Below are 43664 nucleotides of genomic sequence, written 5' to 3'. Positions count from 1 at the left end.
CCAGCTGCGCCGGGTGCTCGAGACGATCGTGGCCCGGCCGGAACTGCCGGTCGGCGACATCGACCTGCTCGGCACCGACCGATCGCAGGTGCTCGCCGAATGGAACCGGACCAGGCAGCCGGTGCCGCGGGCCACACTGGCGGATCTGATCGACGCGCAGACCGCCCGCAGCCCGCGGGCGGTCGCGCTGGTGGACGCGACGACCGGCGCCGAGTGGCGTTACGCCGAGTTCGACGAACGGGTGAACCGGTTGGCGCGCAGGCTCATCGCGTCCGGTGTCGGGCCGGAGTCGACGGTCGTGCTGGCGATGCGCCGCTCGCTCGAACTGGTCGTCGCGATGTACGCGGTGGTGCGGGCGGGGGGCGCCTATGTGCCCATCGATCCCGGCCATCCGGCCGAGCGGATCGCCCACATCGTGGCCACCGCGGCGCCCGTCGTCGTCCTGACCACCTCGCGGGATGGGTTTCCGCTCGAAACCGACTGTGCTGTCATCGAAACCGATCGACTCGATTTCGCCGGGCTCGCGGCGACGCCCATCACCGATACGGAACGGGTTCGTCCGCTGCGTCCCGAGCATCCGGCGTACGTCGTCTTCACCTCCGGCTCCACCGGCTTGCCCAAGGGCGTGACGATCACGCACGCCGCGATCGTCAATCAGCTCGCCTGGCTGGCGGCGCGATACCGACTCGGCGCGCACGATCGCGTGCTGCTGAAGACTCCCGCGACCTTCGATCTTTCGGTGTGGGAGTTCTGGTCTCCGCTGGTCACCGGCGGCCGGCTGATCGTCACCGCGCCCGGCGCCGAACGCGACCCCGACCTGCTGCGCGCGCTGCTGCGCCGCCACGGCGTGACCGTGCTGCACGCGGTGCCCGCGCTGATCGGCATGCTGCTGGCGGCCGAGCCCGGCGCCGCGCTGCCGGAAACGCTGCGCCACGTGCTGGCCATCGGCGAGGCGCTGCCGTCGGCCACGGCCGGGGATTTCCTGGAGCACCGCCGCGAGACCGCGCTGGACAACCTGTACGGCCCGACGGAGGCGGCGGTGTCGATCACCGCGTTCGCGGTGGACACCCCACCGGAGCACACCGTCCCGATCGGGTCGCCCGCCTGGAACAGCCGGGTATACGTGCTGGACGGGCGGTTGCGGCCCGCGCCGATCGGGGTGCCGGGCGAGCTGTACCTCGCGGGCGCGCAGCTGGCGCGCGGCTACCAGCGCCGTCCGGCGCTGACCGCCGACCGCTTCGTGGCCGATCCGTTCGCGGTGGAACTCGGCGCGGCGGCGGGCGAGCGGATGTACCGCACCGGCGACATCGTGCGCTGGCGTCCCGACGGGACCCTGGAATACCTCGAGCGCGCCGACTTCCAGGTGCAGATCGGCGGATTCCGCATCGAGCTCGGAGAGGTGGAGGCCGCCCTGCTGCGGCAGCCCGGGGTGACCGCCGCCGTCGCGGTGGCGAAGACCGACGAGCGCGCCGGAACCCGGCTCATCGCGTATGTCGCACTGCCGGAGGCGGATCCGGCCACGCACGCCGAGTTCGCCGTGTCGCTGCGCGCGGCGGTGGCCGAGCGACTGCCCGGGTACATGACCCCCGCCGCCGTCGTCGTGCTCGCGGCGCTGCCGCTCACGGCCAACGGCAAGATCGATCGCACTGCGCTGCCCGAGCCGGTCTTCGCCGAGGCGGCCTTCCGCGCACCGGCCGGTGCGCTGGAGCGCCTGGTCGCGGACGCGTTCGCGGAGATCATCGGCGTGGACGCGGTGAGCGTGGACGACGACTTCTTCGCCAGGGGCGGCAACTCCCTGATGGCCACCCGGCTCGCGGCCCGGCTCGGCGCCGCGCTCGATGGCCACGTCCCGGTGGCCGCGGTGTTCGAAGCCCCGACGCCGGCCGCACTCGCCGAGCGCATCGCGACCACCGAGCGCGGCGCGTCCCGGCCGCCCTTGGCCCGCCGTGCCGATGCCGGACCGGTGCCGCTCGCGCCCGCGCAGCAACGCATATGGGTGGTCCACCGGCTCGCGCCGGACTCGTCGGCCTACCACATTCCCGCGGCGCTGCGGTTGCGCGGCGAGCTGGACGTGGCGGCGCTGGCGGCGGCGCTCGGCGATGTGCTCGACCGGCACGAAACGTTGCGCACCAGGTACCCCGATACCGAGGCGGGGCCGGTCCAGGAGGTCGTGCCCGCCTCCCCGGTCGAGCTGACGCCGATTCCGGTGGCCGCGGCGGAACTGGACACGCGGATCGCGGAGTTCGTCTCCCCGGGTTTCGACCTCGCCGCCGCGCCGCCGGTGCGCGCCGCCCTGTTCGCCACCGCCACCGACGAATACGTCCTTGTGGTCGTATTGCACCACATCGGTGCGGACGGGTACTCGATCGCGCCGTTGACCGCCGACCTGGTGCGCGCCTATCTGGCCAGGTCCGCCGGACAGGCCCCGGACTCGGCTCCGCTCGCGATCCGGTACCGCGACTACAGCTCCTGGCAGCACGAGCTGCTCGGCGACGCCGCCGATCCGGACAGCCTGCTGGCGCGCCAACTCGCGTTCTGGCGCGCCGAGTTGGCCGGTGCGCCGGAACTGCTCGCCCTGCCCACCGATCGCCCGCGACCGGCCCGTCGGGATATGCGGGCGGCCACCGTGGTCCGCGCGATCGACGCCGAGCACACCGGCCGCCTGGAGCGACTGGCCCGCGAATGCGGCGGCACGCTGTTCACCCTGGTGCACAGCGCGCTCGCGGTGCTGCTGGCGAAACTGACCGGCGCGGCGGATGTCACGGTGGGCGTCCCGGTCGCCGGTCGCGGCGTCCGCGAGCTGGACGAGCTGGTCGGCATGTTCGTCAACACCGTGGCGTTGCGCACCGAGCTCGACCCGCGGGCGAGCTTCGGCGATCTGCTGCGGCAGGTCACCCGGCGGGACCTGGCGGCGCTCTCGCACGCCGACGTCCCGTTCGATCAGGTGGTCGAGGCGCTGGGCGTCGCCCGTTCCGGCTCGTACGCGCCGCTGTGCCAGGTGCTGCTCACTTTCCAGAACCTGCCGCGGACGACGGTGGAACTCCCGGGACTCGCGGTCGAGGCGATCGATCTCACCTCGGCGGAGGCCCAGTTCGATCTCCAGGTGACGGTGCTGGAGCAGTTCGCCGCCGACGGCGCACGCGCCGGTCTGGAGCTGCGCGTCGGCTACGCGACCGACATCTTCGACGAACCGACGGCGCACGCGTTCGGTGACCGGTTGCTGCGGGTGCTGGAGACGGCCGCCGCGGACCCGGCGGTGGCCCTGCGCGCGATCGACATCCGTTCCGTGACCGAGCGGCGGCCCCGGCCACCCGCGTCGGTGGCGGACCTGCCCGCGCTGATCGCTCGGGCGGCACAGGCCGCCCCCGCCGCCACCGCGTTCGAGCACGCCGATCGGCTGGTCACCTTCGGCCAGCTCGACGCGAAGCTCGCGACCGTCGCCAAGGCGATGGGCGCGGCGGCCAAACCCGAAGCCCTGATTCATGTCTCGCTCGCCGGGCTGGTGCCCGGCCTGCTCGCCGCCCTCGGCGGCAGCGGTCTGGCGGCCTTGCTGCGGACCCTGCTCGCCACCGCCGAGGCGCTGCTCGCCGATCCGGCGGCCATCGATTCGGAAGGAAACCGCTGATGACCCACGCAGACGCCGTGCGCCGCGGCTACGGCATCGACGACCTGCCCGGCCTCATCACGACCGTCGCCGGGCTGGACCCGCAGCGGGTGGCGCTGCGGCACGGGGAGCTCACCGTCACCTACGCGGCGCTTGCCGACGAACTCGCGGCGCTGTCCGAAGTCATGGGCGCGGGGGTGGGCGCGGACGCGCTGGTGCCGGTAGTGGTCTCCGGTCGCCTGCCCGCGCTGCTGGAATCCGGTGACGGCGCGCTCGGCGCGGTGCTGGACGCGCTGCTCGACGACGCGCTCGCGGTCGTGCCCGAGCTTCCGGCGAGCACCGTCGCGCCGGTGGAGACGTTGGTGAGCCTGTTCGAGGAGCAGGTGTGGCGAACCCCGGACGCGATCGCCGTCGAATACGCGGGCGCCGCGCTCACCTACGCCGAATTCCACGGCCGGGTCAACGCGCTGGCCCACCACCTGGGGGAACTCGGCGTCGGGCGGGACACGCTGGTGGGCTTGGCCGTCCGCCGCTCGATCGACCTGCTGGTCGGCATGTACGCGATCCTGCGGGCGGGCGGCGCGTACCTGCCGATCGACCCGGATCATCCGGCCGACCGCATCGCCTACGTGCTCGCAGCCGCCGAGCCGGTGCTCGTGCTGACCACCACGCGCGACCAGCCCGACTTCGGCCGCGCGGTCGCGACGTTGCGGATCGATGAATTCGCGGGCTCGCCCACGCCGGAAGCGCCTGCCGTCGCGCTGTCGGCCGACGACCTCGCCTACGTGATCTTCACCTCCGGGTCGACCGGCAGGCCGAAGGGCGTCGCCGTGCCGCACCGCGCGATCGTGGCGAATCTGCGCTGGCGGCAACGGATGTACCGGCTGCGCGCCGACGACGTGGTGTTGCAGAAGACGCCGTGCGCCTTCGACGTGTCGGTGTGGGAGTTGTTCTGGCCGTTGCAGGTCGGCGCGCGGTTGGTCGTCGCGGAGCCGGACGGTCATCGCGACCCGGCCTACCTGGCGCGCGTGATCGCCGAACGCGGCGTCACGGTGGCGCATTTCGTGCCGTCCATGCTCGCGGTCTTCGTCGCCGAGCCGGGATCGGCCGCGGTGGACTCGCTGCGGCTGGTGTTCGCTTCGGGCGAGGCGCTTCCGGCCGCCACCGCCGCGGCCTTCCGCGACGTCTGCGGCGCGACGCTGCACAACCTGTACGGGCCCACCGAGGCGGCGGTCGACGTGACCGCGCACGAGGTGACCGGCCTCGACGTGGCGGGTGTGCCGATCGGCGTCGCCGCCGACGACACGGAGCTGCTGGTGCTCGACGACAGCCTGCGTCCGGTGGCGCGCGGCGTCGTCGGCGAGCTGTACCTGGCAGGCGTGCAACTGGCCCGCGGCTACGTCGCCCGGCCCGGCCTGACCGCCGAGCGATTCGTGGCCAACCCGGAGGGGCCCGCGGGGGAGCGGATGTACCGCACCGGCGATCTGGTGCGCTGGGCTCCCGGTGCCGAGGGCGGGCCGGATGAATTGGAGTATCTGGGCCGCACCGATTTCCAGGTGAAGTTGCGCGGCTTGCGGATCGAACTGGGCGAGGTGGAGTCGGCGCTGCTGCGCCATCCGCGCGTGACCCAGGCGGCGGTGGTGCTGCACCGGCACGCGAGCGGCGATCATCTGGTCGGCTACGTGGTCGGCGAAGCCGTGGACACCGCCGAGGTGCTGGACTCCGTTCGCCGCGAGCTACCCGAGTACATGGTGCCGACGTTGCTCGTCCCGCTGGCGGCGATGCCGCTGAATCCCAACGGCAAGCTGGACCGAAGGGCACTGCCCGCGCCGGAATTCGGCTCCGGCACGGCGGCGTATCGCGCGCCGGGGACCGAGACGGAGGCGGCGGTCGCCGCCGTCTTCGCCGAACTGCTCGGCGTGGCGCGGGTGAGCGCCGACGACGATTTCTTCGTACTCGGCGGCAATTCGCTGCTGGCCACCCGTGCCATCGCCCGGATCGCCGCGGCCATCGGCGCGACCGTGGACGTGCGCGAATTCTTCGACCGTCCGACCGTGGCCGCCGTGGCCGCGGCCGCGCATCCGGCCGCGACGCGCCCGCCGCTGGTGGCCGGTCCGCGTCCGGACCGGATTCCGCTCTCGCCCGCGCAGCGGCGCATGTGGTTCCTCAACCGGTTCGGCGCCGACACCGATCAAGCCCGCGACCTGGGCGCGGCCGCCGTGGACAACATCCCGGTCGCGCTGCGCCTGCGCGGCCCGCTGGACGTCGCGGCGCTGTCGGCGGCGATCACCGATCTGGTGGCCAGGCACGAAGTGCTGCGCACCGTGTATCCGCAGACCGCCGACGGGCCGGTGCAATCGGTGCGGCGCGTGCACGCGGTGTTCGACCTGACGCCCGCCGAGGTGCCAGCGGAGCGGCTCGTCGCGGCGATCCGCCGGGCGGCGGGCCAGGGCTTCGACGTCACCGAGGAGATCCCGGTGCGGGTGCGCCTGCTGCGCTGCGGTCCCGAGGACCACGCGCTGGTGCTCGTCGTCCATCACATCGCTGCCGACGGCGTCTCGCTCGGCCCCCTGATGCGCGACCTGGCCGCCGCCTATGCCGCACGGTGCGACGGACGCGGGCCGGAGTGGGCGCCGCTCGCGGTGCAGTACGCGGACTACGCGCTGTGGCAGCAGCGGGTACTCGGTTCGGAGACCGACCCCGAGTCCGTGGCGGCGCGCCAACTCGCCTTCTGGCGTGCCGAATTGGCGGACCTGCCAGGGCAATTGGATCTGCCCGCCGATCGACCGCGTCCGGCCGCGGCCTCCTATCAGGGCGCCACCTACGGATTCGCCGTGGACGCCGCGCTGCGCTCCGGTGTCGAGACGCTCGCGGCGCGGGTCCGCGCGACGCCGTTCATGGTGCTGCACGCGGCGCTTGCCGCTCTGCTGGCTCGGCTGTCGGGCACCGCGGACATCGCGATCGGCACGCCGGTCGCGGGGCGGGGGGATGCCGCGCTGGACGATCTGGTCGGCATGTTCGTCAACACGCTGGTGCTGCGCACCGAAGTGGACGGAGCGCGCGGCTTCGCCGACTTGGTCGCCCATGCCGCCGACCGCGACCTGCGCGCCTTCGCGCACGCCGACATCCCGTTCGAGCAGCTGGTGGAGGCGCTGAACCCGGCGCGTTCGGCCGCCCGGCATCCGCTGTTCCAGGTGGCGCTGTTCATGCAGAACATCGGGCCGATCGCGCTGACCATGCCCGATCTCGACACCGAGCAGGTCGACTGGGACTCCGGTTTCGCGAAGTTCGATCTTCAGCTCACGGTGTCCGACGCCGCCGACGGATACCGCGCCGAATTCACCTACGCCACCGACCTCTTCGACGCATCGACAGTGCGGGAGTTCGCCGCGAAGTTCGTCCGCCTGCTGCGTGCGGCGGTGGACGACCCGGACGCGCCGGTAGGGGACCTCCCGCTGCTCGACGCGGGCGAACTCGACTATGTCACCGCGAGCTGGAACGCCAGCGGACACAAAGTGCCCGATCGATTCCTGCACGACGGTTTCGACGCGCAGGTGCGCCGCACCCCGGACGCCGTCGCGGTGGTCACCGACAGCGAGCGGCTGACCTACGCCGAACTGTCCGACCGCGCCGACCGGCTGGCCAGGATGCTCATCGGAATCGGCGTCGGCCCGGAAGCGCTGGTGGTGCTGGCTATGCCGCGCTCGGTGGAGCTGGTCGTCGCCATGTACGCGGTGGCGCGGGCGGGTGGCGCGTACGTGCCGGTGGACCCGGCGCATCCGGCCGAACGCATCCGTCACATCCTCGACACCGCGCGTCCGCATGCCGTCCTGACCACCGGCGATGCCGGATTAGACGCGGAAACGGCGGCTTCGGTTCCGGTGTATCGCCTGGACGAACTGGATCTCTCCGCCTACCCCTGCGGCAAGATCGGCGACCGCGAACGCCACGGCGCGTTGCACCCGCAGCACCCGGCCTACGTGATCTTCACCTCCGGGTCGACCGGCAAGCCGAAGGGCGTGGCGGTCGGTCATCAGGCCATCGCCAACCAGCTGGCCTGGATGCACGCGGAATACCGTCCGCGCACCGGCGATGTCTATTTGCAGAAGACCGCGAGCACCTTCGACGTCTCGCTGTGGGGCTATTTCCTGCCGCTGCGAGCGGGCGCGACCTTGCTGCTGGCGGCGCCGGACGGGCACCGCGATCCGCGCTATCTCGCCGAGACCGTCGCCCGCCACGGCGTGACGCTCACCGATTTCGTGCCATCGATGCTCGCGGTGTTCGCCGCGCACGCCGAGCCGGGAGAACTGGACTCGCTGCGTGCGGTGTTCGTCATCGGCGAGGCGCTGCCACCCGAGACGGTCACCGCGTTCCGGCAGGTGTGCGACGCGGGCCTGCACAACCTCTACGGCCCCACCGAGGCGGCGGTGTCCATCACCAACCGTGAGGTCACCGAGGCGGACTCGCCGCAGGTTCCGATCGGCGAGCCGGAGTGGAACTCGCAGGTCTACGTGCTGGACGGCCGGTTGCGGCCCGCGCCGATCGGCGTGCCGGGCGAGCTGTATCTGGCGGGAGCGCAGCTGGCGCGCGGCTACCACGGCCGCGTCGACCTCACCGCCGACCGCTTCGTCGCGAACCCGTTCGGCCCGCCCGGCACGCGCATGTACCGCACCGGCGACCTGGTGCGCTGGAGCCGCGACGGCGAGCTGATCTATCTGGGCCGCATCGACTTCCAGGTGAAGTTCCGCGGGCAGCGCATCGAACTCGCCGAGATCGAGACCGCGCTGCTGGCGGCGCCCGGGGTGGGCCAGGCCGCGGCGCGGCTGGTCACCGGACCGGCGGGTGAGTTCCTTGCGGGTTATGTGATCGCCGCGCCGGGCGCGGCTGTCGACTCCGAAGCGGTGAAAGCCGCTGTGGCGAAGAGTCTCCCGTCCTACATGGTGCCGACCGCACTGGTCGAGCTGGACGAGTTCCCTCGCAATACCAGCGGCAAGCTCGATCGCGCGGCGCTGCCGGCTCCGGTGCTCGCGGCCGAGCGTTTCCGTCCGCCGGTGAACGCCGCGCAGCGTCTGGTCGCCGCGGTGTTCGCGCAGGTGCTGCGGGTCGAGCGGGCCGGGCTGGACGACGACTTCTTCGCCCTCGGCGGCAGTTCGCTGGACGCCACCCAGGTCACGGCGCGCACGGGTGAGGCGGCGGGCGTGCGCGTCCCGGTGCGGGCGCTGTTCGACGCGCCCACGGTGGAGGGCTTCGCCGCCGCCGTCGAGCGGCTCGGCGCCGCAGGGGCTCCGCGACTTCCGCTGGCCCGCCGTCCACGGCCCGATCGGGTGCCGCTCTCGCCCGCGCAGCAGCGCCTGTGGTTCCTCAACCGTGTCGAGAGCCAGGACGGCGCCGACAGCGTCTACAACCTGCCGATCGTGCTGCGGCTGACCGGCCGCCTCGATGTGACCGCGCTGGAGCGCGCCGTGCTCGACGTGCTGGCCCGGCACGAGTCGCTGCGCACCACCTACCCCGAAACCGACGACGGCCCCTGCCAATCCGTTCTCGACGCCGCCGACATCGGCTTGAGCCTGCACCCGGTGCCGATCGACCGCTCGGCGGCCCGGGACGCCGTGGCGGGCATCGTCCGCGCAGGCTTCGACGTGACCGCCGAGCTGCCGTGCCGGGTCGCGTTGCTCTCGGTGGACCGGGTGGACGAGGCGCGCGGCGTCACCGGTGACGAGTACGTGCTGGTGTTCGTCGTGCACCACATCGCCGCCGACGCCCTGTCGATGGTCCCGCTGGTCACCGACCTGGTCCGGGCCTACCTCGCGCGCCTGACCGGTCGGCGGCCGGACTGGGAGCCGCTGCCGGTGCAGTACGCCGACTACAGCCTCTGGCACCGGGAATTGCTCGGCGTCGACGACGTCCCCGGCGACTTGGCCTACCAGCAGTTGCGCTTCTGGCAAGACGTACTGGCCGGCGCGCCCGCGCAACTGCCTCTCCCGGCCGATCATCCGCGGCCCGCCGTCCCCTCTTACGAGGGAGCGGCCGTCGACTTCGTGATCGAGCCCGAGGTGACGGCGGGCTTGCGCGCGCTGGCCCGGCGCAGCGGCGCGACGCTGTTCATGACGCTGCACGCGGCCTTCGCCGCCACGCTGGCCCGGTTGAGCGGCAGCGCCGACATCGTCATCGGCTCGCCCGTCGGCGGACGCGGGGAACGGGCGCTCGACGGACTCGTCGGCATGTTCGTCAACACCCTCGCGCTGCGCACCCGCGTGGCCGCCGACGCCTCGTTCGCCGCGCTGCTGACCGATGTGCGCGACGGCGACCTGGCCGCGTTCGCCAACGCCGACCTGCCGTTCGAGCGCCTGGTGGACGTGCTGGCGGTGGATCGCTCCGCGGGCGCGCACCCGCTGTTCCAGGTGATGTTCAGTTTCGAGGCCGCGACGCCCGCCTTCGACGAGAAGTCCATGGAGGTGCCGTGGCTGTCGGTGCACCCGGTCGAGATTCCCGATACCGGTGCGAAATTCGACCTGCATCTGGTGGTGACGGAGCGCGCGGCGGGGCTGTCGGGGACCCTGCGCTATGCGACCGATCTGTTCGACGACGCGACGGTCGAGTCGTTCGCCGACCGCTTCCGCCGGATGCTCGTCGCCGTCGCGGTCGACGCCGGTGCGCGGATCGGCGACATCGAACTGCTGTCGGACACCGAACGCACGCGGGTGTTGCGGGAATGGAATGCCACCGATCACCCCCTACTCGAATCGGACACGCTCCCTTCGCTATTCGCCGCCCAAGTCGCGCGCACACCGGACGCGCCCGCGGTGACCTTCGAAGAGGCGACATCGGTCGGCACGTCACCCGGGCGCCACGCTGCAACGAGTCGCTCTGCGGCGCTGCGTTACTCGTCGGCTGACCAGCCCGCAACGATCGGCGACGAGGCACTGGCCCACCCGTCGCCTGACCACCCCGCAACGATCGGCGAGGCGGCGCTGGCCCACCCGGCGCCCCACCCCCCGATGAGTGGCTCCGCGACGCTCACATATTCCGAGTTCGCCGCCCGGGTCAACCGGCTGGCGCGGTGGCTCGTCGCCCAGGGTGTGGGCCCGGAGTCGCTGGTGGCGATCGGTATACGCCGATCCGTCGACCTGGTCGTCGGAATGTACGCGGTCTCCGTCGCCGGCGGCGCATACGTGCCGCTCGACCCCGATCACCCGGCCGAGCGCACCGCTCACATCCTGGCCACGGCCGCGCCGGTGTGCGTGCTGACCGCGGGCGCGGACCTGAACTGCGGCCTGCCCGAGACGCGGATCGACGAGCTGGACCTGTCCGGCTACCCGGACGCCCCGCTCACCGACGCCGACCGGCGCGCTCCGCTGCGCCCGGCGAACACCGCGTATGTGCTGTTCACCTCGGGCTCCACGGGCCGGCCGAAGGGCGTGGCGATGAGCCACCGCGGCATCGTGAATCGCTTGCGCTGGATGCAGTCCGCGTATGCCGCGCTCGGGCCGGGTGACGCGCTGTTGCAGAAGACGCCCGCCACCTTCGACGTCTCGGTGCCGGAGTTCTTCTGGCCGTTGCAGGTCGGCGCGCGCATGGTGCTGGCGCGGCCGGACGGGCACCGCGACCCGGCGTACCTGGCTCGCCTCATCCGCGCCGAGGGCGTCACCGCGGCGCATTTCGTGCCGTCCATGCTGGCCGTCTTCGTCGCGGGCGAGTTCGACGCGCCGTCGCTGCGCGAGGTGTTCTGTTCCGGCGAGGCGCTGCCCGTCGGCGTGGCCCAGCGAATGCGCGCACTCACCGGCGCGCGGGTACACAACGGTTACGGCCCCACGGAGGCCGCCGTCGAGGTGACCTTCCACGAGGTGCGCGACACCGACTTCGAGACCGTGCCGATGGGCAAGCCGATCTGGAACACCAGAACATATGTGCTCGACGCGCGGCTGCGGCCGGTGCCAGCGGGTGTGCCGGGGGAGTTGTATCTCGCGGGCGCGCAACTGGCGCGCGGGTATCTCGACCGTCCCGGGCTCACCGGCGACCGGTTCGTCGCCGACCCGTTCGGGCCGCCCGGTGAACGGATGTACCGCACCGGCGACCTGGTGCGGTGGAACGCCACGGGCGAGCTGGAGTTCCTGGGCCGCACGGATTTCCAGGTCAAGATCCGTGGGCTGCGCGTAGAGCTCGGCGAGATCGAGGCGGTGCTGCTCGCGACGCCCGCCGTGACGCAGGCCGTCGTCCTGGTCCGCGACGATCGCGACGTGGGCGAGCGCTTGGTCGCCTACTTGGTGACGGACGAACCGGTCGATGTGGCGGCAGTGCGCGATGCGGTGGCCCAACGGCTTCCGGGCTATATGGTGCCGCAGGCGTTCGTGGTGCTGGACCAGTTCCCCCTCAACGCGTCCGGAAAGCTGGATCGATCGGCGCTGCCCGCGCCCGCGATCGCCCCGACGGTGTTCGAGGCGCCGAGCGGGGAAGCGGAAAAGCTGGTCGCCGAGACGTTCTCGGCCCTGCTCGGGGTAACCGAGATCGGAGCCGAGGACGATTTCTTCGCCTTGGGCGGCAACTCGCTCAGCGCCACCCAGCTCGCCGCGCGGCTTGGCAAAGCCACCGGAGCCGAGGTGGCGGTGCGCACGATCTTCGACGCTCCCACGGTGCGCGCGTTGGCGCGGCGGATCGCTGTCGAGGCTCCGGCCGAGACCGGCCCCGTCGCGCTGCCGCCGCTCACGCCGCAGGAGCGCGGCGGGGCGATCCCGCTGTCGATCGCCCAGCAGCGCATGTGGTTCCTGAACCGGTTCGACACCACCAGCGGCGCCTACAACATCCCGTTCGCGCTGCGCCTCACCGGAGCGCTGAACGTGCCCGCCTTGGAGGCGGCGATCGCCGACGTGATCGCCCGGCACGAAACGCTGCGCACGATCTACCCCGAACACGACGGCGGCGCGACGCAGGTGGTGCTGCCCGCCGGGACGAAGCTGGTCGATCTGGTCGCACGGCCGGTTCCCGCGGCGCAGGTGCCCGACCTCGTCGCCGCCGCGGCCCGCGCCGGGTTCGACGTGACCGCCGAGGTACCGCTGCGCGTGCGCCTGCTGCGCGTGGCGGACGACGCCGAAGCGAGCGGCCACCAGGTGCACGTCCTGCTGTTCGTCGTGCACCACATCGCCGCCGACGGTTGGTCGTTCGCGCCGCTCACCCGGGACTTGGCCAACGCTTACGTCGCGCGGTGCGCGGACACGGCCCCGGCTCCGGGAGCGCTGCCGGTGCAGTACGCCGACTTCGCGATCTGGCAGCGCGCCGCGCTCGGCTCCGCCGACGACCCGGCCTCGGTGCTGGCACGTCAGCTGGCCTACTGGACCGATCGGCTGGCCGGGCTGCCCGAGGTGCTGACGCTCCCGTCCGACCGGCCCCGTCCCGCGGCCGCCACCAACCGGGGCGGCGCGTTGACCGGCCGGCTCGACGCCGCCCTGCACGAGCAGATCCGGGAACTCGCCGCGACGCACCGGGCGACCCCGTTCATGGTGCTGCACACCGCGCTGGCCGTGCTGCTGAGCCGCTACGGCGCGGGCCGGGACGTCGTGATCGGCGCGCCGGTCGCCGGGCGCGGCGAGGAAGCGCTGGACGAACTGGTCGGCATGTTCGTCAACACGCTGGTGCTGCGCACCGAGGTCCGCCCGGACGCGACCCTGGCCGAATTGCTGCACTCGGTGCGCGCGGCCGACCTGGCCGCCTTCGACCACGCCGCGGTGCCGTTCGAGCAATTGGTCGAGGTCTTGAATCCCGTCCGCTCGCAGGCGCACGCTCCGCTCTACCAGGTCGCGCTCACCTTGCAGAACCAGACCGCGCCGGAGTTCCGGCTGCACCGGCTGGCCATCGCTCCGCTGGAGATCGGCGCGGCGCCGATCCAGCTCGACCTGGACTGGACGCTGACCGACCGGTACACCGCCGACGGCGCACCCGACGGCATCGACGTGCACCTGCACTACGCGCTCGACCTGTTCGACGAACCGACCGTCGCCGGGTTCCTCGCCGCGTTCGAACGCGTGCTGCGCGCCATGGCGCGCGACGCCCGCACCGCGGTCGGCGCGGTCGAGCTGATGTCGGTGGCCGAGCGCGGCATGCTGCTGTCGGACCGCAACGCCACCGCGCGCCCGCTGCCCGCCGAGACGCTGGACGACCTGCTCACCGCACGCGTCGCGGCCACGCCCCACCGGGTCGGCGTGCGCTACGAGGACGAGTCGGTGACCTACGCCGAGTTCGCCTCCCGCGTGAACCGGCTGGCCCGCACGCTGATCCAGGCGGGTGTCGGCCCGGAGGACATCGTCGGGCTGGCCGCGTCGCGCTCGATCGACATGCTCGTGGCGATGTACGCGATCGTGCGCGCGGGCGCGGCGTATCTGCCGATCGATCCGGCGCATCCGGCCGAGCGCACGACGCAGGTCGTCGCGACCGCCGCGCCCCGGCTGGTGCTCACCGCGGGCGGGGCGACGTTGCCCGCGTTCGACGGCGTGCCCGTGCTCGACCTCACCGATCTCGACCTCGCCGACGTCGCCGACGGACCGGTCACCGATGCCGAGCGGATCGCCGCGCTGCGCGCGGACAACACGGCCTACGTGCTGTTCACCTCCGGCTCCACGGGGCGGCCGAAGGGCGTCGCGGTCACCCATCGCGCGATCATGAACCAGCTGCGCTGGCTGGAATTCCGCTACCGGGTCACCGCGTCCGACCGCATCCTGCAACGGGCCCCGCTGACCTTCGACGTGTCGGTGTGGGAATGCTTCCTGCCGATCGCCGTCGGCGCGCCGCTGGTGATCGCCCGGCCCGGCGGGCACCTGGACCTGGCCTACTTCGCGGACCTGCTGCGCGAACACCGGATCACCATCGCGGAGTACGTGCCCTCGGTGCTGGCCGCGCTGATCGGGGAGGGCATGGGCGACGCGCTGCGGTCGTTCCGGCACCTGCATTGCGGCGGCGAGGCGCTCACCCCCGATCTGCTCGCCGCGCTGCGCGGCAGCTTCGACGGCGCGGTGCACAACGCCTACGGCCCCACCGAGGCGGCGATCTCGGCGATCTACCACGAATTCACCGACCGGGACGCGGAATCCGAGCGGGACGTCGCCATCGGCCGCCCCTGCTGGAACACCAGGGCCTATGTGCTCGATGCCTGGTTGCGCCCGGTGCCGATCGGCGTCACGGGCGAGCTGTATCTGGCGGGTGACCAGCTGGCGCGCGGCTATCACGCCCGCCCCGGACTGACCGCGGAGCGATTCGTCGCCGATCCGTTCGGCGTGCCCGGCCGCATGATGTACCGGACCGGCGATCTGGTGCGCTGGAACCGTGACGGCGATCTGGTGTATCTGGGCCGCAACGACTTCCAGGTCAAGCTGCGCGGCCAGCGGATCGAGCTGGGTGAGATCGAGGCCGTCCTCGCCGCCGCGTCCGGCGTGACCAACGCGGCGGTGCTCGTGGCCCGCGACAGCGCGGGACAGGACTGCCTCGTCGGTTACGTCACCGGCGCCGCCCCGACGCCCGAGGAGGTGCTCGACGAGGCGCGGGCCCACCTGCCCGCCCACATGGTGCCCGCCCATCTCGTCGTGCTCGACGAGATGCCGCTGACCACCGTGGGCAAGCTCGATCGGTCGGCGCTGCCCGCCGTCGAGCTCACCGGCGCGGCGGGTGCGTTCCGCGCGCCGCGGGAGGGGACCGAGGCGGTGCTCGCCACGCTGGTCGCCGACCTGACCGGCGCGGCGCGGATCGGCGCGGACGACGACTTCTTCGCCGGCGGCGGCAATTCGCTGCTGGCCATGCGGCTGGTCGCCCGGGTCAACGCCGCCTTCGGGTGCGCGCTGACCGTACGCGAGGTGTTCGAAGCCCCGACCGTGGCCGAGCTGGCCCTGCGCGCGGCGGGATCGGAACGCCGGGACGCCGCCCGGCCCGCGCTCGTTCCGCGCGAGCGTCCCGAGCGAATTCCTTTGTCCTTGGCGCAGACCCGGATGTGGCTGCTGCACCGGCTCGACCCGGACTCGGCGGTCTACCACATCCCGATCACCATGCGGCTCACCGGCGCGTTGGACCTGGCGGCATTGCGCGCGGCCGTGCGCGATGTGATCGATCGGCACGAATCGCTGCGCACCGTCTTCCCGGCGGACGCCGACGGCCCCGCCCAAGTAGTTCGCACGGGCGCGAACGTGCCCGAACTGCCGCTGCACCCGATCGAGGTTTCCGAGCCGGAGCTGCGCGCGGCGGTGCTCGCTGCGGTCGGCGAGAGCTTCGATCTGCGCACTCGTATCCCGGTGCGGACGAGTCTGTTCCGTGTCGCGCCCGAAGATCATGTGCTGGCCGTGGTGGTCCATCACATCGCCGCCGACGGCGTCTCCACCGCGCCGCTGGCCCGCGACCTGATGACGGCCTATATCGCGCACGTCGCGGGGGAGGCGCCGCAGTGGCGGCCGCTACCCGTGCAATACGTGGATTTCACCCTCTGGCAGCGCGAGGCGCTCGGCTCCGCGGACGACCCGGACTCGCCGCTGTCGCACCAGATCGCCTACTGGCGAGCCGAACTCGACGGACTCGCCCCGGTGCTGGAGCTGCCCGCCGACCGCCCCCGCCCGGCGGTGGCCTCCGGGCGCGGCGCCACCGTCGAGTTCGCGATCCCCGCCGACCTCACCGGCGCCATCGCGCGACTCGCCCGGCGGCACGGCGTCTCGACGTTCATGGTGCTGCACGCCGCCTACGCCGTGCTGCTGGCCCGGCTCGCAGGCGTCGACGACGTCGCCATCGGCACTCCCGTGGCGGGACGCGGCGAACAAGCGCTGGACGATCTGGTCGGCATGTTCGTCAACACCCTCGTGCTGCGCACGCCGATCGCGGCGGACTCGTCGTTCGCCGCATTGCTCGGCCGCGTGCGCGAAGTCGACGTGCGGGCCTTCGCCCACGCCGATCTGCCGTTCGAGCGCCTGGTCGAGGAGTTGAACCCGGTCCGCTCGCAGGCTCATTCGCCGCTGGTGCAGACGCTGCTCACCTTCGAGCAGCACGACGACACCGAGCTGCGGCTGCCCGGTCTCACGGTGTCGGCCTATCCGCTGGACAACGGCGTCGCGCAATTCGACCTGGCGGTGGAACTGACCGAACACCGCGTGGCGACCGGTTACGCGCTGCGCGGCGTGCTGCGGTATGCCACGGACCTGTTCGATCAGGCCACCGCCGAGACGTTCGGGGCTCGCTTCACTCGCGTGCTGCGAGCCGCGGTGGCCGACCCCTCGGCGCGGGTCGGCGACCTCGAACTCATGGACGACGCGGAACGGGCCCTGGTGCTCGACCACTGGAACGACACCGCCGTCCCCGTCGACCCGGCCGCCACGCTGATCTCGCTGTTCGAGGCGCAGGTGGCGAGGACTCCGGACGCGCCCGCGGTCACGGTCGACGGGCGCACGCTGTCCTACGCCGAGTTCGCCGCGCGGGCCCGGCGGCTGGCGCGCTGGCTGGTCGGCCAGGGTGTCGGCCCGGACGCTCCGGTCGCGCTCGGCATGCGGCGGTCGCTGGACCTGGTGGTCGGCATCTACGCGGTCACCCTCGCGGGCGGCGCGTACGTCCCGCTCGACCCCGACCATCCGGCCGAGCGGCTGGAGTATGTGCTCTCGACCGCACGGCCGGTGTGCGTGCTCACCTCCGGCTCGGACTTGGACGCGGGCGCGGCGCGACAGGTCCGTATCGACCGGCTCGATCTGACCCGCTACTCCGCCGAACCGCTCACCGCCCTGGACCGGCTCGGTACTCCCGCCCCTGGCCACACCGCCTATGTGATCTTCACCTCGGGATCGACCGGCCGCCCGAAGGGGGTGGCCGTCGCCCACGCGGCGATCGTGAACCGCCTCACCTGGATGCAGTCGGCCTATCCGCTCGTCGCGGACGACGTGGTGCTCCAGAAGACCCCGGCCACCTTCGATGTGTCCGTCTGGGAATTTTTCTGGCCCTTGGCTTTCGGCGCGCGCTTGGTGGTCGCCCGTCCGGACGGGCATCGCGACCCCGCGTATCTGGCCCGCCTCATCGTCGAGCAGCGCGTCACGACGGCGCACTTCGTACCCGCCATGCTGGAGGTTTTCCTGGCGGATCCGCTCACAGAAAAGTGCATTACGCTGCGCAACGTCTTCGCATCGGGCGAGGCATTGCCCGCGGTTGCCGCGCAGCGGGCGCGAGAGGTGATCGGAGCGCGGGTGCACAACCTGTACGGCCCCACCGAGGCCGCCGTCGACGTCACCTATCACGAGGTGACCGATCAGGACCTGGTGTCCGTGCCGATCGGCAGGCCGGTGGCCAACACCCGCCTGCTGGTGCTGGACGCCAGGATGCGGCCGGTGCCCGTCGGCGTTCCGGGGGAGCTGTACCTCGCGGGCAGGCAACTGGCCCAGGGATATGTGGCGCGGCCTGAGCTGACCGCCGACCGGTTCGTGGCGAACCCGTTCGGGCCCGCCGGGGCGCGGATGTACCGCACGGGTGACCTCGTCTCCTGGACCGACGAGGGCGAGCTGGAGTACCTCGGTCGCACGGACTTCCAGGTGAAGCTGCGCGGCCTGCGCATCGAGCCGGGCGAGATCGAGTCGGCGCTGTCGGCGCTGGACGCGGTCGCCCAGGCGGTGGTGCTGGTCCGTTCGGACGATCGGTCGGGCGATCAGCTCGTCGCCTACCTGGTCGCCTCCGGCGGCCACACGATCGACACCGACGACGTGCGCGCCGCGCTGAGCGCCGAATTGCCCGCGTACATGGTGCCCACCTCGTTCGTCCTGATGGAGCGGTTCCCGGTCAACGCCTCCGGCAAGCTGGACCGCGCCGCGCTGCCCGCGCCGCGGTTCGCGACCGCGGGTTATCGCGCCCCGGCCACCCGCACCGAGGCGACCGTCGCGCGGATCGTCGCGGCGCTGCTCGGCGCCGAGCGCGTCGGCGCGGACGACGACTTCTTCGCTCTCGGCGGAAACTCGCTGATCGCTACGCAGGTCGCCGCCCGGCTCGGCGCCGAACTGGATGCCGAGATCCCGGTGCGCCTGCTGTTCGAGGCGCCGACCGTGACCGCGCTGGCCACGCGGGCCGAACGGCTCGCGGGGACGGGCGCCAAGCCGGTCCTCGCCCCGCGGCCGCGCCCGGAGCGCATCCCGCTCTCACCCGCCCAGCAGCGCCTGTGGTTCCTCAACCGCTTCGATCCCACCGAGACCGTGCACAACATCGCGGTGGTGGTCCGCCTCACCGGCTATCTGGACCCGGACATTCTCGCCGCCGCCGTCGGCGACGTGGTGGCCAGGCACGAAACGCTGCGCACGGTGTATCCCGATCACGAGGGCATCGGCTACCAGCGGATTCTGGACGTCGGCCAGGCGCAGGGGATCCAGATGCTGGAGGCGACGGGCGCGCTGCGGGAGTTCGTCGCCGCGCCGTTCGACCTGACCGCCGAGGTGCCGCTGCGCGTCGGCCTGGTGACCCGGTCCGATCGCGATCACCTGCTGGCGCTGGTGGTGCACCACATCGCGGCCGACGGCTTCTCGATGGGTCCGCTGGCTCACGATCTCGCCACCGCCTACGCGGGCCGCGCGACCCGCACCGCCCCGGCGTGGACCGCGCTCGACCTGCAATACGCCGACTACGCGCTCTGGCAGCGCGAGGTGCTCGGCGCGGAGGACGACCCGGACTCGGTGGCCGCGCGCCAGCTGGCGTACTGGCGCGAGACGCTGCGCGCGCTGCCCGCCCAGCTCGACCTGCCCGCCGACCGGCCGCGCCCCGCGGTCGCCTCGCACGCCGCGGCGAGCGCGACCGTGGCGCTGCCGCCCGAGGTCGGCGACGGCATCGCCGACGTGGCCGCGCGCTATGAGGCCACCCCGTTCATGGTCGTGCACGCCGCGCTGGCCACCTTGCTGGCCAGGCTGTCCGGCACGGCCGACATCGCGATCGGCGCGCCCGTCGCGGGACGAGGCGACGCGGCGCTGGACGAGCTGGTCGGCATGTTCGTCAACACGCTGGTGCTGCGCGCGGAGGTCCCCGGCTCGGACACCTTCGCCGCCGTGCTGCGCCGGGTGCGCGAGCGCGATCTGGACGCCTTCGCCCATGCCGACGTGCCGTTCGAGCGCTTGGTCGAGGTGCTCGATCCGCCGCGCTCGCGGGCGCGTCACCCGCTGTTCCAGATCGCGCTGTTCTTCCAGAACCTCGCGCCGGTCACCCTGGACATGGCCGGCGTCGCGGTGGCCGAGTACGACTTCGACTACGAGACCACGCCGTTCGACCTCCAGCTCACCGTTACCGGTGACACGCTGCGCTGGACCTACGCCACCGACCTGTTCGACGCCGCCACCGTGGCGACCTTCGGCGCGCGTTTCACCCGCTTGCTCGCCGCGGTCACCGCCGACCCGGAGCAGGTGGTCGGCGATATCGATCTGTTCGGGGCGGGCGAGTTGCACCGCGTGGTCACCGAGTGGAACGACTCCGCCCACACCGCCCTGGCCGACGAACTGTTGCTCGACGAATTCGAGGCGCAGGCCGTCGCGACGCCCGACGATCCCGCGCTGGTGTTCGTGCCCGACAGCGCGACGCCTCCGTCCACCGTGACCTACGGCGACCTGGACCGGCGCGCCAACCGGCTGGCCCGTCACCTGATCGCGACGGGCGTCGGCCCCGAAACACTCGTGGGGCTGGCGATCCGGCGCTCACCGGAACTGGTGATCGCGATGTATGCGGTGCTCAAGGCGGGCGGCGCGTACGTGCCGATCGACCCGGACCATCCCGCGCGGCGGATCACGCACATTCTCGACACCGCCGCGCCCGTGGCCGTGCTCACCACGACGCCCGACCGGATCGAGGTCGGCGATTCCGTCGCCACCATCCTGGTCGACGTCGTCGCGCTGGACGGCTACTCCGACGACCCGATCGCGGCCGACGAGCGTCCCGCGCCGATCCACCCGGGCAGCCCGGCCTACGTGATCTTCACCAGCGGCTCCACCGGGAAGCCGAAGGGCGTGAGCGTGTCGCACGCCGCGATCGTCAACCAGATGACCTGGATGCAGGCGCGGTACGGTCTCACCGCCGAGGACGTCTACCTGCAGAAGACGGCGACCACGTTCGACGTCTCCCTGTGGGGCTATTTCCTGCCGTTGCGCGTCGGCGCGACGCTCGTGCTGGCCGCCCCGGACGGCCACCGCGACCCTGCCTACCTCACCTGGGTCTGCGCCGAAAGACGGGTCACCGTCACCGATTTCGTGCCGTCCATGTTGAGCGTCTTCGCCGGGTACGTGACTGCCGCCGAGCAGCGCGCCGCACTCGAGTCGCTGCACACGGTCTTCGTGATCGGTGAGGCGCTGCCCGCCGAGACCGTACGGGCGTTCGGCGGGGTGAGCGCCGCACGGGTGCACAATCTGTACGGCCCCACCGAAGCGGCGGTGAGCATCACCCACCGCGACGTCACCGGCGAGATCGGCCGCACCGTCCTGCCGATCGGCAATCCGGCATGGAACAGCAGGGTCTACGTGCTGGATTCGCGGCTGCGCCCGACGCTGCCCGGCGTCGCGGGAGAGCTGTACCTCGCGGGCGTCCAGCTGGCGCGCGGCTACCACGGCAGGCCGGACCTGACCGCCGATCGCTTCGTGGCCAACCCGTTCGGCGCGCCGGGCGAGCGGATGTACCGCACCGGCGACTCGGTGCGCTGGGAGACCCGCGGCGACACGGCCGAGTTGGTGTATTTGGGCCGCACGGACTTCCAGGTGAAGTTCCGCGGCCAGCGCGTCGAACTCGGTGAGATCGAGGCCGCACTCGCGGCCGCGCCCGGGGTGGCGCAGGCGGCGGCCCGGGTGGTCACCACCGTCACCGGCGAGGTCCACCTGGTCGGCTACGTCACCGCCGCGCCGGGCGCGGCGGTAGCGGAAGCCGAGGCGCTGCGCGCCGCCGCGAGCACGCTGCCGTCGTACATGCTCCCCGCGGCGTTGCTCACGCTGGACGCCTTCCCGCTCAACGCCTCCGGCAAGCTGGACCGGAATGCGTTGCCGGACCCGGTTTTCGACCGCGTCGCCTATCTCCCACCCGTCACCCTGGCCGAACGGCTGGTGGCGGCGGCCTTCGAATCGGTGCTGGACAACGGGCCGATCGGCGTCGAAGACCACTTCTTCGCGCTGGGCGGCAACTCGCTCAGCGCCACCCGGGTGGCGGCCCGGCTGGCCGACCGGCTCGGTCGCCGCATCCCGGTGCGGCTGCTGTTCGAGGCGCCGACGGTGGGAACGCTGGCCGGCCTGCTCACCGCGGAGGCCGCCGCCGCCGAGCAGGCGGTGCCCTTGGTGGCGGGGCCGCGGCCGGAACTGATTCCGCTCGCGCCGGTTCAGCGCGGCATGTGGTTCCTCAACCGGCTCGATCCGTCGTCCGCCGCGCACAACATCCCGGTCGCGCTGCGCATCGAAGGGGAACTGAACACCGACGCCATGATCGGCGCGTTCGCCGACGTCGTGGCCAGGCACGAGACCTTGCGCACCAGCTATCCGGCCGACGCGACCGGAGCAGGTCGCCAGGTGATCCTGCCCGCCGACGGCGCGGTGGGCTTGGCGGTCGAAGCGCTGGACGGTCGCGCCGCCGATGACCGGATCGCCGAATTCCTCGACGCGGGTTTCGACGTCACCGCCGCCGTTCCGGTGCGCGCCGCCCTGCTGCGGGAGCACGCCACCAGTCACGTGCTGGTCGCGGTGGTGCATCACATCGCGGCCGACGGCTACTCGATGAATCCGCTGCTGCGCGATCTGCTCACGGCCTATCTGTCCCGCGTGCTCGGCACGGAACCGGTCTGGCCCGCGCTCGCCGCCCAGTACGCCGACTACGCCTTGTGGCAGACCGCTGAGCTGGAAAGCGTTGCCGCTGGAGAACTTTCGTATTGGTCCGAGACGCTGCGCGACCTGCCGGGCGAACTCGAACTGCCCGCCGACCGTCCGCGTCCCGCCGTCGCGAGCAAGCGCGGCGCGAACGTGCGGGCCAGGATCGGCGGCGGCGCCGCGGAGCGGATCCGCGAACTGGCGCTGCGCCACGACGCGACGCCGTTCATGGTGGTGCACGCCGCGCTCGCCGTCCTGCTGTCGCGGCTGTCGGGCTCCGGCGACGTCCCGATCGGCACACCGGTGGCCGGACGCGGCGCGGCGGCTCTGGACGACCTGGTCGGCATGTTCGTCAACACCGTGGTGCTGCGCGCCGACGTGCGCGCCGACGAGTCCTTCACCGATCTGCTCGCCCGGATCAGGGCCGTCGACCTCGCGGCGTTCGAGCACGCGAGCGTGCCGTTCGATCGGGTGGTCGACGAACTCGGCGTCGAGCGTTCCCAGGATCGGCATCCGTTGTTCACCGTGGCGCTGAGCTACCTGAACGCCGCCGCCGACGCCTTCGCCGTGCCCGGCCTCGAACTCACCCCCGTCGGATTCGACGAGCGGGTGGCGCGTTTCGACCTGCAATTCACCGTATCGGCCGAGCCGGATGCCGACGGACACCTCGCGGTCGAGCTGGACTACGCCACGGACCTGTTCGACGACGCCACCGCACGCGCACTGCTGCGCCGCTTCGGCAGGCTGCTCGGCACGCTCACGGCGCGACCGGACGCGCCGATCTCCGCCGCCGACCTGCTCGCGCCCGCCGAACGCGCCGACCTGCTCGGCCGCCGCGGCGACGCGCCGGTGCCGCCGCGCACGCTGGGCGAACTGATGGCCGCCGCGGTCGCGTTCGACCCCGACGCTGTCGCGCTGATCGGCGGCGAGCGGCAGCTGACCTACCGGATGCTGGACGAGCAGTCCGCGCGGCTGGCGCGCATGCTCATCGGGCACGGTCTCGGCGCCGAGGACGCGGTGGCCGTCGCGGTGCCGCGCTCGATCACCTCCGTCCTCGCGGTGTGGGCGGTGGCCAAGACCGGCGCCGCGTTCGTTCCGGTCGACCCGACCTATCCGGCCGAGCGGATCGCGCACATGCTGACCGATTCCGGTGCGGCGCTGGGCCTGACGATCGCCACCTGCCGCGCGGCGCTGCCCGATGACGTCGACTGGCTGGTGCTGGACGCGCCGTCCACCGCCGCGCGGATGCGCCGCAACAGCGCGGAGCCGGTCGACGCCGCCGAACTCGTCCGTCCCGTGCGGTGCGAGAACCCGGCCTGGATGATCTACACCTCCGGCTCGACCGGAACGCCCAAGGGCGTGGTCGCCACGCACGGCGGTCTCGCCGGAGTGGCTCTCGCCCAGCGGGACCGGTACCTGGTCACCGCGGACGCGCGCGTGCTGCACGTGGCCTCGCCCAGCTTCGACGCGTCCATGCTGGAACTGCTGCTGGCGCTGTCCGCGGGGGCGGCGCTGGTGATCGCGCCTCCCGGCGTCTACGGCGGCGCGGAACTCACCGCGCTCATCCGCGACCAGCGGGTGACGCACGCGTTCCTCACCCCGGCCGTCCTGCCCACGCTCGACCCGACCGAGCTGGACTGTCTGCGGGTACTCACCGTCGGCGGCGAGTCCTACGGCCCGGATACGGTGCTGCGCTGGGCCCCCGGCCGGTCGTTCCACAACACCTACGGCCCGACCGAGACCACCGTCATCGCGACCATCAGCGCGGCGCTGCGGCCCGGCGATCCGCTCGACCTGGGCACGCCGATCCACGGCATGTCGGCGGTGGTGCTGGACGGCAGGTTGCGGCCCGTGCCGATCGGCGTCACCGGTGAGCTGTACCTGCGCGGTCCCGGACTGGCCCGGGGATACCATGCGCGGCCGGGGCTTTCGGCGTTCCGGTTCGTCGCCGACCCCTACGGTCCCGCGGGTGGACGGTTGTACCGGACCGGTGATCTGGTGCGGTGGACCGGATCCGGCGCGCTGCGCTATGTCGGGCGTTCCGACCACCAGGTGAAGGTGCGCGGCCTGCGCATCGAACTGGGTGAGATCGACGCCGTGCTCGCGGCGCACGAGACGGTGCGCACGGCCGTCACCGTCGGCCATACCGACCCCTCGGGAGCGGTGTCGCTGGTCGCCTATGTGGTCGCGGCCGAGGGGCACACGGTCGACACCGTCGACCTGCTGACGCACGCCGCCCGCTCGCTCGCCGCGTACATGGTGCCGAGCAGCGTGCTGGTGCTGGACGAGCTGCCCTTGACTCCGGTCGGCAAGCTGGATCGCAAGGCGTTGCCGCAGCCCGAATTCCGCACCGCCGCGTTCCGTGCGCCGCGCACCGAGACCGAGCGGACGGTGGCGCAGACGGTAGCCGAGGTGCTCGGACTCGACGGCGGCGTCGGCCTGGACGACGATTTCTTCGCCCGCGGCGGCAATTCGCTGACCGCGACCCAGCTGGCCGCACGACTCGCCGACCGGCTGTCGGTCGCCGTCGGCGTCCGCGTGGTGTTCGAGCACCCGACCGTCGCCGCGCTGGCCCGCGCACTGGACGACGCCTCCGGCCCGTCCGCGCGGCCCGCGCTCACCCGGCGCGCGGTGACCGGCCCCGTGCCGCTCTCGCTCGCGCAGCAGCGCATGTGGTTCCTCAACCGCCTCGATCGGCAGTCCACCGCCTACAACATCCCGCTGGCGGTGCGCCTGACCGGCGAGCTGGACGTGGCGGCGCTGAACGCGGCGATCGGCGATGTAGTCGCCCGGCACGACGTGCTGCGCACTGTCTATCCGCTGCACGCGTCCGGGCCGGTGCAGGTGGTATTGCCCGTCGCGGACAGCACCCCGGTGCTCGCGCCCATCGCTGTCCCGGCCGACGATCTGGCCGCAGCGGTGGCCGATTTCGTCGGCGGCGGCTTCGACGTCACCGAGACCGTCCCGGTTCGGGCCCGATTGTTCGCGCCGGTCGACGGCGACGCGGCGGGGACCGAACACGTGCTCGTGGTGGTGGTGCATCACATCGCCGCGGACGGCTCGTCGCTGGCGCCGCTGGCGCGCGACGTCATGGCCGCCTACGCCGCGCGCAAGCGCGGCGGCGCACCGGACTGGTCACCGCTTCCGGTGCAGTACACCGATTTCAGCGTGTGGCAGCGCGAGCTGCTCGGCGCGGAGGACGATCCAGCCTCGTTGCTGGCGCGGCAGATCCGATTCTGGACCGAGACGCTGGCCGAACTGCCCGCGCAACTGAGCCTGCCCACGGACCGGCCGCGTCCCGCCGTCGTCTCCACGCGGGGCAGGCATGTCGATTTCGCCATCGCCCCGGACGTGCAGGCGCGGCTGACCGAACTCGGCCGGGCCTCCGGCGCGACGCTGTTCATGGTGCTGCACGCGGCGTTCACGGTGCTGCTCGCCCGCTTGTCGGGCACCTCGGACATCGCGGTGGGCACCCCGGTGGCCGGGCGCGGCGCGCCCGAACTCGACGACGTCGTCGGCATGTTCGTCAACACACTGGTGTTGCGCGCCCGCGTGGACGCGGGCGAGGGTTTCGCCGACCTGCTCGCGCGCGTGCGCGCCGCCGACGTCGCGGCCTTCGCACACGCCGACGTGCCGTTCGAGCGTCTGGTGGAGGTGCTCAACCCGGAGCGGTCCACCGCGCGACACCCGCTGTTCCAGGTCGGCTTCTCCTTCCACAACCAGGCGGAGGCCGACTTCTCCCTGGACGGATTGACCGCCACCGCGGCCGATTTCGAATCCGAAGTCGCCCAGTTCGACCTGCACCTGATCGTCACCGATCGCTATGGCTCCGACGGAACCCCGGCGGGCATGGCGGCCTCGATCACCTACGCCACCGCCCTGTTCGACGAGTCGACCGTGGCCGGTTTCGCCACTCGCCTGCAACGGCTGCTCGGCGCGGTGTGCGCGGACCCGCGGCTGCCGGTCGGTGATCTCGCGCTGTTGGACCCGGCGGAGACCGAGCGCGTGCTGGTCGCCTGGAACCAGGCCGGGCGCGCCTTCGCCCGGGCGACGCTGGTCGCCGCGTTCGAGGCGCAGGCGGCCCGGACGCCGGGGGCCGTCGCGATCGTCGACGACGCGACGACGGTCACGTACCAGGAGTTCGGCGCGCGGGTCAACCGCCTGGCCCGCGTGCTCATCGGACGCGGTATCGGCCCGGAAAACCTGGTCGCGCTCGCCATACCGCGCAGTGTCGACCTGCTCGTCGCGATGTACGCGGTGCTGACGGCCGGCGGCGCGTACGTGCCGCTCGACCCGGCGCATCCGCTGGAACGCACCGCGAGCGTCTTGGCCGCCGCAGGACCGCGGCTGGTGCTCACCTCGGGGCGGGCGCCGATGCTGCCCGCGACGGCCTCGGAACACAGCGTGGTGCTGGATATCTCGACCGTCAGCGGCACCGTGGCCGACGGACCGGTGCGCGACGACGAACGGATCGCCGCGCTGTCGCCCGCGAACACCGCGTACGTCATCTTCACCTCCGGGTCCACCGGCGCGCCGAAGGGCGTGGCGGTGCCGCACGCGGCGGTCGCGCACCAGCTGGACTGGATGCAGTCGGAATACGCGCTCGACCCGGACGACGCGGTGCTGGTGCTCACCTCGGCCGCCTTCGACCTGTCGGTGTGGGAGTACTGGTGGGCGCCGCGGACCGGAGCCCGGCTCGTGCTCGCGCCCCGGGACGCGCAGCGCGACCCGGCGGCGCTGCTCGATCTGGTGCGCCGCGCTTCGGTGACGACGTTGACGCTGGTGCCGTCGCTGCTGGCCATGCTGGCCGAAGCGTCCGGCGAGCGCCGCCTGCCGCTTTCGCTGCGCAGACTGCTGGTCATCGGCGAGGCGTTGCCCGCGGCGACGGTGCGTCGGGTCGAGGCGCTCACCGCGGCCAGGATCGACAACCTCTACGGACCCACCGAGGCCGCGGTGTCGGTGACCAGGTTCCGCACCGCCGCGGGCGTACGGCAAGCGCTGGTGCCGATCGGCACCCCCGAATCCGGCAACCGGGTCTACGTGCTCGACGACCGTCTGCACCCGGTGCCCGCCGGGGTGACGGGCGAGTTGTATCTCGGCGGCGCGCAACTGGCCCGCGGCTATCACGGCAGCGCCGAACTGACCGCGGAGCGATTCGTATCCGATCCGTTCGGCCCCGCGGGGGCCCGTCTGTACCGCACCGGCGACATGGTGCGCTGGTCCGCCGACGGCAACCTCGAGTACGTCGAGCGGCGCGACTTCCAGGTGAAGATCCGGGGTTACCGCATCGAACTCGCCGAGATCGAGCACGCGTTGCGCTCGCGGCCCGAGATCGGCGAGGCGATCGTCGTCGCCTACGACACCGACGGCGCGAACGCCGTGCTGGCCGGCTATTTCACCGCCGCGCAGCGGCTCGACCCGAGCGTGTTGCGCGCCGCGCTGGCCGACGTCCTGCCGAGCTACATGGTGCCCGCCGTGCTGCGGCAGCTGGAGACGTTGCCGCTCACCGCGAACGGCAAGGTCGACCGCTCGGCCTTGCCGCGACCCGAGCCGCACGCGCGCGAATTCCGCGCTCCCGGTACCGATCTGGAACGTGCCGTGTGCGCCGACTTCGCCGAGATACTCGCCGCCGAGCGGATCGGCCTCGACGACAACTTCTTCGAACGCGGCGGAAACTCGCTGCTGGCCACCCGCCTCGCCGCCCGCCTGAGCGCGGGGCTCGGTGAACAGATCCCGGTGCTGTGGCTGTTCGCCGCGCCGACGCCCGCCCGCCTGATCGCCCAGCTGGAGCAGCACCGATCCGGCCGCGGGCGGGTGGACGCGACCGCCGCGTTCGACGTCGTGCTTCCGCTGCGAACCGGGGGCGCGCGGGAGCCGCTGTTCTGCATCCACCCGGCCGGCGGTGTCGCGTGGTCGTTCGCGGGCCTCGCGGCGCATCTGGACCCGGAGCGGGACGTGTACGGCATCCAGTCGCCGGTGCTCGGGTCGGAGCCGCTGCCGGACTCCATCGACGACTGGGCGAGCCGCTATGTGCGCGAGATCCGCGCGGTGCAACCCGATGGGCCCTACCATCTGCTCGGCTGGTCGCTCGGCGGCGTGCTCGCGCACGCGGTCGCGGTGCAGCTCCAAGAGCAGGGCCAGCGGGTCGCGGTACTGGCCATGATGGACAGCTCGTTGCGGGTCGCCGCCGACGTAGCCGCCGGCGTGCCGGTCGCGGATCTGCTCGGCGGGTTGCTCGGTGAAGCGGCCGCCGACGCCGACGCCGAACTCGACCTGCCCCGGCTCGCGCGCCGCATCGCGGACCTGCCCGAGCCGTGGGCCTCCTTCGGCGCCGACCGCATCGACCGCGTGCTCGGCGCGGGCGCCGGGTCACTGGAGTTGATCCGGCGCTACCGTCCCCGCCCCTACAAGGGCAACCTCGTGTACTTCACCGCCGCCCTGGACGATCCGACCGGCGCCACCGGGGCCGCGAGCTGGGCGGACGCCGTGGACGGCACCGTACACAACCATGCCGTGCACGCTTCGCACTGGCGGATGACTTCGGACTCCGCGCTGGCGCGGATCGGCCACGTCCTCACCGCGGCACTGGCCGACACCGACCGCCCCTAGATCCCCAACCCTGACCCGACCAAGAAGGAAATCCGAAATGACCAACCCGTTCGACGACGACAACGCCAAGTTCTACGTCTTGATCAACCAGGAGGGCGAACACTCCCTGTGGCCGGTCTTCGCCGCCGTCCCCGGCGGCTGGTCCATCGCCTACGGCGCCGCCAACCGCAAGTCCTGCCTGGAGTACGTCGAGACGCACTGGGTGGACATGCGTCCCAAGTCGCTCATCGAGGCCATGCCCACCGAGACGAACTGACCACCTGAATGCGCGGGACGCGCCGGTCCACATCCCCCCTGCCGACCGGCGCGTCCCGCCTCGTCTCCCGGCTCAGACTTCGGCGTGCGCCGCGTCGATCACCGCGTGCGCGTGCTGCCGCCATTCCGCGACGGCTCTGGTGCGCAGGCCGCCGAGCGCCGAGTCGAACTGTCTGGCGCGCTTGGTGACGGTGAGCCCGACATAGGTGTGCGAGTTCGTGATGGCGCTGGTCGCCACCGCGCATGCCTCCTCGACCTCGCCCGAGGCCAGCAGCGCCGTGGCGTGCTCGAACCGCACCAGGGCCGGTTCCATGGTCTCCGACGGGTCGTACAACGCCATCGCGCGGGCGGCCGCCACGGCGGTCTCCTCGGCGCGGCCGAGACGGGAATATCCGATCGCCTGATAAAAGGCGAGTTTCTCCGGGCGGAAAGAAAAAATACCGACCGAAAGGTCTTCCTGGCCGACGTCTTCCAAAGCCGACGCCGATCGTGCGATACACCGTGCGAATTCATCGGCGTGCCCCAGGCTGGCGTGCGCACGCGCCGCCATTCCCCACAACCACGCGGCCGCCGCGCCGTAAGACGGATTTTCTTGCAAGCGGCCGTCGAGTAACTGCAAAACTTCCTTTGGCTTATCGCTATACGTCGGCAAATACGCGAGCCCGGCCAGGGCGATGTCCTCCGAATAGCGATCGCCTATGTCCTGAGCGGCGTGGATCGCGGTCGCGTACCACATGCGCGCCTGACCGAAATGTCCCTCGTTGAAGAGGATCTCGCCGACCACGTTCGCCAGCCGTCCCGCCGTGCGCACCAACCGGACCTGCTGATGGGTGGGCTGCCGTTCGCCGAGACAGCCACGGACAAGACGGAATTGCTCGAGCCCCGTCTGCAACAGCTCGTGCGGCGGAACCTGGACCACCCGCGTGCCCAGGACCTCGGCCGACTGCTCCAGGAACGCCAGTCGCCGTTCGCTGATCGACCCCGCGTCGAGGGTTGCCAGCATCCTTTCCGGTTCGCTCGCCACCAGGTCCGCCGCCTGGCCTGCCACGCCTGCGCCGATGCAGGCCAGCAGTTCTCGCCTTCTCACGTCGTCTTCCTCGACTTCCTTGTCGAGCCCGATTTCCCTACCGAGCTTGGTGTGCCTTTCGGGCGCCGAATCGGCGCGTTCGTAGTCGGGGGCCGTCTCCTCGCGCGTGGTGATCGCGCGTTCGAATCGTTCGGCGACGACGGAATCGACGCCCGACAGGACCCTGTCCAGGAGACGCTGGCTAGCGGCGTGCATCCGGGTTGTCCGGCCGTTCTCCCACAGGACCACGGTGCGCGGTGTGACGCCCACCAGACGCGCGAATTCGTAACGGCTTCGCTTCATCGCCGTGCGAAGCGCATGTACAGCTTCGCCCGTCCAGTCGACCTCCACCATAGGTCTCTCTTCCTCGCTCCAGGCCGCTACAAACGGAAAGTACTCGCAATTACCGCATTCGGGTCTGTTATCTACCGAATCGCAACGCGCACTGTTGAACCGCACCCGGCATCGGGGGTCCGCCCAAACCCTGTCGAGGGCGCCCGTTGTCCGGAACCCGGCGCACGGTCCCGACACGGCCCGATCCATCCGTGTCGAGCGCGGCTCCGGCGGCGCCTTCTCGGTGCCGGGTGCACTGCGCTCATGGAGGTGAATGATGGACGTGTTGCACTCGGATGTCCGGGAGCTGTGGTTGATCCAAGGCCGCGACTGCACGCAGGAGCCGATCGGCCTGACCTATGACCGCGCGCGGTTCCTGTGCGCCGTCCACGCCGGACACGGCGCGCACTGCAGGCAATACCTATCCGCCTCGGCGTTCTGTTTCCGGCAGGCCGGCCAGTGAGTGGCCATGAATCCGCTGCTGAGCATGCTCGGCGCGTGCACGCTGCTGGTGGCCGCGATCGTCGGCGTCGGCTCCTGCCTGCCGTACGGCGGCGCCGAGGACGCCCACCGTCCCCCCGATGAGCCGTTCACCATCGAACAGGCGCACCGTGTGATGCAGGGCCACCGCCCCTGCCGCGCCGACGCCTGCCCCCGCAAGCAAGCGGCCTTCCGCACATTGGTCGCCTCCGGCCGCGTCGTCCCCGACAGCCGGGCCGACGGATACTCGCGCTGACGGAGCGTCGGCGCACCGAACTCGTTGTCGGACAGCGCGATCCGCTCCCCAACGACGTTCACCCACTGCTCGGGACTACGGCGAGGGAGCCCCGACAGCCACCGAAGTCCTCGTATCTCCCTACAACGGAGATGCGAGGACTCCCCGGTGCCCGCAGAACCGAGTCGATGTCCGAGCGAGTGGCACACCGCCGCAGTGAACCCCGAGAAAGCCCGCAATGATGTGCCAGTCGGGGGTCGGTCGATTCACCAGAGCCTGCTGGGAACGGCATCCACCATATGATGGGTAAGCTTCCTGCTCATGAGGTTCTGTCGCGTGGCTGTCACTGGGTTGGCCGCGATGGTGTTCGCTGTGTGTTCGGCCGATATGGGTCCAGCCTCGGCGAGGGAGCACAACGATATGTCGCTGCCCGACGGCGATTCCTTGTTCATCAGAACATATTTCGCCGACGACGCCGCCTGGGCGCAGACTCTGGACGCGGCGCTGCAGCCGTCGGATCTCGGTGACGGGATACTCGCGTACGCGGACATCACGCCGGTCGACGATCGTCGCTTCGAAGGTCTGACGGTGGCGAAGTTGGAAAGCATTGTTCCAGCGCCACCGCCCTACTACCTCTTCCTGGTGGACAAGCGAACGCTCACCGATCCCGAACGTCCGATACTCGTCGTGGATACGAGCCGGGGCTACACGGACTTCTTTCAGACCTTCCGCGTGGTGCCAAGCCAGATGTCCGCCGTAGAGAACAACCTGTCGCTGTCGAACATGGACTTCGAGGACTTCTCCTTCAACGTCGACGCCGACGGCGTGTTCCGCGGCTTCTGACGCGGGCCGCACCTCGGAGTCGGTCGGTCGGCCCGGGTGAACTCGCGGTCGGGTCGACTGCCGCCTGAGCACTCCGCCGCCGTGGGGCGCTCAGTCGGCAGCCGAGACGGTCAGTTCCCGGAAGACCCGGCGGCGGCCGACAGCGCTTCGAATTCCTTGTCGGTCAGTTCGATTCGCGCGGCGGCGATGTTCTCCTCGACGTGCGCCACGCTGGAGGTGCCGGGGATCGGCAGCATGACGGGGGAGCGGCGCAGCAGCCAGGCGAGGGCGAGCTGGGCGGGGGTCGCGCCGTGCTCGGCGGAGATGGACGCCAGCGGACCGCCTGGGGCGGCGAGTTCGCCCGTGGCGATGGGGAACCACGGGATGAAGCCGATGTTCTCCTGCTCGGCGTAGTTCAGCACCTCCTCGTCGGTGCGGTTGGCCAGGTTGTACAGGTTCTGCACCGAGACGATGGTGGCGAGTTCGCGGGCCTGACGCAGCTGTTCGACGGTCACCTGCGAGAGGCCGATGTGCCGGATCTTGCCCTCCTGCTGGAGCGCCACGAGTGCGCCGAGCTGATCGGCCAGCGGCACCTGCGGGTCGATGCGGTGCAGCTGGTACAGATCGATCCGGTCGACGCCGAGATGGCGCAAGCTGAGCTCGGCTTGCTGACGCAGGTATTCGGGCCGTGCGACCGGACGCCACTCGTTGGGCCCCTGCCGCGTGAGCCCGGCCTTGGTCGCGATCACCAAGCCCTCCGCGTACGGGTGCAGGGCCTTGCGGATCAACTCCTCGCTGACGAACGGGCCGTACGAGTCGGCGGTATCGATGAAGTTCACGCCGAGCTCCACCGCCCGGCGCAGCACCCGTACCGCCTCGTCCGGGTCCTTGGGCGGACCCCACACGCCGGGCCCGGTCAACTGCATCGCGCCATACCCCAGCCGATGCACCGGAAGATCTCCGCCGATGGCGAAGCTGCCGGACGCCGCGGCGGGATGCGCGTCGAGATCTGTGCTCATGAGAATCGTCCTTCCGAAGTCGGAAACTGTGCCGAAGCTCTACGAACGTCGCGCCGAACCGAACGCGGCCTCCTTCTGCCGCAACGCCCCTTCTCCGAACTCGATTCCGCCGCGCCGTTCGCCGGTGGCGTAATACCCCCCTACACCAGGAGAAGCCCACAAGTGGCACACCAGCGAGGGGCCTACTCGCGAAATGCCGCAACCATGTGCCACTCGCACGTTATGCCGTGGAGAAGAGGATGGTTTGCATGAGGCGGATGACGCGGAGGGGGGAGCAGGCGGGGTCGGCGGAGCCGAAGCGTTCGCCCAGGTCGACTACCAGGGCGAAGGCGGCGTGGACCAGCAGTCGCGCCTCGGCGGCCGACAGTTCGGGGCGGACGCCGATCAGCAGCTTGGCCCATTCCTCGACGTTGAGGCGCTGGATGTTGCGCAAGACCGTGCGCTCCTCCGGCGGGACGTTGCTGATCTCGGCGTAGTAGACGAAGGTCAGCTCGCGCTCGGCGAACGAGCCCGCCACATACAACTCGATGAGGGTGTCGAGCGCTTGCTCGGGTGTCTCGGCCGCCGAGACGGCGGGTCCGATGGCGGCCGATACCCGATCCGCCGCTCGGCGGAACGCCGCCGTGAGGATGTCGCCCTTGCCGCGGTAGAAGCGGTACACCGCCGAGGAGGCGGGCAGTCCGGCGGCGGTGGCGATGTCCTCCACGCTGACGTTCGGGTATCCGCGCTGGTGGAACAGCTCTACCGCGCGCATCAGCAGCAATTCGTGTTTGAAGGTCAGCGGGATCTCGGTGGCGGTGAAGCTCTCGGCCTCGGCGTTGCCGGGCGGCGGCAGTTCGCACGCGGCGAGCGCGTGGCAGGCCGCGGTAAGGCGCGCGGTGAGCGTCCGCACCGGGATCGACACGTGATGGTCGCCGATGCTGCTGAGCACGCTCAGCTCCGCCGCGGCGAGCACGGCCCGATCCGCCTTCGACAGCGCGGGCCTGGTCTCGGCGAGCAGTGAGGTGAGCGTCGCGTTCACGCCCGCGAGTTGATCGGCCAGGGTCGCCGCGTCCTCTTCTTCCAAGTAGCGGCGCTGCCAGCGCAGCAGCGCGGCGCTGCGCCGGTTGGTTATGGCGGCCTCGATCAGCGCGTCGAGCACTCGCGCGAGCCGTTGCTCAGCGGGCGTCCCCGTGGCGTCGGGCAGCCGGGCCGCCTCGGCGCTGACCGCGCCCAACCGCAGTACTTCCTCGCGGAACAGCGCGTATTTGCTCGGATAGTGGCGGTACAGCGCCGCGGAGCTGATGTCGAGCCGCGAGGCGATGTCGTCCATGCTGACGCCGTGGTAGCCCAGCGCGCCGAACGCCTCGGCCGACGCCGCCGCGATCTGGGCTCGGCGGTCGCGTGGCCGGCGGCGGATCACCCGTGCCGGTGTCCCGTCGGCCGCCTTGTCCGCGGCGTGGCGGTCCTGGGCACCCATGCCGCGATGGTAGCCCAACACAACGCTCGGTACATCGACGCTACCCGGTGTGGAGAAGAAATGAATGGTAGGTCACAAAAATTCGGTGATCCCGCCTTCATGTCGCACTATATATTCACCAAGTCGAGAATTTTGGCTAACTTATCTGGCTATCGCGCGGGCCGTCCGAACAGCACCAGCTGCATCAGCAGGCGCACCCGGTCCTGAGCGGCCAGCGGTTCGTTGCCGAAGGAGCGGCCGAGGTCGACGACCACCGCGAAGGCCGCGTGAACGAGGATGCGCGCTTCCGCCGGAGCGAGCTCCGGGCGCACCTCGCGCAGCAACCGGGCCCACTCCTCGACGCTGAGCCGCTGGATATTGCGCAGCACCGTGCGTTCCTCGGCGGGAACATGCTGGAATTCCGTGTAGTACACGAAGGTCAGGGCGCGTTCGGCGAACGACCCGGCGACGTATTGCGTGATCAACGCGGTGAGCGCGTCCTCGGAATCGGTGGCCGCCGCCACGGCTGGGCCGACGGCGCCGGAAACGCGTTCGGCGGCGCGGCGGAACGCGGCGGCCAGGATGTCGCTCTTGCCCCGGTAGAACCGGTAGACCGCCGAGGCCGCGGAAAGGCCTGCGGCAGTGGCGATGTCCTCCACGCTGACGTTGGGGTACCCGCGCTCGTGGAACAGCTCGACCGCTTTGCGCAGCAGCAGTTCGTGTTTGAACGAGTCCGGGATCTCCACCACCGCGACCGGCTCGACCGCCCTGGTCGCGGGCAGCTTCGCGTGCGCGACCGACCAGCAGGCCGAATGCAACAGGCGGGCAAGGGCTTTCGCCGGGAGGGCGGCGTGGTGGTCGGCGATGCTGGTGATCGTGCTGAGCAGCGTGGCGCGCAGCACGCGCACGTCTTCCTCGGCGAGTTCCGGGCGCAGCGCGGCCAGCTGGGTGCCCAGCGCGCCGAGCACTGTGGCCTGCTGTTCGTTGAGCGTGGTCTGATCGTCGGGCTCGAGGTACCTGACCTCCCAGCGCACCAGCGTGACGGTGGGGCGGTTGTCGATGGTGACCGCGATGAGCGCGTCGAGCACGTGCCGCAGCCGCTGTTCGGCGGTCCAGTCGGCCGCCTCCTCGGGCAGCTCGACCGATTCGGTCATCGCCTGGCCGACGCGCAGCAGTTCCTCCCGGAACAGCGCGTATTTGCTCGGATAGTGGCGGTACAGCGCCGCCGAGCTGATGCCGAGCCCGGAGGCGATGTCGTCCATGCTGACGCCGTGGTAACCGAGCGCGCCGAACGCGGCGGCCGACGCCGCGGCGATCTGGGCACGGCGATTCTTCGGCCTGCGCCGGATCTCGCGAGGTGCCGAGTCGCCGCTGCTCGCCTTCCGCGCCGTACGGCGATTGTCGACACTCATGACGAACATCGTAACGACCTGGCCGAATGGCTGGTCCCGCCGTGCCACGGGATACGGCTCCCGGGGATGAGCGGACCCCGGGAGCTGTACCTGTTCTCCGGGTGCGCGCCGGCGGGCGACGAGGCGGGATGTGCGCGCCGGTGCGTCCGGAAGTCGACAACCGGATTCGGCCGAAGCGCGGGGCACCTTGCGCGCCGTGCCGAATCAGGCTGTCGAACATAGACCAACTTACACGAATAAATCACCAGTACAAGAGCGGATATATAAGAGAATTGTTGTTCACATACTGGACAACCGCTGGTCGACTACCACCCGTGCCCGCCCGCCCGGCACTGTGGTGATGTTGCGGATCTTGCCGCGCTCGGGCCTGCTGCCCGGTGGGAGCGAAAGGGCGTGGCGTACCAGGATTTCGCGCAGCACCGTAGCGCCCTCGAGCAGCGAGAACCCCGCCCCGATGCAGCGCCGCACGCCTCCGCCGAACGGTAGCCAGGTGTTCGGCGCGACCTCGCGGTCGAGGAAGCGGGCCGGGCGGAAGACGGCGACGTCGGGATAGGCCTCGGTACGCCGGTGTGCGAGGACTATCGACGTGGCGACCACGGTGCCTGCCGGGAGCCGCTGTCCGCCGATCGTCATGTCCCTGGTCAGTTTTCGGTTCGTGCCGGAGATGATGGTGTGCAACCGCATGGCTTCCTGGAGCACCGCGTCCAGGTACCGCTCGTCGCCGGTGCGCGCGGCCTCCGCCGCCTGCCGCTGGATCTCGGGGTCGGCGGCGAGTTCGTAGAGCGCCCAGGACAGCGCCGATGCGGTGGTCTCGTGCCCGGCCAGCAGCAAGGTGATGAGCTGATCGCGGAGTTCGGCATCGGTGAGCGGCGCGTCGCCGTCGCCCGCGCCGACCTGGAGCAGGCGCGACAGCACGTCGGTGCGCCCGGCCAGATCGCTCGCCCGCCGCCGTTCGGCGATCTCCGTATAGAGCAGGGTGTCCACCGCCGCCAGGTTCTCGGCGAATCTCTTCCACGGGCCGATCCGGCGCAACCGATCGCTCTTGAAGCCGAGGAAGACCAGCGGGTTCAGGTGGACGATCCGATTCAGGCGCGGGTTCAGCTCGGCCCTGGTCCGCTCGTCGGTGACCCCGAAGACCACCCGCGTGATCACCTCCAGGGTGAGCGCGTTCATCCGATCCAGCATGGGCACCGTGGCTCCGGCCGCCCAACGGTCCGCCTCCGCCACCGCGATCTCGGTGATCAGCGCCCGGTAGCCGCGCAGCGCGGCGCCGTTGAACGCGGGCATGAGCAACCTGCGCGCCCGCGCGTGCTCGGCCTCGTCGGTCAGCAGCAGCGAGTGCGGGCCCATGATCGCTCCGAGGATCTGATTGCCCTCGCCCGCGTGCAGGTCGCGCGGGTCGCCCGCGAAGATCTCTTTGATGTGCTCCGGGCGGGAGTACACGACCACGCGGTCGGCGAACGGCGGGACCCGGAGGGTGAAGACGTCACCGTAGCGGCGGGCCATCGCGGTGAGGAACCGGGCTCGGTCACGCTGGAACAACACGCTCTGCACCAGCGGCGGCAGCGCGGGCCCCGGCGGGAATCGCGTGGGCTCGGTGCGTTCTCGGACGTCCTGTGCGGCCACGATGCCACCTCCACGCGAATATCGAACCGGCTGTCGCTTCCACGCTAGGAGAAATCCAGGACCTCCGTCCATGCCCGATGGCCCCCGCCCGCCCGGCCGGACGGCGCCGTGACCGCCCGGCCGGACGGTCATGTACCAGTCGAGCAGGTCCGCGTCGTCCATCGCGCTGATGTGCGAACCCACACGGTGAACGCGGCGCTGGAGTTCGTCGCCGAACGGCGGCGCCGGATCGAGCAGGTCTTGACCGACCCTTACGGGTTCGGAGTCGGCCCCGACATCGGTGACGCGAGCATAATGCGCGAGGCTCGTCGTTGACCGAGACCTCTCCTCTTCGCATGCATCTCGTGGACACCTCCGCGAGTGCCAGACTCGCGCACGAGCCGGTACGCACGGTCATCGCCGGACTGATCGCCGACCGTGCGGCCGCGACCTGCGTGACGGTGGACCTGGAGGCCGGATACTCGGGGCGCAATCTCGCCGACGTGCAGAACATCGCACAACGGCGGCGCGCCCTCTACGTCAATCTGCCGATCAACGAGACGATCGCCGACCGTGCGCGCGAAGTCCAGCAATTGATGGCGCGCAAGGGTCACCATCGAGCCGCGGGGATCGTGGACCTGCTCACGGCCGCCGTCGCCGAGTTCCACGGGGCCGTACTGGTCCACTACGACGCCGATTTCGAACACATCGCGGCGGTGACAAGACAGCCTCACGTCTGGGTAGTGCCACAGGGCAGTCTCAATTAGGTGGTCGTGGTACGCGACCCGCGAACCACGTAGTCGTGGACCACCTCAGCCGCGTCCGCCCGGCCGGACGGCGCCGTACCAGTCGAGCAGGTCCGGGTTGTCCACCGCGCTGCGTTCGACGACGCGGCTCGGGTCGGCGCCCTGGAACAACTTCTTGATCGGCACCTCGAGTTTCTTGCCGGTGCGGGTGTGCGGGATGCCGGGGGCCAGGATGATCTCGTCGGGCACGTGGCGGGGTGACACCTCGGTGCGGATGGTGCTGTTGATGCGCGCTTTCAGTTCGTCGGTGAGTTCCGCGCCGGGCGCGAGGGTCACGAACAGCGGCATCCAGTATCCGCCGTCGGGCTGCTCGGCGCCGATCACCAGCGCCTCGGCGATCTCCGGGAGCCGTTCGACGGATTGGTAGATGTCGGCGCTGCCCATCCGGATGCCGTGCCGGTTGAGCGTGGAGTCCGACCGCCCGTGCACGATCACGCTGTGGTGATCGGTGATGGTGATCCAGTCGCCGTGCCGCCACACGCCGGGGAACATGTCGAAATACGCGTCGTGATAACGCTTTCCGTCCTCGTCGCGCCAGAAGGCGACCGGCATGGACGGCATCGGCGCGGTGACGACGAGCTCGCCCACTTCGCCGCGCACCGGTCGCCCCGCCGGATCGTAGGCGTCCAGCGCGACGCCGAGGAAGGGCGCGGACAGCTCGCCCGGCCACACGGGCACGGTGCGCGCACCGCCGATGAACGCCGACACCACGTCGGTGCCGCCGCTGATCGACGAGACCTGGACATGCTCGCCGACGTTCTCGCCCAACCACAGCGCCGAGGAGGTGGGCAGTGAGGATCCCGTGATGCCTACGGTGCGCAGTGCCGACAGGTCGTGATCGGTGCGCGGCACCGAACCCGCTTTGATGCAGGCCAGCACGTAGCCGGGGCTCGCGCCCAGTACAGTGGCTCCCACCTCGGCGGCGATCCGCCACAGCGCGTCGGGAGCAGGCGCGGTCGGGCTGCCGTCGTAGGTGACGATGGTCGCCCCGGCCAGCAGGCCCGCGATCTGGAAGTTCCACATCATCCAGCTCGGGCTCGTGTACCAGAAGAAGGTGTCCTCGGGGCCGATGTCCGATTGCAGCGCAACGGCTTTGAGGTGTTCGAGCAGCACGCCGCCGTGGCCGTGCACGATGCCCTTCGGCAGGCCCGTGGTGCCGGAGGAGAACACGATCCACAGCGGATGGTCGAAGTCCACCGACTCCGTGGTGATCACCGGAGGCAGTTCATCGGTGGTGGTCACCGCCTCGTCCCACGAGGTCGTGTCCGGCACCTCCAGCCCGAGCCGGGAGATCGCGATCGTGCCCTTCAGCGAGTCCAGGCCCGCACGCAACGCGGCGATGTCGTCGCGCTTGTCGTGCGCCTTGCCGCCGAAGCGGTAGCCGTCGGCGGTGACCAGGACGGTGGGTTCCAGCTGCCCGAGCCGGTCCAGCGCGGCTTTCGGCGAGTAGTCCTGCCCGCAGCCGCTCCAGATCGCGCCGATGCTGGCGGTGGCCAGGAACGCGATCACCGCTTCCGGGATGTTCGGCAGATACCCGGCCACCCGATCGCCGGGCCGCACGCCCAGCGAACGCAGGGTCCGCGCGAAAGCGGCGGTGTGGTCGATCAGTTCGGCCCAGGACACCTCGCGGATCGGCGCGTCCTCGCTCACCGCCTTGATCGCGGGCCGGTCGCTGCGCAGCTGCCGGATCACCTGGTCCACATAGTTCAACCGAGTACCGGGAAACCACTGCGCGCCCGGCATCTCCGCGCTCGCCAAGACTTCGCCGGCGATGTCGCCGAGCTCGAAATAGTCCCACAGCGCGTGCCAGAACCCGGCGAGGTCCTCGACCGACCACTGCCACAGCGCGTGGTAATCGGCCGCGTGCACACCGTTGCGTTCCGCGACGAATCGTACGAAGTCGGTGATCCTCGCCTCGGCGATGTCTTTATCGGTCGGCACCCATTGTGGTTGCATCGCGGTCCTCCTGACTGTGGAAACTCGGCGTTCAGGCGCGGTCGGCGCGCCGCACGATCTGCTCGGCGTGCCGGAACACGGGGCCATCGACCATCCTGCCCTCGAAGGCGAAGACGCCGCGGTGGTTCGGCGCTTCCGCCAGCACTCGGCGGGCCCAGTCGATCTCCGCCTCGGACGGCGCGTAGGCCGCGCGCAGCACCGGCACCTGGCTGGGGTGGATCGCGACCTTGGCGTCGAATCCGACCGCGACCGCGTCCTCGGCCTCTGCTCGCAGGCCGTCCAGATCGCGGATGTCCAGATACACCGAGTCCAGCGCGAACCTGCCGTACGCCTTGGCGGCCAGCAGCGCGGTGGAGCGCACGTGGCGGGCCACGTCGCGATAGCCGCCGTCGGCGTGCCTGCTCGCGGTGCCGCCGAGCCCGGCGACCAGGTCCTCCGCGCCCCACATGACGCCGATCGCGTTGTGCGCCGTCATGGCCGCGCCGACCGTGAGCGCGCCGAGCGGCGACTCGATCAGCACGATCACCTCGTGATCCGTCAGCGCCGTAACCTGTTCGGCCGACTCGCATTTCGGCAGCATGAGCCTGCGGTAGCCGGTCTCGGCGAGCGCGGCCAGGTCGAGCGCGTGATCCTCGGTTCCCGCCGCGTTGACCCGCACCACCGTGGTGTCCGGGTCCAGCGGGGTATCCAGCAGCGCCTTACGTGCCCCCGCCTTGTCGTGCGCGGCGACCCCGTCCTCGAGGTCGAGGATCACCACATCGGCCGCGGCCGCCGCCTTCGTGAAGCGTTCCGGGCGATCGGCCGGGCAGAACAACCAGGCCGGGCCCGCCATCTGCCAGCTCATATCGTGTCCTTTCGAGCCCGCGCACGGCTCTGCCGCCGCTTCCTGCCCCGGCCGTTCGTGCTGTGCCCGTCGCCGGCGCGGTCCCGCGTGGTTGCGCCGCGCTCCCGCTCGCCGCCTCGACCGCTCACGCCGATCCCTCCGGCGCCTTGCGCACCAGCGTCTTGCGCACCGCGGTCGCCACGACCTCGCCGTGCTGGTTGCGCGCCGTGTGCGCGAAGGTCACGATGCCCTCGCCCGGACGACTCTTCGACTCGCGCTTGTCGGTGACCACGGTCTCGGCGTACATGGTGTCGCCGTGGAACAGCGGCTTGGGGAACGCGACCTCCGAGAACCCGAGGTTGGCCACGATGGTGCCCTGGGTCAGCTGCGCCACCGAGAGCCCGATCAATGTGGAAAGGGTGAACATCGAGTTCACCAGCCGCTGGTTGAACGGCGGCAGCCGATCGCTGAACGCCGCGTCCAGGTGCAGCGCCTGGGTGTTCATGGTGAGCGTGGTGAACAGGACGTTGTCCGCCTCGGTGATGGTGCGGCCGGGGCGGTGCTCGTAGACCACCTCGGTGTCGAACTCCTCGAACCACAGGCCGCGCTGCACGACCGTCCGCCGGGTCACAGGCCCAGCTCCCGTCCGATCAGCATCAGCTGCACCTCCGTCGTCCCCTCGCCGATCTCCAGGATCTTGCTGTCGCGATAGTGCCGGGCGACGGCATATTCGTTCATGAAGCCGTAGCCGCCGAAGATCTGTGTCGCGTCGCGGGCGTTGTCCATGGCGGCCTCGCTGGCCACCAGCTTGGCGATGGAGGCCTGCTTCTTGAACGACTTGCCCGCCAGCATCAGCGCCGCCGCGTCGTAGTAGGCCGTGCGCGCCGCGTGCGCCCGCGCCTCCATCCTGGCGATCTTGAACGAGATGGCCTGATTGCGCACGATCGCCTGGCCGAACGCCTCGCGCTCCTTGGCGTAGCGCACGCTCTCGTCCACGCAGCCCTGCGCGGCGCCGACCGCGAGCGCGGCGATGGCGATGCGGCCCTCGTCGAGGATGCGCAGGAAGTTGGCGTAGCCGCGCCCGCGCTCGCCGAGCAGGTTCTCCTCGGGCACGCGGACGTCGGTGAAGCTGAGTGGATGGGTGTCGGAGGCGTTCCAGCCGACCTTGTTGTAGGCGGGCTCGGCGACGAAGCCGGGGGTGTCGGTCGGCACCAGGATCGTGGAGATCTCCTTCTTGCCGCCGGTGTTGCCGGTCACCGCGGTCACCGTGACCAGCTTGGTGATGTCGGTGCCGGAATTGGTGATGAACTGCTTGCTGCCGTTGATGATCCATTCGCCGCCGTCGGCGACCGCGGTGGTCCTGGTGCCGCCCGCGTCGCTGCCCGCGCCCGGCTCGGTGAGCCCGAACGCGGCGAGGTTGCGGCCGCTGGTCAGCTGCGGCAGCCATTCCTGCTTCTGCTTGTCGTTGCCGAAGCGGTAGATCGGCATCGCGCCCAGCGAGACGCCGGCCTCCAGCGTGATCGCCACGCTCTGGTCGACCTTGCCCAGTTCCTCGAGCGCCAGGCACAGCGCGAAATAGTCGCCGCCCATGCCGCCGTACTCCTCCGGGAACGGCAGCCCGAACAGGCCCATGTCGGCCATCCCCGCGACCACCTCGTACGGGAAGGTGTGGTTGGCATCGTGCTCGGCCGCCACCGGAGCGACCACCGACCGCGCGAAGTCGCGCACGGTCAGCGCGAGGTCGCGGTACTCCTCCGGCAGTGTGCCGGTGGACAGGAAGTCGGTCATGCGGGGATTCCTTCTTTTTCGGTGTGATTCGTTGCGGCCTGCGCGACGACGCGCGCCAGCACTTGGTCCAAACGCACCTGGGCGCCGGGTTCGACCAGTAGTTCGACGGTTCCGGCGACCGGAGCGGTGAGCGAGTGCTCCATCTTCATCGCCTCCACGATGACCACCGGATCGCCCGCCGCCACGGTGGCGCCCGCGGCGACCGGCACCGCGATCACCGAGCCCGGCATGGGCGAGCGGATCTCGGCGTCACCCACGTGCTCGTCGCCGCCGCGCACATTGACCTCGGCCACTTCGCGCAGTGTCGCGATGCCGGACGGTCCGGCCACCCACAGCAGGCCGTCGTGCTCGGCGACCCGGTAGGTGCGGCGCAGCCCGTCCAGCGTGAGCGTGAGAACGCCGGCGCCTCGATCGCCGGAGGCGGTGAAAGACGCGGTCAGCGAACGACTCTCGCCGTCGTCGACCCGCACCGTGCCATCGCCCGGCGTGCCGGACAGGTAGACGTGCTCCACCCGCTCGCCGCCCGCGAGCCGGATCGGCGTCGGCGCGTCGGCCCCGATCCGCCAGCCGGACGGGACCTCCCAGGGATCGCGCGGCGCGGCGGGCCAGCGGCGCA

17 protein-coding genes are annotated in these 43664 nt (G+C 71.2%); 7 read left to right on the top strand and 10 right to left on the bottom strand.

Features of this window, described 5'->3' with window-relative positions:
- Window positions 1–13: 13 nt before the first annotated feature.
- From ON21_RS25440 to ON21_RS25430, 3 genes are read left to right on the top strand one after another with little or no spacing between them, the layout of a single operon-like run.
- A complete protein-coding gene (locus tag ON21_RS25440) occupies window positions 14–3625 on the top strand; it encodes a non-ribosomal peptide synthetase (RefSeq protein WP_051021330.1) in 3612 nt (1203 codons plus the stop codon).
- Window positions 3625–29010, top strand: coding sequence for a non-ribosomal peptide synthetase (locus tag ON21_RS25435; protein ID WP_039801688.1), 25386 nt, complete (start codon window positions 3625–3627; stop codon window positions 29008–29010). The genes ON21_RS25440 and ON21_RS25435 overlap by 1 nt, the downstream gene beginning before the upstream one ends.
- 37 nt (window positions 29011–29047) lie before the next feature.
- Entirely contained in the window at window positions 29048–29266 is a 219-nt protein-coding gene (locus ON21_RS25430; protein WP_039801686.1) for an MbtH family protein, read from the top strand.
- Between the two features lie 72 nt (window positions 29267–29338).
- Here the strand turns inward: ON21_RS25430 and ON21_RS25425 are convergent, their stop codons facing one another.
- On the bottom strand, window positions 29339–30685 hold the full coding sequence (locus ON21_RS25425; protein ID WP_039801684.1) for a helix-turn-helix domain-containing protein: 1347 nt from the start codon (window positions 30683–30685) through the stop codon (window positions 29339–29341).
- Window positions 30686–30938: 253 nt separating this feature from the next.
- Here ON21_RS25425 and ON21_RS25420 point away from each other — a divergent pair, with 253 nt between their 5' ends.
- From ON21_RS25420 to ON21_RS25410, 3 genes are all read left to right on the top strand, one after another.
- Entirely contained in the window at window positions 30939–31127 is a 189-nt protein-coding gene (locus ON21_RS25420; RefSeq protein ID WP_039801682.1) for a hypothetical protein, read from the top strand.
- 6 nt (window positions 31128–31133) lie between these two features.
- Window positions 31134–31400 (top strand): hypothetical protein, encoded by a 267-nt coding sequence (locus tag ON21_RS25415; RefSeq protein WP_245562728.1) that lies wholly within the window; start codon window positions 31134–31136, stop codon window positions 31398–31400.
- A gap of 339 nt (window positions 31401–31739) precedes the next feature.
- The gene (locus ON21_RS25410) at window positions 31740–32222 is read left to right on the top strand and encodes a DUF6924 domain-containing protein (protein WP_373281153.1); all 483 of its coding nucleotides are present in this window, start codon (window positions 31740–31742) and stop codon (window positions 32220–32222) included.
- Window positions 32223–32332: 110 nt separating this feature from the next.
- Here the strand turns inward: ON21_RS25410 and ON21_RS25405 are convergent, their stop codons facing one another.
- From ON21_RS25405 to ON21_RS25390, 4 genes are all read right to left on the bottom strand, one after another.
- Window positions 32333–33220 carry an aldo/keto reductase gene (locus ON21_RS25405; RefSeq protein WP_039801677.1) on the bottom strand — a complete coding sequence of 296 codons (888 nt, stop codon included), beginning with the start codon at window positions 33218–33220 and terminating at the stop codon, window positions 32333–32335.
- A gap of 220 nt (window positions 33221–33440) precedes the next feature.
- On the bottom strand, window positions 33441–34679 hold the full coding sequence (locus ON21_RS25400) for a TetR/AcrR family transcriptional regulator (RefSeq protein WP_039801692.1): 1239 nt from the start codon (window positions 34677–34679) through the stop codon (window positions 33441–33443).
- Between the two features lie 149 nt (window positions 34680–34828).
- A complete protein-coding gene (locus ON21_RS25395; protein WP_039801690.1) occupies window positions 34829–36070 on the bottom strand; it encodes a TetR/AcrR family transcriptional regulator in 1242 nt (413 codons plus the stop codon).
- A gap of 279 nt (window positions 36071–36349) precedes the next feature.
- Complete coding sequence (locus tag ON21_RS25390; RefSeq protein WP_039801675.1) at window positions 36350–37696, bottom strand: cytochrome P450; 1347 nt, start codon at window positions 37694–37696, stop codon at window positions 36350–36352.
- 335 nt (window positions 37697–38031) lie between these two features.
- Between ON21_RS25390 and ON21_RS25385 the strand changes: the two genes are divergently transcribed.
- A complete protein-coding gene (locus tag ON21_RS25385) occupies window positions 38032–38442 on the top strand; it encodes a PIN domain nuclease (RefSeq protein ID WP_039801674.1) in 411 nt (136 codons plus the stop codon).
- A 45-nt stretch (window positions 38443–38487) separates the two neighbouring features.
- On the opposite strand, the gene ON21_RS25380 is transcribed toward ON21_RS25385, so the two are convergent.
- From ON21_RS25380 to ON21_RS25360, 5 genes are all read right to left on the bottom strand, one after another.
- Window positions 38488–40437: an acetoacetate--CoA ligase gene (locus ON21_RS25380; RefSeq protein WP_039801671.1), complete on the bottom strand. Its 1950-nt coding sequence runs from the start codon at window positions 40435–40437 to the stop codon at window positions 38488–38490.
- Between the two features lie 31 nt (window positions 40438–40468).
- Window positions 40469–41281 carry an HpcH/HpaI aldolase/citrate lyase family protein gene (locus ON21_RS25375; RefSeq protein WP_039801670.1) on the bottom strand — a complete coding sequence of 271 codons (813 nt, stop codon included), beginning with the start codon at window positions 41279–41281 and terminating at the stop codon, window positions 40469–40471.
- A 124-nt stretch (window positions 41282–41405) separates the two neighbouring features.
- A complete protein-coding gene (locus ON21_RS25370; protein ID WP_039801668.1) occupies window positions 41406–41891 on the bottom strand; it encodes a MaoC family dehydratase in 486 nt (161 codons plus the stop codon).
- Complete coding sequence (locus ON21_RS25365; protein ID WP_039801666.1) at window positions 41888–43048, bottom strand: acyl-CoA dehydrogenase family protein; 1161 nt, start codon at window positions 43046–43048, stop codon at window positions 41888–41890. The genes ON21_RS25370 and ON21_RS25365 overlap by 4 nt, the downstream gene beginning before the upstream one ends.
- The coding region (locus tag ON21_RS25360) for an acyl-CoA carboxylase biotin carboxyl carrier protein subunit (RefSeq protein WP_039801664.1) at window positions 43045–43664 on the bottom strand (620 nt) is incomplete at its 5' end. The genes ON21_RS25360 and ON21_RS25365, both read right to left, overlap by 4 nt.

The sequence above is a fragment of the Nocardia araoensis NBRC 100135 genome, from assembly GCF_000308435.1.
In the GTDB taxonomy this organism is placed as follows: domain Bacteria; phylum Actinomycetota; class Actinomycetes; order Mycobacteriales; family Mycobacteriaceae; genus Nocardia; species Nocardia araoensis.
Note: the sequence above shows the minus strand (reverse complement) of the source record. Positions and strands in the feature narration are given on the sequence as shown.

What these genes read in the sequence shown, in the direction of transcription:
- ON21_RS25375 (WP_039801670.1), bottom strand. Translation starts at nt 41,281, where the DNA reads ATGAGCTGGCAGATGGCGGGCCCGGCCTGGTTGTTCTGCCCGGCCGAT.
- ON21_RS25380 (WP_039801671.1), bottom strand. Translation starts at nt 40,437, where the DNA reads ATGCAACCACAATGGGTGCCGACCGATAAAGACATCGCCGAGGCGAGG.
- ON21_RS25415 (WP_245562728.1), top strand. Translation starts at nt 31,134, where the DNA reads ATGAATCCGCTGCTGAGCATGCTCGGCGCGTGCACGCTGCTGGTGGCC.
- ON21_RS25385 (WP_039801674.1), top strand. Translation starts at nt 38,032, where the DNA reads ATGCATCTCGTGGACACCTCCGCGAGTGCCAGACTCGCGCACGAGCCG.
- ON21_RS25420 (WP_039801682.1), top strand. Translation starts at nt 30,939, where the DNA reads ATGATGGACGTGTTGCACTCGGATGTCCGGGAGCTGTGGTTGATCCAA.
- ON21_RS25400 (WP_039801692.1), bottom strand. Translation starts at nt 34,679, where the DNA reads ATGGGTGCCCAGGACCGCCACGCCGCGGACAAGGCGGCCGACGGGACA.
- ON21_RS25430 (WP_039801686.1), top strand. Translation starts at nt 29,048, where the DNA reads ATGACCAACCCGTTCGACGACGACAACGCCAAGTTCTACGTCTTGATC.
- ON21_RS25435 (WP_039801688.1), top strand. Translation starts at nt 3,625, where the DNA reads ATGACCCACGCAGACGCCGTGCGCCGCGGCTACGGCATCGACGACCTG.
- ON21_RS25410 (WP_373281153.1), top strand. Translation starts at nt 31,740, where the DNA reads ATGGTGTTCGCTGTGTGTTCGGCCGATATGGGTCCAGCCTCGGCGAGG.
- ON21_RS25425 (WP_039801684.1), bottom strand. Translation starts at nt 30,685, where the DNA reads ATGGTGGAGGTCGACTGGACGGGCGAAGCTGTACATGCGCTTCGCACG.
- ON21_RS25395 (WP_039801690.1), bottom strand. Translation starts at nt 36,070, where the DNA reads ATGAGTGTCGACAATCGCCGTACGGCGCGGAAGGCGAGCAGCGGCGAC.
- ON21_RS25405 (WP_039801677.1), bottom strand. Translation starts at nt 33,220, where the DNA reads ATGAGCACAGATCTCGACGCGCATCCCGCCGCGGCGTCCGGCAGCTTC.
- ON21_RS25365 (WP_039801666.1), bottom strand. Translation starts at nt 43,048, where the DNA reads ATGACCGACTTCCTGTCCACCGGCACACTGCCGGAGGAGTACCGCGAC.